The sequence below is a fragment of the Erysipelatoclostridium sp. DFI.2.3 genome (assembly GCF_019132535.1).
Lineage (GTDB): Bacteria > Bacillota_I > Bacilli_A > Erysipelotrichales > Erysipelotrichaceae > Clostridium_AQ > Clostridium_AQ innocuum.
Genome location: NZ_JAHOOJ010000005.1, coordinates 172,832 through 230,502, shown reverse-complemented (window position 1 = coordinate 230,502; position 57,671 = coordinate 172,832). Strand labels below are relative to the sequence as shown.

The following is a 57,671-nucleotide window of genomic DNA, read 5'->3' as shown; positions in this document are numbered from 1 at the left end:
GCCCTTCCAGAGCATGATATTCAGATTGTCATATTCATAAACACCCTCGCTGTTCGCAAAGGGGCGCTGAACACGAATCATCATAGTCGCAAAACGATTCCCGGCTGCCGATGTACGGATTTCTGACAGTTCCGTCAGTTCACCTACAAAAGCTATCACGTTCATATGTGTACCATCCTTTCTTTTTTCTAAAATGCTATTCCTCACCGCATGAACATCCCTCCCAAGCTCCCCTATATTATCGCTGTTTCCCTATATTTGCGCAAACCGCATTATTTGCTCCTTGCGAAAAGCTATCGCATAAAAAAAGCAGTGAATGCTCCTGTGAGAGCGTATTCACTGCTTTCTCTGACAAATAAGGTAATTTTTACGAGCAGTTTTCCGGCAGCAGCTCCACCAGTGTGCCTGGTGCGTCCTGCAGGGCTGCACAGACCTGTTGAATGTCCTCCAGTGTAATTTCATACAGCACATCCAGCAGTCGGAAGAAATCCGCCTGATCAAAATAACTGCGAACATACGTGATGGCAATATCATCAAAGCTGTTCAAACTGCGCACAGACTGTCCGAAATAGCGGTTTTTCAGCTGATCCAGCAGCTCCTGTGTAATATCGGCACTGCTGATACGGGCAAGCACTTCTTTGACAACTGCAAGAAACGCTTCCTTCTTCGTCGTTTCCGCATAGAACATCACCATGCCGTAATCCTTTCCCAGATCGACCTCACTGCCGACATAGTCATTGATGATTCCTTCATCCAGCCACTGCTGAAAATCCGGATTCAATGAACTGAACACAGCATCCAGCATGATTTTGATACACCACTCCGCCTTGGTACGGGCGTATACATCTTCCATTCCCTGCAGCTTGCAGGCATACGACAGCTTCGGCACGCTGACATCCATAGTGAAGGAAAAGCTGTCCCTTGCGGGCTGCTCAGGCTCCGTATAAGCCAGACGCCGGACGCTGGATATCGGCGAAAATGTCTTTTTCTTCTGATTTTCCTTAATCAGTGCAAGCAGCTTTTTTGGATCCTCCTTGCTGACACCAACCAGAATCATAGACGCCGGATGATAATTCATCGCGTAGCAGTCCTGCAGCTGCTGCAGTGTGATACTATTTACACTTTCATCATCGCCGCCGATATCATAACGAAGCGGATGCTGCTGATAGAGGGAGGAAAAGGTTTCCATGAGCAGTCGGGAATCACTCATTTCCTTATACATATGCAGTTCCTGTATGATGATTCCCTTTTCCTTTTCCACGGATTCCTCACTGATATCCAGCTCCTGTACAAAATCCAGAAGCAGATTCAGCGGTTCCTTTACATCGGATGTCGTTGAAAAGTAATATGCTGTTTCTGTATAGGAGGTAAAGGCATTTACGCTGGCACCCATGCGGGAAAACAGCTCCATGACATCACTGTCCCCCATTTCAAACATCTTATGCTCCAGAAAATGAGCAATTCCTGCAGGAAAATGCAATTCCTTCCCCTGTTCATCCACCTGCTTCATATCCATGGCACCCAGCGGAGTTGCCATCATGAAGAGCGATTTTTCATAATCCGGCTTCTGCCAGAGAACAACATGCAGTCCATTTTCCAGAGTTTCCTCCACATAGCTTTCCCCATAGCGCTTATTCGTGATTGTTTTCATCCGCATCCTCCTTTGTCAGAACAAAAGTCATCTTCAGTTCACATGCCTGCATCGCATGAAGAATATCCTCACGCTTGACAGCCTGAATCCGCTCAATGATATCCTCGGTGTCCCACTGGCGGTCCAGCAGTACATTTTGATACTGCAGTGCTATCAGGGAATTCATGGAGTCCTTGCTGGCCTTTAATGAATTGACAATCATCTGTTTGGATACCTCCAGCAGATCTGAAGCGAAATCGCCCTCACAAATGCGCTGAAACTGCTTGCGTATCAATGAAATCGTCTTATCGATGTGCTCCTTCTCCACGCCGGTGGTGACTCCCAGCGCCGCATCATAGGAAATCAGATTGGAGTAAATGGAATAGCACAGACTGTTTTTCTCACGCACCTCCTGAAACAGCAGCGAGGTGGAGTATTGTCCAAACATCGCATTTGCAACACGCAGTGCATAATAATCCGGATCATTGATTGCTGTATTTGTAAACCATACCATCATAATGCTGCTCTGCGTAATGTTTCGGTATTCGGTTTTTCTTTCATCGTGCAGCTGATTCTGTACCTTATAAAAGGTTTTTATTTCCTGCTTACGAGCCGCAAAGGGTAGGTGCGCTTTAACGAGCTGCTCCATCTGCGTATCATCAAACGCGCCGCAAATCAAAATATCAATAACATCCTTCTCCAGCATGCGCTGATATGCAGCCTTCACATCATCCAGCGTAAGCTGCATCAGTGTCTTTACATCGCCAAGTGCGGATATTCCCAGATAATCCCCTTCTCCGGCAATCTTCAGTCCCTGTGTGATGGCATATTGTGCAGGATCATCCTCCATCCGCTCAATTTTCGCCTTCAATATACTGCGGGATTCCTCCAGAACATGCTCCTGCAGCAGCGGCTGAAACAAAACCTCCTGCAGAAAGGAAAAGAGTGATTCCAAAAGCTGCTGTTTTCCCTGCACATAGCAGGGATTGATAATTTTGCTGCGGATTTCCACGATCTGCGCACTGCCATAGCCGGCCGTTTGTGCATTGAGCGTTGCCCCATACAGCAAATCAAGATAATCGCTCATCTTTTTCTTTGTATCATACGTTTTACATCGATCACACAGCATCAGTGCAAGCAGTGAGCGGGATGCCGCCAGCTTGGGCTCCAGCTCACTGCGGAAACGTATGCTGATACCGATATCCTTGAATTTTTCGGTTTTCATAAAATGGAGCTGTACTCCGTTTGTTATCTGCATAATCATACCTCCAGTAGTAGTATGCGCATATTTCATTTAATTACCATGCCTATATGCATCATGGTTCTAATTGTACCACATCTGTCAACGAAAAAAAACTGATCAGGTTGATCAGTTTTAGCGTTTTCCCTTATCGAACGGTTCCCCCTCTGCAGCCGGCGCTGCCGAATTCTTCGAAACGAAGGCAAGCACGATCAGCGTTGCGATATAGGGCACCATCTTATAGATGTATGGAGGAATGTTAAGTCCTGCCAGAAACGGAATTCCGCTGGAGGTAGCCGCCACGGTCTTCATGAAGCCGAAGAACAGCGCTGCAAAGAAGATGCGGAATGGCTTCCACTGCCCGAAAATCAGCACTGCCAGTGCAAGGAACCCATACCCTGCAACATCCGCATTAAACACATTGCTTGTAGGAACAACGAAGATCAGTCCGCCGATACCGGCCAGAAAGCCGGAAATCAGAGTGCCTGCATAGCGCATTTTGTAAACGCTGATACCTGCAGAATCCGCAGCCTGAGGAAGCTCTCCGCAGGCACGCAGGCGCAGACCGAAACGGGTCTTGTAAATGATCACCCATGCCAGCACCAGAAACAATAAACCGATATAGGTTGTTATGTAGGTATTCTTGAACAGCAGGTCCCCGATGATCGGAATCGATCCCAGTACAGGAACGGATTCAATACGGAACACATTCTCAAACTGAATCTGCTGTGTCTGCTGGAAGGTTCGTGCGATGAAGATACAGAATGCAGGTGCAAAGGTATTCAGTGCCGTACCGCTGATGACCTGATCCGCTTTCATATGAATTGCCGCAAAGGCATGGAACAAAGAGAAGACGATACCTGCCGCACCGGCAACCAGCACCGCACACAGAAGCAGCAGTTGCGGCGGCATGGCGTGATTGAAGATATGGATGAACCCGATACCGCACAGGGCGCCGATAAGCATGATACCTTCCAGAGCGATATTGATGACACCGCTTCGCTCAGAGAACAGACCGCCCAGCGCTACGACCAGCAGCGGAATGGCAAAGAACCATGTCTGCTGTACCAGAAAGAATATAGTATCCATAGCTTACTCACCTTCCTTTTTCGCTGTACCCAGCTCTTTTGTTTTCCTGCGCTTCGACAGCCACACCTTAATCATCAGGGAGAGCGCAGAGCAGTAGATGATGCAGGAAATGATGATATCAACGATCTGCGGTATGAAGCCAAACTGCTGCATGGCATTTCCACCGACATTCAGATAGGCAATAAACAATCCTGCAAACAGAACTCCGATCGGGTTGGAAAGACCCAGCAGCGCCACCGGAATACCGTTGAAGCCCTCGGCAGGAAGCACATCCACAACCTCGATGAATTTCCCGGAGCCGCTCAGATACAGCAGCCCGCCGCCGACACCCGCAAGCGCGCCGGCAATGACCATGGAAAGAATGATATTGCGCTTTTCATTGATTCCGGCATATTTGCTGGCATCCTTATTGAAGCCGCAGGCCTTCATTTCATAGCCGAAGCTTGTCTTATTCAATATAATATATATCAGGATAACGAACAGTATGGCGATAACAAAGCCGCCGTTTGCCGGCGAACCGGTAAAAATCTTATCAAAGCCCATTTTTGGTATGACCGCTGTGGTAGCGACCGGCAGGGACTGATTGCGCAGTGCGTCAAACAGTACCAGACTGACGGAATAATTGACCAGATACATGCCGATATAGTTCATCATGATTGAGGAAATAACCTCGTTCACATTCAAATAGGCCTTCATGACTCCCGGTATGACTGCCCACAGACCACCTGCTGCAAAGGCGGCGAGAATTGCAACCAGCCAGTGAATACTACCTGGCAGGAAGGTCCACTTCACACCGACGTAGACAGCCGCAAAGGCACCTATGATGAACTGTCCCGGTGTTCCGATATTAAACAATCCCGTTTTAAATGCAAATCCGACAGATAAACCGGTCATGATGATCGGTACCGCATAATACAGCACCCGTCCGATTCCTAGCATACCGTCCTCAACCGGACCGGCAAGCAGGGTGCGAAGACCATCCAGTGCCTCACTGGAATTGGAAATAAAGATAACAACAGCTCCGATCAGTAATCCAATCAGGATCGCGATAGCGGAAGAGCCGAAGTTTTTGAATGCATCACTCTGTAATAGCTTTTTCATATTCTGCCCCTCTCTTTGATCCTGCCATATATAAACCAAGCTCCTGAATCGTCGTCGATTTCGGATCCAGCTCTGCAACGATCTCACCCTCGTACATGACAAGGATACGATCCGCAAGATTCATAACCTCATCCAGCTCCAGGGATATCAGAAGGATTGCACGTCCCTCGTCCCGCTCCTTGACCAGCTGGGAATGTATGTATTCAATCGCACCGACATCCAAACCGCGGGTTGGCTGGACAGCCAGCAGGAGCTTTGGATCATTCTCAATTTCTCTGGCGATAATCGCCTTCTGCTGGTTACCGCCGCTCATGCTTCTGGCCGTTGTTCTGCTGCCCTGTCCGCTGCGGACATCGTATTTTTCAATCAGCTGATCCGAATACCTTGTAATATCCGCAAATTTCAAAAAGCCGTGCTTGCTGAATTTCTTCGTAAAATACGACTTCAGCACCATATTGAAGGAAAGTGGATAATCCAGAACCAGACCATAGCGGTGACGGTCCTCCGGAATGTGCCCGAGCCCCTCCAGATTACGCTTACGGATACTAGTCTTTGTGATATCCTTTTCCCCAAGACGGATGCTGCCTTCCTTGACATCCATCAGACCGCTTAAGGCATAGACCAGCTCCGATTGTCCGTTACCGTCAATTCCGGCAATACAGACAATTTCCCCCTCATGTACCTGAAAGCTCACATTTTTTACAACGTCCTGATGGCCCTTCTTGGCAACACTCAGATTCCGGACATCCAGCATGACATCCTTCGGCTGTGCGGGCTGCTTCTCCACGTTGAAATTGACCTTTCGGCCAACCATCATCTCCGACATTTCTTCCTTGCTTGTATCCTTTACGTCAATGGTTCCGATATATTTCCCCTTGCGCAGGACACTGCAGCGATCGGCGACCGCCTTGATTTCATTCAGCTTATGTGTGATAAACAGAATCGATTTACCTTCCGTTGTCAGATCCTTCATGATCCCCATCAGCTCATCGATTTCCTGCGGTGTCAGCACCGCCGTAGGCTCATCAAAAATCAGAATTTCGTTGTCACGGTACAGCATTTTCAATATTTCCACACGCTGCTGCATACCGACGGTAATCTCACTGGTGATGGCATCCACATCGACATTCAAATGATACTTCTCACTCAGATCGACAACCTTTTTTCTTGCTTCGACCATCGTCAGCAGTCCGTTCTTTACATCCTCTGCACCCAGAATGATGTTTTCCAGCACTGTGAAATTATGAACCAGCTTAAAATGCTGATGCACCATTCCGATGCCAAGACGGTTGGCGTCATTGGGATTATTGATACTGACAACCTCCCCATTCATTTTGATACATCCCTTTTCCGGCTGATACATACCGAACAGAACGCTCATGAGGGTGGATTTGCCGGCACCGTTTTCTCCCAGCAAAGCATGGATTTCTCCTTTTTTCAGCTGCAGTGTAATGTCATCATTGGCAATAATGCCCGGAAACTCCTTTGTGATATTACACATTTCAATGATGTATTCCATGGTTTCACTCCAATCATATGCCTGTTGAGCATTGTGAAAATAGTATCTGTACTGATACCGCATCTATGCGTACGATTATTTCACTATACCCTTTACAAGCTTTTGTCCTATTTTATTATACCTTTTTTTCTACCTGTTCGCAAACAGGAAGATGAAAAAAAATCAGAAAAGCTGCCTACGATTGTAGACAGCCTTGTCCTGCGTATGATTATGTTATTTGATATAATCCAGTTTTACCTTGGAAGCCTTGATCTGTGTAGGATCCTTGAAGTCTTCATTTGTCTTGATGGTGATTTTGCCTTCTTTGATTTTAGCATACAGTGCATCATATTCCTTCTGTGTGAATTTTTCAAACTTGCTGGTCTTCATCGGCAGACCTACAGAGTCGTCTTTTGCACCAAGAACGATATTTTCTCCACCCGGGAAGGTTCCATCATCGATTGCTTTCAGTTCCTTCGTTACAGAAACAGCCAGCTGCTTGTAAGCAGAAGTGATAACTGTACTGCTTTCGTTGGACTGGTCAACATCGACACCGATTACAAGACCCTTGTTTGCTTCAGCAGCAGCCATAACGGAGTTTCCGATACCACCACCGCAGGAGAAGATCACCTGTGTTCCGTTCTTATACCAGGATGCTGCCTCAGACTGAATTTCAGCACTTGGATTGAAGGTTCCGGTATATTTGTATTTCATTTCGATTTCGACATTCATTTCCTTGGCAGCGTCCTGTGCTCCCTGTACGAAGCCGTAACCGAAGTTTACAACTGCAGGAACAGCGATTCCGCCCATGAAGCCAAGCTTTGTCTTGCCTTCCTTAACGATGGCATAACCAGCCATATAGCCGGCTTCGTTTTCAGAATACTTGATACCTACGGTATTCTTTGCAGTTTTGAATTTTGCGTTTTCCTGAGCGCCGTCATTTGGATAACCGTCAATCAGAATGAATTTAACATCCGGATATGTATCCTGCTTTTCATAGATTGATGGTTCAAACAGGTAGCCCGGCGTTACGATAACCTTCGCTTTGTATTTGTTAACAGCCTGATCGATAGCTTCCTTGTAGGCATTGTCTGATTTCTCTGTCGGTTTGATGTACTCAACTTTTTTACCGGTTTCTTCACCATAGGCTTTGACACCTTCCCATGTACCCTGGTTGAATGATTTGTCATCAATGGTACCCACATCGGTAATCATGACAACATCGGCCTTGGATTCAGATGCTTTCCCATCATCCTTCTTCCCTTCATCCTTGCTTCCGCAGGCAGTCAGAGATGCTGCCATCAGCAACGATGCGGCAACGCATAAAAACTTTTTCATTTTTGCATTTCCTCCTTATTGTATGAAGCTTCTTCATTACATATTTATTTTAGCGTTTTTCCTTACGTTTGTAAATGGAATAATCGCATTTTTGCTGGATTTCAGCAAAAATAAAAACGGTTACATTATGTAACCGTCCTCATTCTTCTTCTGCCTGCTCGCTCTTCGCATACACCTCACGCGGCTTACTGCCTCTTGCAGGCCCGATGATGCCATTATCCTCCAGCGTATCGATCAAACGTGCAGCCCGTGCATAGCCGATACTGAATTTACGCTGAATCAAGGATGTACTTGCCTTGCGTGTCGAGATAATAAATTCCTTTACCTCATCATATAATGGGTCACCGGTCTCACTGCTCGTCGGCCCTACACCGCCATCCAGCAGCTCCAGCCGTACAAAGGCGTCGTCGAATTTCGGTTTTCCCTGACGGGATACAAATTCACAGATATCCGCGACCTCATCATCGCTGACAAACACACCCTGCACACGGGTTGCCACAGTTTCACCAACCGGGACATACAGCATATCTCCGTATCCCAAAAGCTTTTCCGCCCCCATCTGATCCAGTATGGTACGGGAATCCACTGCACTGCTGACCGCAAATGCGATACGGGATGGAATATTCGCCTTGATGATCCCGGTGATAACATCCACACTCGGGCGCTGTGTCGCAACGATGAGATGAATGCCCGCAGCACGAGCCAGCTGGGTGATACGCTGAATGCTTGCTTCTACCTCTTTGGCAGCTACCAGCATCAGGTCCGCCAGCTCGTCGATAATGACGACAACCCATGGAAGCGGACTCAGCCCCTCTTCCGGATGTGCTTCTATGTAGGCATTATAGCCGGCGATATTCCGTACACCGGCCATAGAGAACAGCTCATAGCGGTTGTCCATCATTGTGACAATGACCTTCAATGCGCGGTTTGCCTCATCCCCATCCGTTATCACCGGTCCCAGCAGATGCGGTATCTCCTTATACGGTGTGAACTCCACCTTCTTCGGGTCGACCAGCAGCAGCTTGACCTCATCCGGTCTGGCGCGCATCAAAATCGAGGTGATGATGGAATTGACACAGACCGACTTTCCACTCCCTGTCGCACCGGCAATCAGTAAATGCGGCATGCGGTTCAATTCTCCATAGACACAGTTTCCCATCAGATCCTTACCAAGGGCAAACAGCATCTTACTCTGTGCAAGCTTATCCGGAATATTTTTCATCAGCTCCTTCATGCTGACGCTTGTTTTTTCTACATTCGGAATTTCGATACCGACTGCCGATTTTCCGGGAATTGGTGCCTCAATGCGAATATCCTTGGCAGCAAGTGCCATTTTGATATCGTATTGAAGGTTGCTGATTTTATTGACCCGGACACCGAGATCCGGCTTAACTTCGAATTTTGTGACCGCAGGTCCGATATGGGTAGCCACAAGGGTAGCCTTGACACCAAACTGATCCAGAATTTCAATCAGCTGCCGTCCGGCGTCATTTGCCGCACTCACATTCGCTGTTGAACGGCTTTTTTTACCGGCGTCCTTTAACAGGGTTAAACGTGGCAGCTTGTACTTGCTCCAGTCCTCCTGGAAGCTGGACACAAAGGTATCCTCACCGCCGATGGTATCCTCAATGATTCGCTTGTTTTCCGCTTCCTTAAACGCCTGCTTATCCAGCACATCCGATTCCTCTTCCAGCGCATGCTCCTTATCCGCCAGAAATGCAGTGCTTCTTCCGTCACTTTGAATATCAAAATCATCATCCACATCCAGAAACGACACCTGTCCGGGGCGCACACGCTCATCAATATTGATCTTGCCGAACATGCTTTTGGCTTCCTTCGGCTCCGCCTCCTGCTCTTTCTTCACCTTTTTCGCCTGCTGCTTGCGTTCCCTTCGGGCATCCCCCTTTGCCGCATGGTTCTTACGCATGGAGACAAACGGTGCTGCCAGAGAGGCTGCGCCCGCCTTCAGCCTTGCAAAGCCGGAGCCGCTCAGCAGCAGGATCAGTGCCAGTATCAGAAGGGCTATGACAATGATCCACGTTCCCTTATAATCAAAAAGAAACGTACATAAAGAAACCAGGAAGGCACCGATCAGGCCTCCCTTGGCTGCAATTTCCCCTCGAAAGATCAGCATGGAATCCTGCAGATAACGCGACAGGATATCCATCCCCTTCAGCGTTTCATTCTGTGGAATGCTGGCTGCTATGATCCAGGCACACAGCAGTACGCCGATGCCGATCAGATATTTCATCGGGACATCCCGTACGGATTTCTTCAGCATCATCATGACACAGAGCACGATGATCACACCATAGATTACCCCATACAGATTTCCAAACACATATTTGATAATGCTCGTCGTCAGTTCTCCGATAAAGCCAATCTGCAAACCTCCGATAATCGACAAGGTAATCAGGACAAGAGAATAAATGTAGACAAGGACTTCATTTTCTACCATCTGCTTCTGTTTCTGCGATTTTCTTGTTTTCGATTTCGCCATAAGCGCCTCCTATCCCCTTCTTTTATCGTCCTATATATTGATTTCCAGAATCACCGGCAGCACCATCGGCCGTTTACCGGTTTCCTTTGAAAGATACTTGCTTATTTTCTCACGGGCCTCTCCGCGCACGGTCAGATTGTCATAGCGTTTTTCCTTGACTGCCGTTTCAATGCATTTCTCCATGATATTGCCGACCTCCTTGATGATGTAATCCGCATCCTTCAGGTAGATCAGACCACGCGTCTGCACATCCGGTCCGTTGATAACTTCCTTTGTCTTATGACTGACACCGACACCGATAATCATGACACCATCCGTGGACAGCACCTCACGATCCTTCAACACCACACCGGTGACATCCCAGTTTTCTTTACCGTCAATCAGGGTATCCTCCAGCTCCAGATGCTCTGCGACACTCTTTAAAATTTTCTCCTCAAACTGGGCAACCTGTCCGTTTTCCAGAATCAGGATACGGTCCGGGGAGTAGCCCATCTTGCTTGCCAGATTGGCATTCACAAACAGGTGACGGTATTCACCCTTGACCGGAATATAATATTTCGGCTGGAACAGATACAGCATCATCTTCAAATCCTCACTGCTTGGATGCATGGACAGCACCGTCTTGGAATCCAGCGTAAAAATTCTGCCGCCTTCCTTGTAAATTTCATTTTCCATGCTGTTCGCATCCAGCTCGGTACCACTGACAATCGGTGATGCGACAATGATTGTATCCGTCTTGCGGAAGCTTACAAACTTATCCTCATGATTGGCGATGTTGGACATGGTACGGAACAGATTCTTTCCATTTCCCGTAATCAGAACTACAACATCCTCCATATCGTCTTTAAAGTCCTTTTCTTTTACTTCCATCTCTCTTGGAACATGGTAGTATTTCACCAGCTCCAGCTGATGGAGCAGCTCGCGCATCCCTTTATCGTGGAAGAATATTTTTCGGTTATATTTCTTCGCCAGCTCGATAATCTCAATAATGCGAAACAGACTTTGTGAGTACGATGAAATGAGGATACGGCTGTGACTCGCTTCAAAAATCGGCTCAATCAGATTGGTGATACGATGCTTTGGTGCCGTATGACCGATGCGGTCTGCGGATTGTGATTCCGAAAGCAGACAGAGCACACCGCGTTTTCCGATATCGCTCAGCTCATTCAGATCACACAAATACTCCTGCTGCAGCATATCGTAATCGATAATGAACTCACCGGTGTAAACGATATAGCCCTGATCCGTTGCGATAGCCAGTCCGAAATTATCGGGAAAGGCATGCGTCATTGGGAAGGTGCGCACCTTCACTCCGCCAATCGTCTGCTTGCTTGCACGTTTCATACGGTGAATCTTAACGTTCTTAATGCCTTCCTTTTTCAGCATATCGTGAATGATGTTTGCCGTCAGATTTCCAGTATACACCGGAACATTGATCTGCTTCAGCAGATACGGCAGAGCCGCTACGACATCATCATGCGCATGCGTGATAAAAATCCCTTTGATCCTGTCCTTGTTTTGAATCAGATAGGAGAAATCCGGTATGATGAATTCCACTCCCAGCTGATCCGATTCCGGATACTTCAATCCGGCTTCAATAATAAATATGGCTTCATTGACTTCGACAACGTACATGTTCTTGCCGTTTTCGTCAAGTCCGCCAAGCGCAAAAATGCGTACTTGATCCATAATCTAAATACCTCCGTTTTTATTGTTATTATGATGATCGTATTTCTATGCAATAAGGAATATTGAACCCCATGATAAACTATTCCTATTATACCATTAGTTCCATGAAAAAAAACAAAAATATGCCCTTCTCATAAGAAAATTACGCCCATACGACCTATTTTATCATATTTTGACAAGAAAAAAAGTGATTTCTCACTTTTATATCTGTTCTCCATCCAGCGAAAATGTTTTGCAGGCCGTAATTTTCACTGAAACGATATCCCCGCTCTGTGCAGTCGTCCGCCTGAAATTCACCAGCTTATTGGTTTCCGTGTAACCGCTGAACACTTCCGGATTCTTCTTGCTTGCACCATCCACCAGTACCTTGACAACACTTCCCAGATATTCCTCGTTCTTTTCACGCGCATACAGGTTCCAGCGCTCATTCAGCTCCTGCAGACGGCGCTGCTTAACCGCTAGCTCAACATTATCCGCCATGGATGCCGCAGGCGTCCCCTCCCGCGGCGAATAGATAAAGGTAAAGGCATTATCAAACCGGCATTCGTCCACCAGAGACAACGTGTTTTGAAACTGCTCCTCTGTTTCATTTGGAAAGCCGACGATGATATCGGTAGAGATCGCACAATGTGGAATCCGTTCCTTAATTTTGTGGAATAACGTCAGATACTGTTCTCTGGTATAGCGTCTTCCCATGATTTTCAGGATATCGCTGTCCCCGCTTTGTACCGGCAGATGAATAAACGGCATGATGTTTTCATAGCGTGCAATCACATCTATCATCTCATCCGTAAAGTCCCACGGGTGACTCGTCGTGAAGCGGATGCGCTCGATTCCTATCTTTGCCGTTTCCTCCAGCAGTCCTGCGAAACCGCCTTCCATATGCAAATCCTTTCCATAGGAATTGACATTCTGGCCAAGCAGCGTGATTTCCTTGAAGCCCTCTGCTTTCAGAATGCGTACCTCCTCCAGAATATCCTCCATCATACGGGAGCGTTCCTTCCCCCGGGTATATGGCACAATGCAGTATGTACAGAACTTATCGCAACCGTACATGATGTTTACCCATGCCTTATGCTTGCCAAAGCGGCGAACCGGCAGATTTTCTATAACATCCCCCTCTTTGGAAAGCACCTCAACACTGCGATTTCCATTCACCATGACATCATACAGCAGCTCCGGAAGACGGTGAATGTTATGGGTGCCGAAAATCAGATTCACATGACGATACGTTTCCAGCAGCTTGGCAACAACATCCTCCTCCTGTGCCATGCATCCGCACAGTCCAAACAGCAGGTCCGGCTTCTTGCGTTTCAAGCGCTTCAGGGAGCCGATTTCCCCCAGTACCTTATCCTCCGCATTTTTTCGGATAGCGCATGTATTCATCAGAATCAGATCCGCATCCTCGGGATGCTCCACCGCAGTGAAATTCATCTCCTCCAGAATGCCCGCCAGTGTTTCACTGTCCCGTTCATTCGCCTGACAGCCATACGTACGCAGATAATATTTCTTTCCCTGTCCCAGCAATCGAATCTGCTCCGGTATCTGAAACAGCGATTTCTCAATGACGGCTTCCTTGGTTGTTCTTACCTGGGCATCCTTCAGATTGGGAAGTGCCCATCCCGGTTGTTTTTTCATAATCAAACTCCTATCTATATAAGCCATCCATGATGGCGGACTTACTTAAAAAAACCAAGCTGATTGGCTTGGTTTACTGAGAGATTGCAGAAACTGGACAAGCGCTTACGCATGATCCACAGTCAATACAAGTTCCTTCATCACATACGGATTTACCATCATCGTTCATGCTCAGAGCACCAACCGGGCAAACACCTACACATGCACCACAACCGATGCAAGTATCTACATCTACTTTAACTGCCATTGTTTATTCCTCCTTTACAACCTCCTCTATTATACCATATACCCGTCGCAGTGCAAGCTTTTCACTATGAAAAAGATGTGAATTTTTCTACATCCTTCACAGTTGAATCACACACCGCAGGTAAAGAAAAAGCCGTGAATTACACGGCTTTAGCATTCTGCTTGTTCGGGACGAATCTGGATACGTTCTATGTGTATTGCCTTTCTTGCGGTCTCATCAATACGAACCACGGCACCACACAGAATTCCCGGACCATCCGCTATTTTAAACTTCGTTTTCTCATTCGTTGTAAAGCGTGTCAGTATTTCCTGTACATCCCGCCCCAGCACACTGGTATAGGCACCGCACATCCCCAGATCGGTGATGGCCGCTGTTCCGTATACCAGACGCTCGTCTGCCGTCTGAACATGCGTGTGGGTGCCCACAACCGCCTGCACACGTCCGGCAAACTGATAGGTAAAGGCAATCTTCTCGCTGGTTGTTTCCGCATGCAGATCAACCAGATAAATATCCGCATCAATATCATTCAGGATATCCTCCATGCAGAAGAACGGAGAATCCACAACGTTATTCATCCAGACCTCACCGCAAAGATTGGTGATGGCAACGCGCATGCCGTTGACCTTTACAACAACGGTATGCTGCCCATATTCCAGCGGCTCCATATTGGCTGGGCGAACCATGCGGTCTGCCTCCTCAATAAACTGATAAATATCATTTTTAGAGAAGGTATGATTTCCCATGGTGCATACATCAATGCCCATGGCAAGCAGCTGATGATAAATCTTTCTGGTAATGCCCTTACCATGTGCCGAATTTTCAGCATTGGCAACGACCAAATCGATTTCATACTGCTCCTTCAGCCGCGGCAGCTGCTCCCGCACACACTCTCTTCCAACGGAGCCGACAATATCTCCAAGAAACAGAATATTCATGCTACTTCGCCAGTTCGCAGGCTCTGGTTTCACGAATGACCGTCACCTTGATCTGTCCGGGGTATGTAAGCTCAGCTTCAATCTTATCCTTGATATCACGGGCCAGCTTATGGCATCCCAGATCATCCATCTTCTCCGGCACCGCCATTACGCGAACCTCGCGTCCTGCCTGAATAGCATAGGCGCTGTCTACCCCATCGAAGGACTTCGTGATTTTCTCAAGCTCCTCCAGACGGTTGATGTAATTCTGCAGGGCTTCATAGCGCGCACCCGGACGGGCTGCGGAAATCGTATCCGCTGCGATAACCAGATTGGAAATCAAGAACTGCGGTTCCACTTCCCCATGGTGTGACTGGATGGCATTCAAGACAACCTCACGCTCCCCATGCTTCTTACAGAACTTGTAGCCCAGCTCGATATGACTGCCCTCGACTTCAAAGTCCAGTGCCTTTCCGATATCATGCAGAAGACCTGCACGCTTTGCCAGCTGCTGGTTCAAGCCCAGCTCTGCTGCCATCATACCGGTAAGGTGGGCAACCTCCATACTGTGCTGCAGTGCATTTTGTCCATAAGAGAAACGATACTTCAAACGTCCGATCAGACGAATGATTTCTCGATCGATTCTGCCGATGCCAAGCTTGAAGACGGTATCCTCACCGGTCTTCATGATATTGGTATCCATTTCCTTCTTGATTTTGTGTACCACCTCTTCAATGCGTCCAGGCTGAATACGTCCGTCCTTGATCAGATGCTCCAGAGCCAGTCTTGCGACCTCTCTTCGAATCGGGTCAAAGCAGGAAACGGTAATTGTTTCCGGAGTATCATCAATGATCAGATCAACACCGGTTGCCTGTTCAATCGCCTTGATATTTCTACCTTCACGACCGATGATTCTTCCCTTCATTTCCTCACTTGGCAGTGATACGACGGATACGGTGCGATCCACCGCCTCATCAGAGGAAATCCGCTGAATACTGAGGGCGACGATATTGCGTGCCTTTTCGTCCGCAATGGACTTCGCTTCCTCTTCCTTTTCTTTAATATATGCCATCGTTTCTTTTTCCATACGCTTTTCTGTGATGGCCATCAGTTCTTCTCTTGCTTCGGCAGTTGTCAGGGAAGCAACACGCTCCAGCTCCTCTACCTGCACATCAATTTTTTCCTGTAATTCTTTATCTTTTTTATCTAGCATTGCCATTTTGTCAGCTAACTGCGCACTCTTCACATCGATCTGCTTTTCTTTGCTGGTCAACGTTTCATCACGGAAATTCAGGTTGTCTTCTCTGCGCAGCAGTTTGTTTTCCATATCGGTCACTTCCTGCTTGCGTTCCTTAATTTCCTTCTCAGCCGCAATCTTTAATTCATGAGCTTGTGTACGACCATCCAGCACTGCCTGTTTTACCATGGAATCGGCTTTTGTTTCCGCTTCCTTCAACAGCATGGATGCCTTTTGCTGATCTTTATTTAAACCCGCCTTGGAGATAATCACCATGATTACCACACCAATGGCAAGACCTGTCAACACAGACAAAAAGATGATAAGTGGATTATCCATACCACAATTCCTCCATTCGTCTTTCTCAGAGAGTTTTCTCTCTGTATTATATTGTACATAATTTTCACATTTTTCTCAACAAAAAAGCGCACTTTTCACAAAAATGCGTGAATTTATGTAAGTGTTTCCATATTTACAGAAAAAGAAGAAGCCTATGCTTCCTCCTTTTTCTCCTCACTTACTTCAGCTTTCTTTGGTGCGGTTTTCTCTCGCAGCTTTGCGCCGAGCTCCTCCATCAGTGCAGGGTTGCTCTTGATAAAGGTCTTGGCAGCTTCCTTGCCCTGTCCGATTTTCTCGCCGTTATAGGAGAACCATGCTCCGCTTTTCATAACGATATCATGATCCACACAAAGATCCAGCAGCTCTGCCACATACGAGATTCCCTCACCATACATAATTTCAATCTGTGCAACCTTAAACGGAGGTGCAACCTTATTCTTTACAACCTTGACGTTCACCTTGTTACCGATGATATCCGTACCGTTCTTGATGGCCTCACTGCGTCGGATATCCAGACGTACAGAGGAGTAGAATTTCAGCGCTCTTCCCCCCGGCGTCGTTTCCGGATTTCCAAACATGATGCCGACCTTTTCTCGCAGCTGGTTGATAAAGATAGCCGTACATTCACTGCGGTTCATAATACCGCTCAGCTTCCGCATGGCCTTGGACATCATACGGGCCTGCAAGCCGACATTTGCATCCCCCATCTCACCGTCCAGCTCAGCCTGCGGCACCAGTGCCGCAACGGAATCGACAACAACCAGATCGATTGCACCGCTCTTGATCAGCATTTCTGTAATATCCAGCGCCTGCTCTCCGCTGTCCGGCTGGGAAAGAATCAAATCATCGATATTGACACCAAGATTCTTGGCGTAGGTGGGATCAATGGCATTTTCCGCATCGATAAAGGCTGCGCGTCCGCCCTTTTTCTGTACCTCCGCAATGGCATGCAGAGCCAGCGTTGTCTTACCACTGGACTCCGGACCGTAGATTTCCACGATTCGCCCCTTCGGATATCCACCGATTCCCAATGCCTCATCCACCTTGATGGACCCGGAGGATATAGCATCGATTTCCACAGAAGCACGATCTCCAAGCTTCATAATGGAGCCTTTTCCAAACTGTTTTTCAATCTGCTTTAATGTATCATCCAGCAGATTCTTTTTCTTTGTGTCCTTATCCTGGGACTTTTTCTCTTTTTCCATTCATTTCTCCTTTTTCCAATTATATTTACGGAATCAGCATGCATCCAGAAAACGGATGACCTGCTTTCCCATTTCCTCAACGAGTTTTTTTCTCAATGCATTGCGCTCCATCGTCAGATGAAATTCATAAACCTCACAGCGGTGCCGGTCTGCAATCGCACAATAAACCAGACCTGCCGGCTTCCCCTCCATGGTGTCCGGCCCTGCATTACCGCTAAAGGATACACACAGATCGACATCCAGCAGCAGTCTTGCCTTTTCCGCCATCTCTTTTGCGCAGGGTGCACTGACAACCCCGTATTTCTTTACAATTTCTTCACGCACATGCACAACATTGACCTTGCATTCGGTCCAATAGGTGACAATACCACCTTTTAAAACAGCAGAAGCACCACTGACTTCTGCTATTGTACTTGCGAACAGACCGGCAGTCAGACTCTCACAGCTGCCAATGGTCAGCCTGTCCTTTTTCAGGCGTTCGATCAATGCCTTCATATTTACATTGTCTCCATGACGATATCCTTCAGCTTCAGGAAATACTCCGCTCCGCTTGCCACCGACACCGCCACTGCCGCATAAAACAGAATATCAGCGACAGGAAGGGATACAAACGCAAACGGCAGGTTGTTCAACAGCAGAAAGATGATGGCGAACATCTGCAGCACCGTTTTCGCCTTGCCCATCATACCGGCAGCAACCACCTTGCCCTTGGCACTGGCATTCATACGCAGTCCATCCACAATCATATCCCGCCATATCATAATCAGCACAAATACCGCAGGTACCACACCGTCCACTGCAAACAGGATGAACATCGTATTCACCAGCAGCTTATCCGCAATCGGATCGATAAATTTCCCGAAGGAGGTAATCAGATTGTGCTTTCTTGCGATATGTCCATCCAAGTAATCGGTAAAGCTCGCGATTGCAAACAGAATCAGTACAAGCAGTGCCGTCATGCTGACAGCAATATGCTCACCGCTCACATCAGCACCAAAGGCCTCCGGCAAATCTGTAAACAGATAGATACAGGCGATAACCGGAACCAGTACGATGCGAAACATCGACAGCTTATTTGGAAGATTCATCACTGTCACCCGCAATCGTAAACTCCAGTGTGATGGCACCGCTGGAATTCACAATGGAATCATCCAGCTTTACATTCTTGTCATTGATCTTTAACTGTGTATTATACATATAGCCGACATAAAGCTCCAGCTTCATGCCCTTTTTCGCCTTCACTGTTCCTTTTGCAGAGGATTTGTATTCGTATACCTGTGCCTTTGGCTCATCCAGCACCTTGCCGTCAACACTGGCGCTGAATCCGGAGGAGCTTCCTGCAAAGGTTACTTCAAACTTCAGATCCTCCCCGTCCTTCAGATTTTCAATGGTGTAATGGGTCGCATCGGTTTTGGATATACTGATTTCCTTTTCCTCTTCCTTCTGCTGTCCCTCTTCCTCTTTCTTTTCGTCGCTGCTCGGATACTTATTCGTACCGTTTTCCGTCTGCTCCGGTGCAGTTGGCTGCGCATTATTCGCTGTTTTCCCCTTACCGGCATCCGATTTCAGAAATACGACAAACGCAAACATGATTACGATTGCCACGACTGCCACAATGGCAATCAGGGATACCAGAGACATATCCGGCTTGCGAAACCGTCGCTTCTGCCTCGTTTTTACATTCGCTGTGGAAACCTTGCTCAGCTTTTCCGACTTTGCAATATTCTTTTCAATTTCCTCATGGTTGATCTGTGCCGAAGTCGTAAAGGTCATGGTATAGTCATTGACATCCTTCCGCAGTTCATCCTTGATATCCTCAAAATCCAGTCCGAGCACATCACAATAGGACTTTACAAAGAAGCGCAGATAAGACAGATCATCATGAAAAAAGCTGATGTTTCCTTCCTCCAGCGCTTTTATATGTTTCTGAGTCAGGCGTGTCTGATCACTCACCTCTTCGATGGTCAGGCCCAGCTCTAATCTTTTCTCTTTTAACAGTCTACCGATTTCTTCCATAGAGCACCTCTTTATATATATCAATCTGTCACATATCAGTATGAACAGTTTTCATAATCTCTATTATTATATCAGCCAAATTCTTTAATGTAAATGAAACGTTCACAAAATTCGTCTTTCACTTTTTTATCCCATAAATCTCTCATTTTCATACCGGAATCACGAAAAAAGGATACATGGAAATATCTCATCATCGTACGCTTTATCCAGCATGCGCTTTGCTTGTTTATGCAGGCCTGTAAAAGACATTTTTCCTGCATACGAATACTCAGAGAAATGAAAAAGCGAAGGACGCGCCTTCGCTGCTTGCTTCCACTGCATAAGCCATGTTCTGTACTCTCTTGCGAAAGTGGCAGTCATTTATCTACGTGTTTCCACGTTCCGATCACTGGCTTCGTTTCGCCGTGATCAGATTCCCCTACCAAATTTGGGTTTCTCGCTTGCGGGGTTTACCCGTTCCATCTTTCCGGTTTCCCGAAAAGCTCGTCTCTGTGGCACTTTTAAAGGAGTCCGCCATAGCTTTCACCACAGGCCTTCTCCAGCCGTCAGCTTACGCTGCCTGGATTTATCGTTTCATCCAGCACAAACACTACATCCATCACAGAATGTGCGAGCATGGACTTTCCTCTGACCTTACGGCCAGCGACTGCCGCAGAAGAAGCAGTTTATTTTTTACTGGCAAATACCGCGTTTTCCAGCCGGGTCAGACGCTTCAGAATATCCACATTGCCATTTGCAGCAGCGCTTTCCTCCTGAACAGCTCCCTGTTTCCCTTCCAGCTCGATGATTTTCGCCTTCATGGCAGCAATCTGCTTTTCATATTCCTGCAGACGCTCCCCCAGATTCTCAATCATGGCATCGTATTCCTGATAATCATTGATGACAAGATCCAGAAACTCATCCACTTCTACAGATGAATATCCCTTGAAATCTATATTAAACTGTTTATTCAATACATCTTCCACTTTTAGCTTGAATCTTTTTTCCATGAATTTCACCTTCCACTTACATAGTTTCTCAGAATTTCCAGAAAAAAGCAAGTGAAAATTACACAAACGCACACTTTCCTACGTTTCGACATACACGTGTATTATTATAAGGTTGCCGCAGGCACACTGTGGAAGCGTGGGACGATGTGATTTCTATGTGAAAATTCAAACGATTTTCTTAAAGCGGTGGAAATCGTTTGTAAAATTGTTTATAGTAGATTATGATATAGGATGTGTAAATGACACAATCATAACTTTAAATATCTGACACACTGATCGTGTGCATTCGATACGACAAGGAGGAAACATCATATGGATAAAAAGCAACAGCCAAAGGCAGTCCGCAGGAAGTCAGGCCAGGGCGGTGGAAGGATATTCCGCAGCATTGTCATCGTTTTCCTGGCACTGGTACTGGTCGGAGGGGTTTCCGTATTCTTCATGCTGAGCACGATTGTCGGCTCTGTGGATACGGATGATATGGCGGATAAAATCGTCAATCGGGAGCCATCGACATTTTATGCGGCAGACGGTACGAAAATTTATGAATGGGGCGGTGTCAGCCGGGAAAATGTCACCTACAAGCAAATTCCCCAGTCTACGATCGATGCCTTTCTGGCAATCGAGGATTCCCGTTACTTTTCCCATAACGGATTCGACCTTCCCCGCTTCATTTCCAGTGCTTTATTCAATGTAAAGTCCGGAAGCTTTGCACAGGGCGGTTCCACACTGACCATGCAGACCATCGACAACTTCATCATGAAGCCGGAAGAGGAAAAGGCCGAAAAAGAGGGCAAGACATATTCCGCGTTGGAAAAAGTAGAACGTAAGGTACAGGAAATCTACATGAGTATGAGTCTGGAAAAGGACCTGTCCAAGGAAGAAATCATTACGAAGTATCTGAATGAAATCAATTTCGGTGACAGTGCCCGCGGTATTCAAAAGGGTGCTGAATATTATTTTGGTAAGAATGTTGAGGAATTAAATCTGACGGAAAGTGCCTTTCTGGCCGGTGTCATCAACGCACCAAACAGCTATAATCCCTACCGTGGCTACGACAAGAGCACCGGTGATAACTTCTATCAGTATGCGAGTGAGCGTAGAGATGAAACACTGAATCTGATGCTGAAGCACGGCTATATTACGGAAACCGAATACAAGCTGGCAAAAAGCACAAAGCTGGCATTCCAGCTGACCGGAGAGAAGAAAAAATCATCTGCCGGCTCTGATAAATATTACGACTATGTATATGAAGCTGCGAAGGAAGTACAGGCGCTTACCGGAGAGGATCCTGCACTTGTTCCCATGAAAATCTATACATCCCTGGATATCCATGCACAGGATCATGCCAATGAATTATCCAGCGGTAGGTCTGTCGAATTCTTCTCGGACAGCAATTTCCAAATCGGATTCACTGTTTTAAACAATCAGACCGGCGAAATCGTCGCCGTTTCCGGAGGCCGCGGCGATGTGGAATCCAAGACCTATTTGAATCGCTATACAGAGCCGAAGAGTGTTGGCTCCACCATCAAGCCGCTGCTGGATTATGCGCCAACCTTTGATAAGCTGGGATGGGCTACCTCCCGTGTCATGGAGGATAAGCCGCTGAATATTACCGGATGGTCTGTACAGAACTCCGATGGCAATTTCTATGGAAAGGTCAGCCTGGAGCGTGCTGTATCCAAGTCCCTGAATACGATTGCCGTGCAATCCCTGCAGGCTCTTCTGGAGAGTGAAGGGCAGGATGCAATGATTCAGTATCTAAAGAATTTAGGCTTCAGTGATTCGGTTGCCGATGCCTTCAGTCTTCAGTATTCCATCGGTGGTGCGGAAATGAAGGGCTCCACGACGCAAATGGCAGCTGCCTATGCAGCCCTGGCTAATGGCGGCTATTATATTGAACCGCACATGGTCACAAAGGTGGAATATAAGGATGAATCCAGAACCTTCGACAACAAGCCGAAGAAAACGCGCGTCATGTCCGAGCAGGCAGCTTATATGATGAGTGATCTGCTGTACAAGGCAGTAAACGGCAAAACAAAGGGTGAAAACCTGATGGGTTCCCTTGGCTTCGGCGCCTATCCTGTCTATGGTAAGACAGGTACCAGTGACTGGGCCGACTTGGGTGTGGCATACGGTATTCCCGTTCTCGCAATGAAGGATGAATGGATGATAAATTATACAAGCGAATACACAATCGCGACCTGGTCAGGCTTTGATGCAGCAAAGGAAGGCGCATATTTCACAATGGATATGATTAACGCAAATATCCCCGGCTGGATCAACAAATCCATGCTGGATACCATCAGCTCCAACGCTGTTCGTATTCAACAGCCGGATGGCATCAGCTCCTATGGCGGCGGTCTGATCAAGACCGAATGGCTCTCTTCGGCAGCAAAGAACAACCCGATGACAGAACAAAATGCGAATGTCACCAACAGCAAGCTGGAAGCGGCAATATCCAGTGCTGCAGGCATGAATGCAGATGATTATACGGCGGAAAGCTATGCCAAGCTGAAGGAAGCTCTGGATGCGGCACGAAAAGTGATGGCGAACTCTGCGGCAACACAGGAGGAAATCGATGCGGCACGAAGTGCATTGGAAGCCGCCATGCAGGGACTTGTAAAGAAAGAGGAAACACCGAAGACGGATACCTCGGCACTGAGCTCGGCCCTGAACAGTGCGCAGGGCTATGTGGATACCACCAAATATCAAAGCGATAAGGTTGCGGCTTTGCAAAGTGCAATCAGCAGCGGTAACAGTGTGCTTGCGAATAAGGACAGTACGCAGGAACAGATTGATGCGGCGACCGCTGCCATCAATACAGCTGTGCAGAATTGTATCAGCTCCCCTGTGCAAACCACACCACCGCCGGATACCGGTGGCGACGCAAACAACGGCAACGGTACAACACCTCCTTCGGACAACACCCAGAACAACCAGAATAATCAAACACCGGCACCATAAAGCAGGACAGGATCGATTTATGATCCTGTCTTTTATTCTTTACCTTTATAAAAGTAAATTTTTCCAACAACATTGCCCGCAAAAGTAGAAATAAGAAGGAAATTTGTATATAATAGAAAAAGGTGATAAATGTGATAGGATATCCAAATAGAAAAGTGATGCCGACACCAGCCGTTAAAGCCCAGGATAACCACATGGGAAGAGGGATGTCGTTGGAGAATGATTTGAATGATTCCAATGCATATTACTGCAGCTGCGATCGTGCATTGATACATAAGAAGCCGACACCGATACAGGTTGTCAAGGTTGATTACCCTGAGCGCAGTGCCGCCAAAATTACGGAAGCCTATTATAAAACACCAAGTACAACAGATTACAACGGTATCTATCGTGGAAGAGCTATCGATTTTGAAGCAAAGGAAACAAGGCAGAAGACCTCGTTCCCCTTCAAAAGCATTCATCCACATCAGATTGAGCATTTAAAAAAGGTGATACAGCATGGAGGAATCGGATTTTTCATTATCCGTTTCACCTGCTTCGAAGAAACCTATCTGATCGATGCCGCAATACTGATTGACATGTACTATGAGGGAGAACGCAAATCGATATCTTACATGAAAGTGAAGGAAGTAGGTTCCCTTATCCGTATGGGTCTGACACCGAGATTATGTTATCTTGATAACGTCGATGCCCTGTACTTCAAGGAGGAAAAATCATATGGAACAAAATCCAAACGAGGAAACGGTTGATGTGAATGCATCACCGCAGCAACCAGAAGCAAAGGACACCTTAGAAACAACAGATGACATGGATTCACAGGCTTCTGTGAAAATGGAAGGCTCCACGGAAGCTGATACGTCAGCTTCACAGGAAAAGGAAGCAGTACCGGTTGAGACAGCATTGGAGACTGAACCTGCACAGGATACAGAAAAAGCCCCAGTTGACGCTGATACGAAAGCTGAAGCGACGGAAAATGATACTGATGAAGAAAAAACGTCAGCCACAACAGAAGTATCCGATACAGCAGCTGCAAAGACAGAAGCTGGTGCAGAAGGAATGCCGTCTGATTTCAACACCGCAGAGAATGCTTCTGCAGATACAGCCGTTTCTGAGGAGGCTATCCCTGCAGAAAACTCTCCAAAAGCAAGCCTAGAAAACGCCTCTTCTGAGGATGAGACTTTTTCAGAGCAAGCTGTGCAGGAGCCTGTTTCAGCAGAAGCTGTCGACACAGACATACTGAATGGAAAAGCTTTCCCTGCAGAAGACTCTCCAGAAGCAAGCCTGGAAGAAGACGTCGCTTCTGAAGATGAACCTTTATCAGAGCAAGCTGTGCAGGAGCCTGTTTCGGCAGCAGCTGTCGAAACGGATATATTGAATGAAGAAGCTATCCCTGCAGAGGACACTCCAGAAGCAAGCCTGGAAGAAGACGTCGCTTCTGAGGACGAACCTTTATCAGAGCAAGCTGTGCAGGAGCCTGTTTCGGCAGAAGCTGTCAACACGGACATACTGAATGAGGAAATGCTTGTCAGTGAGGATGCTGAGGAAGCAGACTCTGCCAATCGTAAAAAGAAGCCTGAGAAAAACAAAGGCAAGCTAAGCAGAGGGCGTAAAATCGTCAACGGCATTATCATTGCTTTTCTGACAATCGCCTTACTTGGCAGCGGGACAGGTGCTTATCTGCTTTACCACATCGCACATAAGGCTGATCCTGATGGAATGGTAGAAAAGATGAAAAGTGACGAGCCGTCTGTATTCTATGCAAGTGACGGAAAGACAATCATCGGAGAGCTGGGAGAAGAAAGCCGCGAAAACATCACCTATGAACAGGTTCCGCAATCAACAATTGATGCTTTTCTGGCTATTGAGGATTCCCGTTTTTATTCTCATAACGGATTTGACCTTCCCCGTTTTATCTCCAGCGCATTCAACAATATGAAATCCGGTGACCTTTCACAGGGAGGCTCTACGCTGACCATGCAGACGGTCGACAATTTCATCATGAAGCCTGTGGAAGACAAGATGCAGAAGGAAGGAAAATATTTCAGCACCAAGGAAAAAATCGAACGCAAAATTCAGGAAATTTATCTGAGCATGTGTCTGGATGACGAATTGAGCAAGGAAGACATCATGACAAGATACCTGAATCAGATCAACTTCGGGCAGCATACCCGTGGAATCCAAAAAGGTGCACAATATTACTTTGGCAAAAATGTAGAGGATCTGAACCTGTCGGAAAGTGCTTTCCTCGCCGGCGTTATCAATGCGCCAAACAGCAACAATCCCTACAACGGCATCATCGATGGTGACAATTACTATCAGCAGGCAATGAAGCGGCGGGATGAAACACTGTATCAGATGCTGAATCACGGCTACATAACAGAGACAGAATACAAGCTGGCAAAAGCAACAAAGCTGGCGTTTCAGGTTGCCGGAGAGCCGGATGCTGCTGAACTGGACCCTTATAAGGACTACGTGCGTGCGGCGGCGGATGAAATCATCGATAAATACGGGGTTGATCCGGCTACCACGCCAATGAAGGTATACACAGCACTGGACATCAATGCACAAAAGGCCGCGAACAAGGCATCCAGCGGAAAGGTCGTCGGCTTAACCGATAACAAGTATTATCAAATCGGCTTTACTGTTCTGAATAACAAAAACGGTGAAGTTATCGCTGTGAGTGCAGGCAGAACCGACATCAAATCCGCAGACGGTCAGGTGCATTTCCGTTTCCGTGAGCCGCATCAGCCTGGTTCCAGTATCAAACCGATCTTTGATTACGCTCCATCCTTTGATAAGATTGGTTACTGTACCTCCCGTGTATTTGTAGACAAGGCAATCAGCTTCGGTAACTGGAATGTTATCAATGCAAACGGTTCATACAATGGCAAGGTATCCATGGAGCGTGCGATTGCACAGTCTTTGAACACCCCTGCTGTACAAACCTTTGATGCCCTGTTAAATCGCGTTGGCTATGATGAAATGATCAGCTATGCCAAGAAAATGGGCTTTGATCCGGATGTCGCAAAGAACATGGATATTCAGTATTCCATAGGGGCTTCCGGTATGATGGCCTCCCCTACCGAAATGGCAGCGGCTTATGCGACACTAGCAAATGGCGGCACCTACAATGAGGCGCATATGGTACGGAAAATCGTATACAAAAACGAAGATAAAACCATCAAGGCAAAGGTTCAAACACATCAGCCGCTATCTCCGCAGGCTGCCTACATGACCAGCGATCTGCTTTACCGTGCAATTTTCGGGAAAGACAGTGGTTGGAATTTAATGAGCCGTTTAGGCTTTGGTGCCTATCCGGTATATGGAAAGACCGGAACGAGTGACTGGGCGGATGATGCCTGGAAGTATGGCGGCCCTATGAAGGATGAATGGATGATCAATTACACAAGCGAATACACCATCGCTACGTGGAGCGGCTTTGACAGCGGTATTGAGGGCAAGCCTACATATATCAGCGAAGAAATACTGAATGCCAATATTCCGGGCTGGATCAACAAATATATGCTGGACAGCATCGCAACCGGAAATGAGCATATGATATCCAGTCCGGGCGGCATCAGCAGCTATGGCGGCGGTATGATCAAGTCCGAATGGCTGGCAACTGCCAAGCAGAACAATCCATTAACAATCGCTAATTCCAAAACAAACAATAAGGCATTGAAATCTGCAGTAAGCTCTGCCAAGGGTATGAAATCTTCTGATTATACGGCGGAAACCTACAGCAAGCTGCAGGCGGCAATTGCAGCTGCGGAAAAAATTCTAAAGGATGATATGGCTCCACAGGAGGATATTGATAAGGCGAAGGCAGATTTGCAGGCAGCCTTGAACGGTCTGGTATCCAGCGCAAATAAGAGCAGTCTGAATGCTGCCCTTACCAAGGCGGCAGGCATCAATACCTCTCTGTATACACCAGAGAGCATCCATGCATTAAACGCTGCTGTAAACAGCGCAAAATCAGTCTATGACAATAAAAAATCCACACAGGCACAAATTGATGCACAAACCTCTGCCGTGAACAATGCCATCAACACGCTGGTACAGAAGCCGGTAATCAGTCGTGATGCATTAAATGAAGCAATCAACAAAGGAAACGCCATCAATCGCAACTCCTATACGGTAGAAAGTATTCTACAATTTGAAAGTATATTAAATGTCGCAAAAACAGTATATGGGGATGCAAATGCCACACAGGCACAGATCGATGAACAGACAGCTAAAGTAAACGCTGCCCTGACAGAGGTTTTAAAGCCTGCACAATAAATGCAGATAATGTTTAAAAAAGGGTGATTCTCATGTGGAATCATCCTTTTCTTTCTGCTTTCAAACAGAAATGCATAACGCGTACACCATGCTTGTCTGGGACACACAGCGTTTAATCCACCTGCATCCAAGATCAGAGCAGCAATGCCGTTAGCTTGCCATGTCTCATTATACTTCCATAGTATTTCATCTTATTCAAAAAAACGACCCGCAATGGATCGTTTTATGACTTTTTGGAATTTCGATATGCTTCCAGCTTATCCTTTTTACAAAACTCCTTAAACGGACATTCCTCGCATTTCGGATTTCGTGCCGTACAGAAATATCGTCCGAAGAAGATAAACAGATGATGTGCCCGGTTCCAGCGTTCCCGCTTCAGCTTACGCTTCAGCTTCTGTTCTACGACCTCCACACTGTCCTGCACCTTGGCAAGCCCCAGTCGCTTGGAAATACGTTCCACATGCGTATCCACCGCAATGCTGGGGATATCAAAGCAGACGCTGCGAACAACATTGGCAGTCTTACGACCAACCCCTGCCAGAGAGGTCAGCTCCTTCATGCTTTCCGGCACAACGCCGTTAAAGGATTCCAGCAGTGATCTGCTGAGGTTCTGAATAGAGCGCGCCTTGTTGCGGTACAAGCCGATTCTGCGAATCTTATCCTCAATGTCATGTATATCTGCCTCCGCCATTGCCTGCGGCGTTTTAAAGGCTTCAAACAGGGCGGGCGTTACTTTATTGACTGCAGCGTCTGTCGTCTGTGCTGACAATACAACAGCTACCAGCAATTCAAATGCATTCCTGTGCTCCAGCTCACAATGGGCATCGGGGAACATCTCTTCCAGAATATCCAGAATTTCGTCCGTTGTCATCAGCGCTCTCCCCCTTCGTATTTCTCAGCAGTCATACCGCGGTTTTTCCATTCCACCAGTATACGCTCTATGTAATCAAAGCTTTTGTGATCGTAGGTCAGCGCTTCGCGCAGCGCATAACAGATCAGCTTCTGCTCATAGTCCTTCAGCCAGTCGGCCATGCGCTGCAGCTCCATCTGTGACAGCGGTCTGCCAAACTCCGATTCAAACAGATCGAATAAGGACTGATCAAACGCCAGACTTTTTTCACTGTTATCCGCAAAAACGCCATCGATATTAAACAGGATTTTCCCATTCTGAAACTGCAGAGCCAGATACCCCTTGGCACTTAAATGAGAAAGGATATCATCAATTTCATCGGAATCCTTCTTCAGCTTATCTGCCAGAATACCGTGTGTGATCGGTATCTGATGCTCATTCATAAAATCAATCATCAGCACCACCATCGTCTCCTCAATGGTTAGACTCAAATCCTTTAAATGATCCAGAATCCAGTCCCTGCGGTTAATAAAGCGTTCATTCCACCACTTCTCCATATTAAGCCTCTCCCTTTTTCAGAAAATACACTTCCTTCAGACTGTCATAATCCAGCAGAATCTGTCCTGCAGAGCATTCTACAGCATACACCGGATTATCATATCCATATCCCAGTGCAACCTGTATATCCTTTGCACCATAGCGCTTCTGCACCTCCTGCTTTACCTTATCCGTCTGATCCGTATCCTTTTTTCTGGATACGATCGCCTTCCCCTTATCATTAAACCAGACATAATTATCCGCATCCTCTCCCACATAGGTAATGTAATAGAAGGCATCACGATGCAGGTTTTTTATTTCCTTATAAGTATCGCGGATGGCACTCATCTGTTCATCAATTTTTTCTTCGTATTTACGCGATGGTCCACTGATAAAGATCGAGGATTCCACAAGCAGTACAATCAGCAGTACAGCAAGCAAACCAATACTTACCGCCAGCGATTTTCCATTGATTTTCATTGCGTACCTCCTTTACACTTCTGTCTTTTATTATACACAATTTTAGAGGATTTGTCTTGAAAAAACCTTTGCAGATTTAGAAACAGCTGCAAACTCACTCCGCCTTATCATTATATCAGAAATCGCAATCTATGCCCACGCAACGGATAAAATTGTAAGAAAAAAGACGGGTTTTCCGTCTTATGCCATGCACTTCATCAGCTCCCTGCAGAAGCTTGCACTGCGTGAGGAGGCATGCTCTACATAGGTCATGAAATCCATATGGGAGTCCTTACTGTGTGCTACATCGGAAAGTGAGCGCAGGACGACAAAGGGGATATGATAATGAGCGCATACCTGAGCAATCGCACCGGCTTCCATCTCCGCACAGACTGCATCCGGAAACAGCTCGTTCAGCCGTTGCAGCTGCGCTTCCCGGGCAACGAACTGATCTCCACTTGCCACCAGACCGCGATGCACCACAACGCCCAGCTTGTTCAATGCCTGCTCGCACATGTCACCAAGATCCTGGTCCGCTTCAAAATACAGACCGATTCCATCAGCTCCATCCACAGGACTCGTATCGTAATCGTGCTGAACGACCTGTGTACTGATAACGGCATCCAGAATATTCTGCTGCACCTGCAGACCTCCGGCCGTCCCGATGTTGACGATACAATCGATTGAAAAATTCTCCAGCAGAATCGTCGTTGCCATACCGGCATTTCCTTTACCGACACCGCTTTTCATCACAAGCAGCTCTTTGCCCGCCAGTATTCCCTTATCAAAGTCAATTCCGCTTTTCATCAGATGCTCATGACTTTCCATAATGGATACGATTGCATCTACTTCCTTATCCATTGCTGCAATCACTGCAATCATTGTATACCTCCCGCTTTCCTGCAGATATAAAACTGCTTTTCTCCCTCACAGATTCCCGCCTGTGTAAAATCCGTATAGACCTCCACCTGAAAACCGGCGTTTTTCAATTCCGCAAGAATCCAGGCAGGCTCATAAACTCTTTGCTCATGCTGCTCCAGTGTCACACGACCCTCGCTGTCATAAAAAGCAAAATTCTGATAGATCCGGTCATCCTCACTGGCAATGGTCCACTGGTACTCCAAATCCTTAACATGTCCTGCTTCATTGTATTCCTCTGCAAATTCCTCCAGGCGATCCATGGAATGCATATCTACAAGAAAAACACCGTTATCACGCAGATGCCGGTAAGCGCCCTGAAACAACGCACGCACCTGCTCGTCCTTTAATAGATAATTGAAGCTGTCGCACAGACAAAGGATACCGTCATAGCTTTTATCCGTATGCAGATCACACATATCCATGACACTCCATGACACCTGCTCGCTGCCATCCTTCTTCTTTGCTTCTTCAATCATGGCAGCAGAAAGATCACTCGCATCAACGTGGTAGCCCTCCTGTGCAAGAGCGATTGTAATTTCCCCGCTCCCGCAGGCCAGCTCCAGCAGCTCTGTCCCCCTGATATGCGCCTTGATCAGCTCCACCCAGCAGGCAGTTGCCTCATCATCCTTAACCAGCGCATCATAGACATGTGCCAGCAGCTCATACATCATAGGGAGAAATCCTCATGCGGCAGATCGGCATACAGCTTCTCCAGCTGAAAATGGTCACGCTCCTCATTCATGAATACATGAACGACGATGCTGTTCAAATCCACCAGCACCCAGCGGGATTCACTGTTTCCTTCCATCGCACGAATTTCGTATCCGTTTTCACGAACACGGTCCTTGATATTATCGGCAATCGCATGTGTCTGCCGTACACTCGGCGCACTGCAGATCACAACGTGATCAATAAAGGGATTCAGCTCGTGGAAATCATATAACAGCGCCCTCTCCCCCTTTTTTTCATCAATTGCCTTTTGTACAATACTTAATAATTCATCCATATAGTAGCTCCTTACCTTATTTCAATGTGCCTTCTTTTCTCAGATAAGCCTCCTGCTGCTGCTTCACAACACGGTAGCCCTCCCGCAGACTTTTCCTGCTGATTTCTATTTCCCGACGGGAATCATAACCGCGCGAGGGATCCAGCTTATCGGCGATAAACAGAATACGGTCAAAATCCGTACGATTCCTTCCCTTCACATGATGATATATCGCCTGCAGGATACGGCGGTCACGGATATGAAACACCTTATTTACATAATCCGCTCCGATATAGCCATGCCATATAGCGGCTGCTTCCTCCAGGTGATCCGGCATATGTGCACGCATCCAGGCCTTCGCTTTCTCATACGGAAGCTGCTTGCATACATCGTGTGCAATTCCCATAATATAGGCAGCCCTGGTATCCAGACCATGAGCCTGCGCCAATTCGACACACAGCTGTGCGACCGATTGGCTGTGAAGATAGCGATGCTCGTTCATTTGCTCTTTCACCATGCTTTCCAGATACAGCGCATGCAGCCCCATATACGCACGAACCGCTTCGGGTACCTGATACAGCTTATGCCCCTTGCGGATTTCGCTGCTGGATACCGGAATCAGCTGCATGACGACCCGCTGAAGACCAGCGGGCAGTTGTTCAGTGTGCTGCTCTCTTGAAAACACATAAAAGGGCAGCTGCTGCTTCAGATCCTCACTGTCTTTCCATCGGTCAAACTGCCTTGCCTGATCATCCCCGATCAGCCAGCAGAAGGAATGCTTTGGATAGCGCTTTTTCAGCTCCTTCACCGTACGTATGGAATAGGAGACACCCTCAAGCTCATGCTCCAGCGTGCACAGCTTCATATGCCGGTATGGCCTGATGGCAAGAGCTACCATAGCCGCACGATCCGAAAAGGAGGCAGCCTGCGTTTGCTTTAACGGCGTTGCTGCACTCGGCATAAACCACACCTCATCCACGCGCAGCTGCTTCAGTGCCTGCTTTGCAATCTGCAGATGTCCGTTATGTATCGGATCAAAGGCTCCGCCCAGTACCGCGATCCGCATATACTATAACCCCAGCTTATTTTTCTTGCTTCGCCGATACAGCGTAAAGGTACGCCCGATCACCTGCACCACCTCGCTGTGTGTTGCAGCACTGATGGTAACGGCAGCTTCATTTGCCGTTATCGCACAGGTCTTTAAAAGCGATACCTTGACCAGCTCATGCGCCTCCAGTGAATCGGATATCGTCTTGATCAGATTTTCACTGATTGCATCCTTCCCCATCTGGAAGAGTGGTTTTCTTGTCTGCGCAATCCCGCGCAGCTCACTTTTCTGTTTTCCTGTTAACATTATATCATCGCCTTTCTAAACGTTACATTGCCCTGCTGTGCCACATAGACATCCACGGAAGCCACATCACCACGGATACAGAACCAGCCTAAGCCATGGATTACGACATCCAGCTTATGCTCCTGCACATGTCCATACGAAAATTTTTTCATATGCTCTCTTTCTCCAATCACCGGAGTAAGGATTTCATCATAATGCTGTGCCCACAATACATCCGCTTTTTCCTGCTTGCTGCGGTGCAGCGGCAGCCTTTCCGAAAAATAGGCAACACAGCTGACCTGTTCACACCCGATCAGATCCAGTCGGACAAGACCGCCCAGCGACAGTGTCTGATTGCCCTTCAGCTGATAGCCTCTGGCCTTTAAGGGCTTTAACGGAATCACCGTTTTCAGCAGCCCATCATCCACATGCGTCAGCAGGGAATCCATACGGGTCAGTCCCGGTGTGTCATAAAGCTGATAGCCCTCCATCGCAATGGAATTGAAATCCAGCGTAGTACCCGGATGCCGTGAGGTTGTCAGATCAACTCCATCACAGATGGCATTCAGCAGAGTGCTCTTTCCGGCATTCGCCATGCCCATGACAACAACATCACGCCCCTTACGGTAATGTGCAATCGCCGCACACACCTCATCGACGGATGCATTATCCTCACGCCGGGCATGTGCAGCCAGATCTCCGCAGACCACAATTCCCTGAACAAGGATTCCCTCTTCCTTTAAACGGCGCAGCAAAAACTGTGAAAGCTTCTCATTGCCCAGAGTTGCAGGAAGCAGATCGCGCTTGGTCGCCACCATAAGGATATCCTTACCCAGCAGATGGCGGTTGATACCCGGCAGCAGATTGGATTCAAAATCAAACAGATCAACCACCCAGACCACAAGCGCATCCATGGCGTTGATCTTCTGCAGTACAGCATCACTGTCAATGCCCTGCTTCATACTGATGACCACATCATCATAATGCCGGATACGGAAGCAGCGCTGACAATAGTCTGCCTCCATTTTCGGTGTATATCCGATTGCGGCGGCATCACTGCTCTGCAATACGACACCGCAGCCCTTACATATCTTATTACTCATCATACTCTCCTTTACGAAGCCGCCCTGTTATTTGCAGCAGCCGAAATACGATATTTTCAAAAAAACGATTAAACTTTGTGAATGACAAATCCCTGGTCACCACAGGTGCTGTCAGAACCGTATGCAGCCCCATCAGATTGGCTCCCAGAATATCCGTCATCAGCTGGTCCCCAACCACAGCGACCTCCTTCTTATCAACGCCCTGCTCCTTCAGCATTCTCCGGTAGGTTTTCGGCAGCGGCTTCATAGCGAACGGATAACAGTCCGCCTGCAGTCCCTTCGCAAAGGTTTCAACGCGTTCCTCCACGTTGTTACTGATAAACACGACCCGGATTCCCGCCTCCTGCATGCCGCGTATAAACTGTACAGCCTTTTCATCGGGTAGTGCCACATCATGCGGCACCAGCGTATTGTCGATATCACAGACGAGCAGGCGAATACCATGCTCCAACAGATACTCCGGGCGCAGAGCCGAAAAGCTATGGATATAATAATCGGGAGTAAACAGCTTCAACATCCTCATTTCTCCTATCTTTCGCATAAATCATATCTATTTTATCATATTTCCCTCTCACTTCAAACTGATTTTTCTCATGCAGGCTTTACATGTCACTTCCGATATGATAGGATATATACATACCAAACGTATGTATGATAAAGGAGGAGCTATGGCACGCAATAAATACCCGCAGAGAACCGTGGAGAAAATTCTGGAGGTTTCTCTGGCGCTCTTCAATGAGAAGGGCTATGAGAAAACAACGATACAGGACATCGTCAATGCCCTCGGTATGAGCAAGGGCGCCATCTATCATCACTTTAAATCCAAGGATGAAATTATCGAAGCACTGAGTGAGCGCTGCTATCATGGAGATGCCCAGATGGAGCTGCTCCGAAATGCCAGTGATAAGACCGGCATCGAAAAGCTTCGTGCCATTATTTACCGACAGATTCAAAATGAAGAAAAGAAGCAGATTGACACCATATCCATCAATCTCTGGAAGAATCCGAAAATTTTCATGAGCGGTATGGCAGAGAATTTGAGTGTCAATTCCCAGATTGTGGAACGCATTCTGAAGGAAGGAATGGAGGATGGCAGTATTCGCAGTCAGGATCCGCTGTGTGCCGCACAGGTGCTGATGCTGCTGTTGAATTACTGGATCTGTTCCCCCATCGTTTTAAAGGAGCTGGATGCGATACCGGCAAAGGTCGCCTACTTCCGCACGCTGTGTGATTCCATGGGCATACCGGTCATCGATGAGCCTCTCGAGCAGGAGCTGACAAGCTATTTCCGCATCCTTGCACAATCCATGCATGAGCTACCCTGACGGGTAGTTTCTCTTAATCAACATACATACCGTCGTTTGGTATCATAAAGAAAGGATGTTCCCTTATGAAAGCTTTCAATCGTAATTTTATACTCATGATCATCGGACAGATCATTTCCCTGTTCGGCAACGCAATTCTGCGTTTTTCCTTGTCTCTCTATGTATTGCAGGTTACCGGCAGTGCATCCATATTTGCGACCATACTGGCGGTTTCCATACTTCCGACCATTCTGCTATCCCCCTTCGGCGGTATTCTGGCGGATCGTGTAAGCAGAAGAAGCATCATGCTCAGTCTTGATTTTCTGACCTCCTTCCTCATCTTCGGCTTTTCCATGGTAAGCACAAGGGGGTTCAGTATTGTGCTGGTTGCCATACTCATGATCTCATTGTCTATCATACAGGCATTCTATCAGCCCTCCGTACAGGCAAGCATTCCGCTGCTTGTTTCTGAGAATCAGCTGATGCAGGCAAACGGCATTGTTGTACAGATCAATGCACTGGCAACCCTGCTCGGACCTATTTTGGGCGGCTTTCTGTTTTCCTTCCTGCCGTTTTCCCTGTTACTGAATATTTCCGGAACTGCCTTCTTTCTATCCGCCATCCTGGAATGCATCATGCGTATCCCCTTTCAGCGTGTGGCAACAGATGGATCCATGCTCTCCATCATACGCAGTGACTGTCGCCAGAGCCTGCACTTTCTGCGGCATGATAATCCGACCCTCCTTCATCTGTTACTGCTCTTAGCGGGATTGAATCTGGTTCTTTCCAGCTTTATCACCGTCGGTCTGCCTGTCATTTCCAATATCACCCTGCAGCTTCCGCCAACCTTCTATGGCTGGCTGGAAGCCGCAACCGGTATCGGCTCCATTGCCGGCAGCATTGCACTTCCGTTCTTTTTAAAGCGGGTGGATATGTCCGGTGCATGGCGCTTTCTTTTGAGCGGCAGTCTGTTTCTGCTCCCGATGGCGCTGGTTTTATTCCTGCATACCCCGGTATATATCGCATATGCCTGCATCTTTGCATCCAGCATCTGCATCATGCTGTTTGCGGCCTTATTCAATATCTACGCGCAGACCTTCCTGCAGAAATCCACACCGAATCAGCTTCTGGGAAAGGTGGCATCCATGGTCACCATGGTCGTCATGTGCTCCTACCCGATCGGTCAGTCCCTGTACGGCATTCTGCTGGAAACCTTTGCGACAAGAGTGGATCTTCTGATCCTGTTTGCCTGCATTGCCTCCCTGATCATTTCTCTCCTCAGCAGAAATGCATTAAAAACGATTGGAAATGATTGTGAAAAGGAGGCTGTCCTGATACAATAAAAACGTTTAAGGAGGCATATCATGGAATATCATGTAGAAGAAACAACGATAGAGGCACTGACAAGGATGCTGATTGAAACACCGAGTCCGGTCAGCTATTATGAGGAAATTCATCCGCTGATGGAACGCCTTGCAAAGAAGTATGGACATACACTTACGTATGACCGCAAGCGCACCGCTTATATCCGGGTGGAGGGAGAGGATACGACAAAAACGGTTTGTGTCGGTGCTCACCTGGATACCATCGGCCTGATGGTTCGCCATATCAACGATAACGGAACACTGGCTTTACGCAATCTGGGAGGCATCAACTACAACAATATTGAAGGCTGCAGCGTTCAGGTGCATACACGGGATGGAAACACGATCACCGGTCTGCTTGCCTGCACATCGCATTCCACCCATGTGTTTGATGATGCGAGAAGCGCCGTTCGCGAGGAATCCAATATGATGGTCATTCTGGATGAGCTGGTACACAGCAGTGATGAGGTGCGCGCACTGGGGATTGAGCATGGAGACATCATTTCCATCGATCCGGATTATCGATTTACAAAAAGCGGCTTCATCAAGTCCCGCTTCATCGATGACAAGGCGGCAGTGGCAGCCGTGTTTGCAGTGCTGGAGGATTTACAGAAAACCGGCAGAAAGCCGCAGTATACCACGTTGTTCGCTTTCCCGCTGTATGAGGAAATCGGGCACGGCGGCGCCTATCTGCCACAGGAGGTCAGTGAGTATGTCGCATTGGATATCGGCCTGATCGGTCCGGATTACTGCGGCAGTGAAACCAAGGTGAGTATCTGTGCAAAGGATAACTACACCCCCTATGATAGAGCACTGACAACAAAGCTGATTCACCTTGCAGGGGATCAGAAGCTGGATTACAGTGTGGATGTGTTTTATCATTATGGCACCGATGCCAGTGCGGCGATACGTGCAGGGAACAATGTGTATGCTGCAGCATTCGGTATGGGCTGCTTTGCATCCCACGGCATGGAGCGCTGTCATATTCAAAGCGTTGTGCAGACGGCTAAGCTGCTGTATGCCTATCTGCTGAGTAAATAGAAAGCAAAGTTCCTCTCAAAAGAAAAAAAGCAATGCGCACAGCATTGCTTTTTGTATACATCCGACAGCAGACTACTATGCGTCCCTGCCTGCAATTTTTTTAATACTGCATACCGTTTCGCTGCAATGCGTGCACATGATCCAGTGCATCCGCCAGTTCTTGCAGCAGCCTCAGATAGCGAAGAATCAGAAGCTGTTTTGACCTACTCCTTCTCCTTGTTTTGACGCAGACGCTCCTTGCGTTTTTCTTCCTTTTGAAACTCCCGGTAAATTTTCATAAAGGCACGCTTTTCGATTCGGGAAACATAGGAGCGTGAGATATGCAGCTGTCTGGCGATTTCCCGCTGTGTTTCCTCCTCCTGCCCGTACAGACCAAAGCGCTTGGTGATAATTTCAAGCTCTCTTGCATCCAGAACATGGATATAACGTTTTAAACGCGCGATGTTATCCTCCACGATCATATCATCGATAATGCTGCTATCCTCCGGTGAGGAAATGGCATCAATCAGAGTTATCTCACTGCCATCCTTGTCTGTGGCAATCGGTTCGTTTAATGAAACGTTTTGAAAATAGTTTTTACTGCTGCGCAGATACATCAGGATTTCATTTTCAATACATTTGGAGGCATAGGTTGTCAGCTTATGTCCCTTCTCCGGCTTAAAGGAATCCACTGCCTTAATGAGTCCGATGGTACCGATGCTGATCAGATCCTCCGTTTGTTCCTTTTTGATATCATATTTCTTTACGATGTGAGCAACCAGACGCAGATTGTGTTCAATCAGCTTGTTTCTGGCTTCCTCATCGCGCTCACTCAGCAAGGAGATACAGCGCGCCTCCTCCTCCTTGTCCAGCGGCTGCTGAAAGGAATTGCTGCGGATGTAGCCCACATAGCATAACGCATTGGAAAGCACTTCATATATTGTTGTAAACATACGATCACCTGTTACCAGTATATGGAAGCAGACGCTGTTTTATGTTAAGAAAGTGACGGAAGGAAAACCGGCACCTGTCCTCCTACCCGACAGCTTGAAAAAGCAGTGATTTCTATATGCCTTTCATACTGCCAGCTTCTGTCCCGTATTTCCTCACGTGATGTTTTCAGACCCTGCAATCCTGCATAACCGCTTTAACCTGTGCCATAACTGTAAAAGCATACAATACATCCCCAAGGCTTCAAAAAAGGTCCCCTGTGGGACCTAGTCTTCCAAAAAGGAATGATAATAAATTTTAAACTTCATCTTTTCATTGATTTTTTCCAATGCAATCGCAAAGCCGTCACGGTCGAACACCGCAAGATCAATATAGGAATAATACATACCGATGGCACCGCCCATCGTACGCGCAATGGACATCGGATACAGAAGGTCATTGATTTCTTTTTCCAGCTGCTGCCGGACAAGAGCTTCCTTTTCATCCTCATACAGCTTTTCATAATACAGATAGCCGTATTCTCCACCCTTATCGGCAAAATCCTTGCAGGTCGCATACTCCTTATTCAGGACCTCCTCCTGCAGCTGCGGATTGGTGGTGACAATCAGCTTCATATCCCGGCGCAGAGTTTCACTAACCGGCTTTTCATCCAGCTTATAGGCCATATAGATGGATAAGGGATCATGATATTCCATCCACTCCTGATCGATGATAATATCACAGAGATCCTCATAGAGATTGGGCAGCAGGCAGACATTTTCCTCATCGATTTCCGCATCCAGGATTTCTACGCGGGAAATACGTGCTTCAAATTCCAGCTCTCCGATAAACAGCTCCAGCATATAGGCAACAATGCTTTCCTTATTGGTTTCCTCCAGTCCCTGTAGCGCTGCACAGTAAACCTTCAGCTCTACTGTTTTAGATTCCTCTTCAATTGTATAATATACCTTAAAATCCGCACCGCGAACTGTTTGGCCGTTCAGCTGCAGATAACTGTTCAATGCACGCTCACTCAAAGGCGGACGGAAGGCATTGATGATCCAGTTTTCACTGAGCTGCTGCGGAGCATCCTTTTTTAGCAGTGCGCTGCAAAGCTGTGCGGTTTTATCGCCGCCGGTTGCAAATGTCATCTCAAAAAAACCGGTTTCACTCATTTCCACTTCCAGCTTACAGCCGCATACGGTCTTCAGCTGTTCATTAATATCATTGAGCAGATGCTCATATTCATGACGGTCCTGCTCACGTAAAGCGGTTTCCAGCGGCTGCTGGATTGTCAGAAAATAGCTCCAGAAATTGTGCACACGATGTTTACTATTCATTCAGATTCTCCTCTCGAATGCATTTTCGCATAAGATTATACTGATGGATGTCATGATCGGGATGTGTGATTTCACTCATCAGCACAAAGCCCGCCCTATAGTAAAGGGAAAGGTTTTCCGCATGATGCGTTTCCATTGTGACATCCTTGCCGATTTCCTGCGCATGAACAAGCAGCGCTTTCAGCATGGCAGAGCCGATGCCGGTTCCGCGCAGCTCTTTTGCTGTGAAAAACAAATCCAGATGCAGGTAATCACCCTGTACGAATTCCTGAATCCAGCGGCTGGTAAACATATCCCAGCATTCGATGACATGCCGTATGCTTTTTACAGACCGCAGTCCTGCCAGCATGGGAATCATTTTCAAATTCAGCCAGAGCAGCTGCAGATGATACTGCAGCGGCTGTTCCAGAGTGGAATCCCATACCACCATGACACTTCTGCATTCTGCACTATCCGCCAGAAAATGACAGTATGGCTTCAATGCCTTTACATAGTGGCGAAACAGGTAGCGCAAGGTCTTTAAACGGGTTCTGTCATCCATGAATACCGTCTTATATAAATCGTCGTCGTAAAAATTTTCTGCAAGCTGCTCATGCAGCGAAGCAATCTGCTCGTCATTCATCAGATAAAATTCAGATAACGGCATACTTACACATCCATTCTTTTTTCGAACTCATATTATAGCATGTTTTTTCACACGGCACAAGAAAGTAGAAGCGTACAGGCAGGAATGCAGAGTGAAGCATTTGATTTCCACCGGCAGATTTAAACAATTCTGTGCTATAAAAAAGCATCAGGCAACTGCCAGACGCTCCTTCAGCTTCTTGATAATCTTTTTTTCCAGCCTGCTGACCTGGACCTGAGAAATATTCAGCTTCCGTGCTATCTCCTCCTGCTTCATGGACAGATCATAGCGATAATGCAGCAGCAGCTGTTCCCGCTGATCCAGCTTCTGAATTTCATCACGCAGAGAAACCTTCATGACGACATCCTCTTCCTTTTTATTGGAAACCTTGTCCTCCAGCAGAATCGGAGAGCCGTCATTTTCATAGATCGTTTCATCCAGTGAATAAATGAACTGGTTTGCTTCAAAGGCCAGTATGACATCCGCCACATCCAGCTCCATTGCATCGGCAATCTCCTGATAGGTCGGCTCATGATTCAGCTTCTGCAGCAAAACCTCCTTGGCTTTCACCATTTGCAGATAGCCTTCCTTCAGACTTCTGGAAATACGGATACTGCCGTCATCACGGAAAAACCGCTTGATTTCTCCCATGATAATGGGAACCGCATAGGTGGAAAATTTCACCTCATAGCTGGTATCGAAATTATTTAACGCCTTCATCAGACCGACACAGCCGATCTGAAACAGATCCTCATTCGATATCCGCTGTCGGGAAAACCGTCGGATAATCGAATAGACAAGCGCGCTGTTCTGTTGAACAAAGCAGCTTTTCGCTTCTTCATCCCCCAATCGGATCCGTTCAATCAGCTCCTCATTGCTCGCTGTCTTTTCCATGATGGATTCTTTTCTTTATCGTGACAAGCGTTCCCTTTCCCTTTTCTGATTCAATATGGAAATCATCCGCAAAGGTCTGCATGATCGTCATTCCCATGCCGCTTCGCTCCATATGCTTTTTACTCGTATATAATGGCTGCATTGCCAGCTGCAGATCATCAATGCCGCAGCCCTCATCCTGAACCGTCATATGTATGAATTCCTCATCATAGGATATCTGTAATACGATTGTTCCGTTCTCTCTGCTCTCATAGCCGTGTATCATGGCATTGACAATTGCCTCTGCCAGCATCGTCTTGATTTCCATAATCGCTTCCATATCCAGATTCAGCGGCATCAGGAAAGCTACCGCACTCGTTCTGGCAAATGCCTCATTTTCCAGTCTGCTTACAAATTCCAGTTTCATCGTATTCATAGCTTTACCTCATTTCTCTCATGTTTCATGATCTGGAAGATCCCGGACATCTTAAACAGCGTCTGGTTCACTCTGGACAGATTGCATAAAATAAGCTGGGCATGCAGCTTCTGCAGCTGCTTGTAGCGTGCCAGGACAAAGCCGATGCCGGTGCTGTCCACAAAGGTGACCTCTTCAAAATCAAGCTTTACCGTTTTGGGCTGATATTTTTCTATCAGGTCGATGCAGATCTGCTTGAGATTGCAAACGGTAAGGTTATCCAGATCCCCGTAAAAATAAAAGTAAAGGATACCGTCAATATACTGATGTTTCATGTTTCATCCCTCCGGCCATCATCTTACCACGTTTTCATTTGCCTTTGGGGATATTCGACAAAGCATCCGGAGGTTCGACAGAATAAACTTTATCCTTCGTGCATAAGGACGAAGCTTGCTGTTTACAGGAAGCCTTTATCGAGAATCATTTCTGCCATTTCACAAAACAGATATGCTAAAGCCCCGATGTCATTAAGTTACATAGATAAGAGAAATGTATTAGAAAAATAGAATGCATTTTTATCTCCATGCTATCAAAACCCCAACATATCCAATGCGTTCATTAAACAAGCTGAATCTTACTTGTAAATTGTTATGTTGCTTAAGAATCTGTTTCTGTCCTTCCTCTGTAAAAACAGCTGCAGCACCTTTTGAATATACGATTGCCTGCAATAACATCGGCATCTACACTGGCCAGATAAGCAGGTTCCATGATTATAATTCCCACTCTGATGAATACTTTCATTCTCCATAATAGTATAGGTAGTCATTCCCTAAACCATGCATTACGCAGTATCAATATCAGCTATCCTTGTTATGAATGCAAACTGTTCCTTTCCCTATCCGGAACAGATTTTTTCTGATAACTTTCCTTCAAAACGATCTTTTCGAAGATCCTTCGGTATATTTGTCGGATACTCTCCATTAAAGCATGCTGCACAATATTCAGTTCCCTCTACCAATCTGCCTAATTTTTCAATCGGTAAGTATCCAAGAGAATCTACACCTAGGATTTCCTCTATTTCCCGTATGTTATGATGACAGGCAATCAGATTCTCTTCTGAATCAATATCTGTACCATAATAGCAGGGATGTAAAAATGGCGGTGCGGAAATTCTCATATGTATTTCTTTTGCGCCGGCATCTTTGAGTAGTTTTACAATACGTTTACTGGTTGTACCTCTGACAATGGAATCATCAATCAATACAACTCTTTTACCTTCTATAACATTTTTAACGGGGCTTAATTTTATTCTTACTTGATCTAGACGTTCATCCTGACCCGGAGAAATAAAGGTTCTACCAATATATTTGTTTTTTATTAAACCGATTCCATATGGTATTTTAGATGCATTTGCATAACCTAATGCTGCCTCCATGCCACTATCAGGAACTCCGATCACAACATCTGCATCTACAGGATAACTTTCTGCCAATAATTCACCGGCTTTACACCTTGACAATGATACCGAAATAGTATCTATTACAGAGTCCGGTCTGGCAAAATAAATATATTCAAAGATACAGGTCTTTCTCTTTTCTTTATTGCAGTGTTCTTTTCGAGATACGACATTTTCCTTACTAAAAACAACAATTTCTCCTGGGAGAACATCTCTTATGAAGACTGCTCCTACTGCAGATAATGCACAGCTCTCTGAAGCAACTACATACCTCCCATCCATCATCTTTCCATAGCATAACGGTCTGAATCCATGTGGATCTCTTGCCGCAATTAATTTGGTAGAAGACATTAGCACCAATGAATAAGCACCTTCCAAAGAATTCATTGCTTTACTTACCGCTTCTTCTATACTGGAAACCTTAAGTCTTTCTCTTGTAATAACATAAGCAATTGTCTCAGTATCACTTGTGGTATTAAAAATTGCACCGGATAGTTCTAATTTATCTCGAAGTTCCAATGAATTGCTCAGATTTCCATTATGTGCTATCGCCATTTTTCCCCTCTGATGATTTACTTCCATGGGTTGAGTATTACTACGGGTAGTTCCTCCTGTTGTTCCATATCTTACATGGCCGACCGCCATATTTCCTTTCGATAAACTTGATAGTGTATCTTTCGAAAATACCTCACTCACAAGTCCCAAATCCTTATATGATGAAAATACACCGTCGTCATTTACAACAATCCCACAGCTTTCCTGCCCCCGATGCTGTAGTGCATATAAACCATAATAAGCAATGTTTGCAACATTTTCCCTTTTAGTGCCAAAGATTCCAAACACGCCACATTCCTCATGTATCGCCATTCATTCATCTCCTTATTTCTATAAGCGCACATCATATCTGTCTTTTTCTAAATTCCGCTATCACCATAGTTAGAAAGAACTCTTGCCGATGGATCATTTACATGACAGCCGTCCCATTCTTTATTCGGCATCCAAAAGTCTACGATCATTTTGCTTTGTCCCGTATAATACTCTTCAAATATCTCACGGTATAGTAAAGATTCTTTTGTGAATGGCTGCGCATGATCATAGTTCTTACACTTGTCCTTAAACTCTGTATCTGTATATATTTCTTCAGCATATGCTTTCAGGTAATCAACCATAGAGTGTCCTACCGCATCTGAAAATGCAGCTTTTTCTCGCCACAGGATTTCATCAGGAAGATAATCTCCATCTTCGAAAGCATGACGAAGCAAATATTTTCCCTTTCCATATCGATTCATTTTCAGCTTGGGATCGATAGACATTACATACTTTACAAAATCTATATCCCCAAACGGGACCCTTGCTTCCAGAGAATTCACAGAGATACAGCGATCAGCTCGGAGCACATCATACATGTGGAGTTCTTTTATTCTCTTCTGTGATTCTAGTTGAAAAGCTTCCTCATCTGGCGCAAAATCTGTATATTTGTATCCGAATAATTCATCTGAAATTTCACCTGTTAATAAAACTCTGATATCCGTCTTTTCATGAATCGCTTTACATATCAGATACATTCCTATCGAAGCCCGAATCGTAGTAATATCAAAAGTACCCAATACATATATCACGGTTCTAAGCGATGCAATTACATCATCCGGTGTCATAAAAATCTCAGTATGATCACTTCCGATATGATTTGCCACCTGCTTTGCATATCTCAGGTCTATAGCATCTTCACGCATGCCTATTGCAAAAGTCTTGATTGCATCTTTCCTTTTTTTAGCTGCAATTGCACAAACTAAGGAAGAATCCAGTCCCCCTGAAAGTAAAAAACCAACTTTTGCATCTGCTACAAGACGTTTTTCCACACCTGAAACTAACTTTTTACGAATATTTCTACATACTTTTTCCAAATCATCTTCACAAACTTTTGCAGCTGTTGAAATATCCAGGTAACATATAAATTTCCCATCCTTATAATAGTGACCGGGAGGAAACGGCATGATATTTTCAACTATACCCACTAAATTCTTTGGCTCACTGGCAAAGATAATAGCCTCCTGCTTATCATAACCATAATATAATGGCCGTATACCGATCGGATCTCTTGCTGCGATATATTCTTCACGTTCCCCATCATAAATGATGCATGCAAATTCCGCATCCAGCATGGCAAACATAGCCGTACCATATTCCTTGTACATGGGCAAAATTATTTCACAATCTGAATCACTCTTGAATTCATACTTTCTTGACAGCCTGCTTCTAAGTTCCTCAAATCCATATATTTCTCCATTGCAAACAGCGTAACTTTTATCTGACTGAAAAGGCTGCATACCGGCGTCATGAAGCCCCATGATTGCCAAACGGTGAAAACCCAAATACCCCTTACCGGTATCAATCACTCTACTGTCATCAGGTCCCCTTGAAATCGTTGCCTCAAATCCTTTCATAAACGTATCATAGGCAGCACTGCGACTGCAATAACCCATTATAGAACACATATTTTTTCCTCCAAAATCAGTTTCAGCATTCTATAGGGCAAGTGCTGAACTCGCTGTGCCACCTATATTTTTTCTCATTTTCCAAGTCTTCAACAAGACTAGTTCCTTTACGCATAACGAAACGGCGCACCTACTAAGAATATCTTTTCAGATTGCAGCTCGAAAAGTGTTATTCGCATAGGCTCCACTATATGGCTCTCACTATCCCATACTCGCTGTGAGCAATCACCTATGTTACTTCTCTTTTCTCAAACGCTTTTATTTATTTTTAATCTATATCCTGAAGAGCATCGACCCCTTCTTCACCGGTACGAATCTTTACAGCATTCTCTACATCATAGACAAAAATCTTACCATCTCCGATGTGTCCTGTATAAAGTACTTTTTTCGCTACATCAATTACACTTCTTACCGGTATTTTACTTACTACGATATCCACTTGAACCTTCGGAAGTAGGGTAGTTTCTACCTGAACACCTCTATAATATTCCGGTTTCCCCTTCTGTACACCACATCCCAGTACATGGGAAACTGTCATTCCTTTAATACCGAGGTTCATCATAGATGTCTTTAATGCCTCAAGCTTATGTTCCTTACAGATAATTGCAATTTTTGTAATCTTAGGCATTCCATCAAGAAGACTCGGCATCTTTTTTACTTCAACCGCCTCGGCAACAGGAACACCTTGCGCCACCATTACCGGCTCATCACCGTCTTCTTCACTTATATCAGGAAGCATTGCATATCCTGCATAGGCGGTAAGCAAACCATGTTCTGAAATATCCAGACCTGTAAGCTCATCTTCTTTATCAGCTCTAAGTCCAAGCGTGTGTTTGATAACAAGAAACACAATGGTAATGACAATTGCCACATATGCTGTTACCGATATTACACCTAATGTCTGAACCTGAAAGAAATGTAAACCACCTCCATAGAATAAACCTTTTTCAGTAGTAACGCCTGTTGCGAATAATCCGGTTAGAACCGTACCCACTGCTCCGCAGACACAATGAACGGATACCGCACCAACAGGATCATCAATTTTAACAACCTTATCAAAAAATTCTATTGATAATACTACTAAAATACCACATACGATACCGATACCGGCTGCTCCCACTGAGGAGACGGCATCACAACCTGCAGTTACACCAACTAGACCAGCAAGGGCTGCATTGTAAGTCATTGATACATCCGGTTTCTTATATCGTACCCAGGTAAAAATCATAGTAGTACAACAAGCCACTGCTGCGGCTATGTTTGTATTGAAAAATACACGTCCTGCGGTTTCCATTAATGCATCACTATCCATACCGGCAGTAGATGCACCATTGAAACCAAACCAACAGAACCAAAGAATAAATACACCAAGAGCCGCAAATGTAATGTTATGTCCTAAGATTGCTTTTGGCTTACCATTCTTATCATATTTACCGATACGTGGTCCTAGAATAGCAGCTCCGATCATTGCACAGACCCCCCCCAACATATGGACTGCGGTTGAACCTGCAAAATCATGGAATCCAAGCTCTGATAGCCATCCCCCACCCCAGATCCAATGTCCGGAAACAGGATAAATCAACAATGAAATGGCAGCAGAGTAAATACAATATGCACTGAATTTTGTTCTCTCTGCCATGGCTCCGGAAACAATGGTCGCAGATGTTGCACAGAACACGGTCTGGAAAATTGCAAAAGCCCAAAGCGGCACACCCGATGGAAGTATATGGCCGTAATCTCCTTTGATAAGGGGATCAAATGATCCCACGATACCGTTTCCTGCACCAAACATAATGCCAAATCCTACTAACCAAAATGCAGGTGTACCTATACAGAAATCCATTAAATTCTTCATAAGAATATTACCTGTATTTTTAGCTCTGGTAAATCCTGCCTCACAGAGTGAAAAACCCGCTTGCATAAAGAATACCAATGCAGCTCCACCAAGTACCCAAATCGTGTTCACCGGACTATATAACATAATTTTCATCCCTCTTTCTTTATTTATTTCACACTAAACAAAATATCCCCATAGGAAGGATACGGCCAATATTCCTTTGATGTAAGCATTTCCGCTTCATCACAAGCAATCCTAAGCTCGCTCATCTTTCTTAGTATCTCATCTCTAATCATGACAGATTCTTCTATGATTCCTCTGACATCCTGAATTTCCACAAGAGAGGTCTTTAGCTCATCAACAGCCATGTCAATCTTGTCTGTAAGGATAGATAACTTTTTTACTAAACCTGTTTCATATGCACATGGAATAGAATCATCAAAACTTTTCTTTATGGAAGCATTTTTCGCCAGACTTGCGGTAAATTTTTCAACCGCCGGAGCAATGGAGCATTTTGCCATTACCACCATAGTGTTTGCCTCAATAATAACGGTCTTACAGTAGTTATCAAGCATGATTTCCATTCTTGATTCCAATTCTCTTTCAGTAAATACTTTATGAGATATAAGCATATCCACATTTTTTTTATCCATTAAATGTGGCATGCAATCCGCTGTTGTACAGTAATTCAAAAGTCCTCTCTTTTCTGTAGCTTCCTTGATCCAATTGTCATCATATCCATTGCCATTGAAGATGATCCTCTTGTGATCCTTAATGGTTTTCTTAATCATTTCATGAAGTGCTGATTCAAAATCTTCTACACCTTCTAATCGGTCCGCATAAATCTTCAAAGACTCCGCGACTGCCGCATTCAACATAATATTTGCACAAGCTATGCTGTTTGATGAGCCAAGCATACGGAATTCGAATTTATTACCGGTAAAGGCAAATGGTGATGTTCGATTACGATCTGTCGTATCTTTTGTAAATCTAGGAAGTACACTTACTCCCAGTTTCATCTTCGTTTTTCCGGCTGCTATATATGGTGCATCTGTTTCGATTGCTTCTAAAATCGCATTCAGTTCATCACCTAAAAACATCGATACTACAGCAGGAGGAGCCTCATTGGCGCCTAATCTGTGATCGTTTTCCGCTGTTGCGACAGAAATACGAAGTAAATCCTGATAATCATCGACTGCCTTGATAACTGCACATAGAAATAATAGGAATTGTGCATTTTCATATGGCGTTTCCCCCGGTGAAAGAAGATTCACACCGGTATCTGTTGCAAGGGACCAGTTATTATGCTTACCGGAGCCATTCACTCCTGCAAAAGGCTTTTCATGAAGTAAACAAACCAAACCATGTCTGATAGCAACCTTTTGCATAATCTCCATGGTAAGCTGATTGTGATCAGTAGCAATGTTTGTTGTAGTATAAATAGGCGCTAATTCATGCTGTGCCGGAGCCACTTCATTATGTTCGGTCTTTGCGAGAATTCCTAACTTCCATAGCTCATCATTTAAATCCTCCATGAATGCCGCAACCTTCGGCTTAATGACACCAAAGTAGTGGTCATCCATTTCCTGTCCCTTTGGAGGCTTTACACCGAAAAGTGTTCTACCTGTATATTGAAGATCCGGGCGCTTATCAAACATCTCCTTAGTAATCAAGAAATATTCCTGTTCCGGCCCTACCGAAGTACGCACATATTTTACATCCTCATTTCCGAATAAACGTAAAATCCGAAGAGCCTGCTTATTCAGTGCTTCCATAGAACGAAGTAATGGAGTTTTCTTATCCAAGGCTTCCCCACCATAAGAACAGAATGCAGTAGGAATACATAATGTCTTACCCTTAATAAATGCATAAGATGTAGGATCCCATGCAGTATATCCTCTTGCTTCGAAAGTTGCTCGAAGTCCTCCGGATGGAAACGATGATGCATCAGGCTCTCCCTTAATCATTTCTTTTCCTGAAAATTCCATAATAACTCCACCATCCGGTGAAGGACTTATAAAGCTATCATGCTTTTCTGCGGTAATTCCGGTGAGAGGCTGAAACCAGTGTGTGTAATGAGTAGCTCCATTTGCCACTGCCCAATCTTTCATGGCGTCAGCTACCGCATTTGCCACGCTGATATCCAACCGTTCTCCTCCATCAATCGTTTTCTTCAATGACTGATATACTTCTGCAGATAAAGTTGCTTTCATTACCCTATCATCAAACACCAGACTACCAAAATACTCCGAAACATTCTTCATAATGTTTTCCTCCTTTTCTATCTGTCCTTCTTTTATACTATTTATCATAAAAGAAAGGCGTCTTACATGCTGTATATGCATGAAAGACGCCTTTGCCTTTACTTCTTATATAATTTATACAATACCTTGTGCACTCATGGCATCTGCAACTCTTTCAAATCCGGCAATATTCGCGCCTAATACATAATTCCCCTTTGCTCCATATCTTTCTGCAGCATCCGATATATTATGACATATGGTTACCATGATATCTTTTAATTTAGAGTCCACTTCTTCAAATGACCAGCTCATTCTCATACTGTTTTGAGACATTTCCAAAGCAGATGTTGCAACACCGCCAGCATTCGCTGCCTTACCCGGGGCAAAAATAACATCATTATTCTGTAAATATTGAGTAGCTTTTAGTGTGGTAGGCATATTTGCACCTTCACATACAGCTAAACAGCCATTTGCTACCAACTGTTTTGCATCTTCCAACGTAAGTTCATTCTGAGTTGCACACGGTAGTGCCAAATCTACCTTTACAGACCATACACCACGACCTTCATGGTATTCTGAATTCGGGCGATAACTCTTATATTCCGATAGTCTTGCTCTCTTAACTTCCTTGATTTCCTTAAGAACTCTAACATCAATCCCGTCGGCATCATATACCCATCCGGTAGAATCACTTACTGTCACGACCTTCGCCCCTAATTGCAGCGCTTTTTCTATAGCATAGATTGCAACATTTCCTGAACCGGAAACCGCAACTGTCTTTCCTTTAAGTGAAATGCCATTTAGCTTCAACAATTCCTCAGTCAAATATAATAAACCATAACCTGTAGCTTCGCTTCTTGCCAAAGATCCACCATAGCTTAAACCTTTTCCAGTAAGAACCCCCTCATATACTCCGCGAATTTTCTTATACTGACCAAACAAATAACCGATTTCTCTCGCACCGGTACCGATATCCCCTGCCGGAACATCCGTATCTGCGCCTATGTACTTGCAAAGCTCTGTCATAAAACTCTGACAAAATGCCATGATTTCTCGATCTGACTTCCCCTTAGGATCAAAATCAGAACCACCCTTACCACCACCAATCGGTAAACCTGTAAGTGCATTTTTGAAAATTTGTTCAAATCCCAGAAACTTAATGATACTTAAGTTTACAGAACGATGCAGTCTAAGACCTCCTTTATATGGTCCGATTGCACTATTAAACTGAACACGGTACCCGGTATTAACTTGAACTTGTCCCTTATCATCTATCCAAGGTACTCTGAATATAATCTGTCTCTCGGGATGAACCAGACGCTCAAGTAGGGCATCCTTTCGATACTTTTCTTCATTTGCATCTACCACAACTCTTAAAGACTCCAGTACCTCTTTCACAGCCTGATGGAATTCCGGCTCAGCAGGATTCTTTTTTACTACGTGTTCAATCACTTCATCAACATATGTCATACCATGTTTCTCCTCTCTTACACTACTTTGTCTCCTAAAATAAAAAAGGCAAAGATTCTTCAAGGTATATTCCTCAAAGACACCATTGCCTTTACGCTTACAGACTATACACCCGTTTTTTTCATTTGTCAATCACCTTTTTTCATTCATTTTCTGAAAACAAATCTTTTTGTTGACAAAAACTGTAAACAGGTGTATAAATTTTTTAAGTGAGCAAAGGCGTTCATTTAAAGAACAGGTAAGTTTCTGTTTAAATGAGCGTCTTTGTTTTTTTGTTATATTTGAAAGGAAGGATGTAGTTCTATGAAGAAAGAAGGTCAAATACGAATCCCGTCCGGATGTGCTATTGCTGCTGTCATTTCCAAAGAAGGAAACAGAATGTCCGGAGAAATGATTATAGATTCCATGAAACCCATGCATGAGCGTTCAAATGGGTTAGGAGGCGGTTTTACCGGATACGGTATTTATCCTCAGTATAAGGATTTTTATGCATTCCATATGTTTTATGACTGCAGAACCACGAGAAAAAAATGTGAATCTTTTCTGAAGGAACACTTTGAAATTATTCATTCTGAACTGATTCCCACATGTAAGATTCCTACCATTACAGATGAACCTATTATTTGGCGATATTTTGTTGATCCTCTGAAATCCGTTATGACAACCATGCAATTAGACGAGAAGGAATTCGTAGCCAGAACTGTTATGAAAATCAATACAGATATGCCCGGTGCCCATGTTTTTTCCAGTGGTAAAAATATGGGAACATTTAAGGCTGTCGGCTTTCCCGAAGATGTGGGTGTGTTTTATAAATTAGAAGAATATGAAGGATATTCCTGGATTGCTCATGGGCGCTATCCTACAAATACACCTGGATGGTGGGGAGGAGCACACCCCTTTACTCTGCTTGATTATTCTATTGTTCATAATGGTGAAATATCCTCTTATGATGCAAATAGACGTTTTATTGAAATGTTCGGATATAAATGTACCTTACAGACAGATACAGAAGTGATTACATATATGATGGATTATCTTCTTCGCGTACAGGAACTTACTTTAGAAGAGGTTGCCAATGTGATTGCAGCACCTTTTTGGAGCACCATTTTTACTGAAAGCAACTTAGAACTACGTGATAAATTAAAATACCTGAGAACCATCTTTTCCAGTCTCTTGATAACAGGTCCGTTTTCTATTGTTTTCGGTTTTAACGGAGGATTGATGGCTCTTAATGATCGTCTTAAACTACGCTCGATGGTTGTTGGCGAAAAAGACGATAAAGTGTTGATTGCCAGTGAGGAGGCAGCAATACGCATGATGGAGCCCCATGCAGAAAACATTTGGGCACCTGATGGCGGAGAACCAGTTATCGTTAAAGTGAAGGAAGGTGCAAATGAATGGGCTTAGAATTTATATATCCTGAATTTGAAGTTGTCAGAGATGAAACCAGATGTACCCATTGCCGTATATGTGAACAACAATGTGCGAATGAGGTTCACTATTTTGACGAAGAAAAAAGCATGATGAAATGTGATGACACGAATTGCGTAAATTGCCAGCGCTGTGTTAGCCTCTGCCCTACTAGAGCTTTAAAAATTGTAAAAACCAATTGTACTTTACGTGAAAACGCCAACTGGCAAAATGATGTTATAAAAGAAATTTACAAACAAGCAAATAGCGGAGGTGTTCTTCTGTCCTCCATGGGTAATCCAAAGCCACTTCCTGTTTTTTGGGACAATATACTTATGAACGCTTCTCAAGTCACAAACCCCTCCATTGACCCTCTGCGTGAACCAATGGAGACACGGGTTTATCTTGGTAAAAAGCCGGAAAAGATCAAGCGTCTTTCAAATGGCAAGCTCTCTTGTAAATTACCGCCGCAACTAGAGCTATCCATGCCGTTACTGTTTTCTGCAATGAGTTATGGCTCCATCAGCTACAATGCTCATAAATCACTTGCTCTTGCTGCTACAGAGCTTGGCATTTTATATAATACCGGAGAAGGTGGTTTGCATGAAGATTTTTATTGCTATGGCGAGCATACAATTGTCCAAGTGGCATCCGGACGTTTTGGTGTACACGAACAATTTCTGAATACAGGAGCTGCAATTGAAATTAAAATGGGACAGGGTGCTAAACCGGGAATCGGTGGACATTTGCCTGGAACCAAAATTGTCGGTGATGTATCTCGTACTCGAATGATACCTGAAGGCTCTGATGCCATTTCTCCGGCTCCCCACCATGACATCTACTCAATTGAAGATTTAAGACAACTTGTTTTTTCCCTAAAAGAAGCCACAGCGTATAAAAAACCTATTATCGTTAAAGTAGCTGCTGTGCATAATATTGCCGCTATTGCCAGTGGTATTGCCCGTAGTGGTGCAGATATCATTGCCATTGACGGATTCCGTGGCGGTACAGGTGCCGCTCCAACCAGAGTACGTGACAGTGTAGGTATTCCAATCGAACTGGCATTGGCCGCAGTTGATCAAAGACTTAGAGATGAAGGAATTCGCAACAATGTATCTTTAGTGGTCGGTGGTAGTATCCGAAATGCCGCTGATGTAGTAAAAGCAATCGCATTAGGTGCTGATGCATGTTATATCGCCACTGCCGCTTTACTTGCCCTAGGCTGCCATCTTTGCCGGACATGCCAAAGTGGTAAGTGTAATTGGGGAATTGCCACGCAGAATCCTGATCTTGTAAAACGACTCGATCCAGAAATTGGAAGTAAACGGTTAGTAAACGTAATGAAGGCATGGCAACATGAAATCAAAGAACTAATGGGTGGTATGGGAATTAATTCTATAGAAGCACTGCGTGGTAACCGTCTGATGCTTCGTGGAATTGGTCTAAACGAAAAAGAATTAGAAATTCTCGGTATCTCCTATGCAGGTGAATAAACGGCTTATTTGGATTTTAACAGAGAAATGATACATCTGTTAGCATCGATTTTGAGACATTAAAAAGACATTCTAAAGAAACTCGTAAAAATGTGATGGGAGGTATGCTATAATGCAATTGATAAATGCTACAGGTTTAGATTACAAAACAATAAATGAAATGATCCGTAAAACGGATGATAGCTACACTATAAAAGCATGCTGTGGACAACGCTTTATCGGAGCCGGTATGTCTAATAAAAATATCACCATACTAGGGATTCCCGGAAATGCCCTCGGTGCATATTTAAATGACGCAGTCATTACAGTAAATGCAAACGCACAAGATGCAGTCGGTGATACCATGAATGAAGGAAAAATCATCATTCATGGTAATATCGGTGATGCTGCCGGCTATGCTATGCGTGGTGGTAAAATCTATGTAAAAGGCAATGCCGGTTATCGTGCCGGCATCCATATGAAGGCATACAAACGTAAGATTCCTGTCATGATCATCGGCGGTTCTGCAGGAAGTTTCTTAGGTGAGTATCAGGCAGGGGGAATCATTATTGTTTTAGGCTTAAATTCTAAGACTGAGCATATTGTCGGTCATTTCCCATGTACAGGCATGCATGGTGGTAAAATATATCTACGTGGGAATTATGATACTATTAACTTGCCAAAACAGGTTACAGCCAAAGTAGCAACTTCAGATGATATGAAAGAAATCGAAGAATACCTTTGTGAATATTGTCTTGATTTAGGACAGGATCTAGAAACTATATTAAATGCCTCTTTTACCGTCATTACTCCTGACAGCAAAAATCCATATAAGCAAATGTATGTAGCAAATTAAAAGAAAGTAGGTACGCTTATGAAGTATTCAAAACAAGAAATTTTACAGTATGTGAGTGAAGAAGATGTTAAATTTATAAGACTTGCTTTTTGTGATGTATTTGGCAAACAAAAAAATATATCCATTATGCCGGAAGAACTTCCTCATGCTTTTGAGGATGGCATTGCCATTGACGCCTCCGCTATTGCCGGCTTCGGCGATGAAACACATTCTGATTTACTTCTTCATCCTGATGCAGATACATTAATGCCTCTGCCGTGGAGACCGGAACATGGACGAGTTGTTCGATTGTTCTGCAATATATCGTATCCTGATGGAAGGGCGTTTGAATGTGATACTCGCTCTATACTGAAAAAAGCGATTCAGGTTGCAGATAAGGCAGGTATTCATTTTTACTTTGGTGCTGAGCAGGAATTCTACCTTTTTACAGTAAGTGAAACTGGAGAAGCCACAAAAAACCCATATGATAATGCCGGATATATGGACATTGCCCCGGATGACCGAGGTGAAAACATTCGACGTGAAATTTGTCTTACTTTAGAACAAATGGGTATTTATCCCGAACGTTCTCATCATGAACAAGGTCCCGGGCAAAACGAAATTGATTTTCGCTACTCTGATCCACTTACAGCCGCAGATAATGCAATGACCTTTCAAACAGTTGTGAAAACCGTTGCCGGATGTAATGGATTGATAGCTGATTTTAGCCCTAAACCACTAGCTGATAAACCAGGCAACGGTTTTCATATTAACATTTCAGCTAAGGCAGATGATAATTCAGATTATTTACACCAGATTATTGCGGGCATTCTTGCAAAAGTTTGTGATATGACTCTTTTTCTAAATCCATTAAATTGCTCTTATCAAAGATTCGGTAACGATAAAGCACCACAGTATATTTCTTGGTCTAGTGAAAACCGTTCGCAACTGATACGAATTCCCGCTGCAGTAGGAAAATATCGTCGAGCTGAACTTCGTTCCCCCGATCCGACAGCCAATAGTTATTTAGCATTTGCATTAATGATATATGCCGGACTCTATGGTATTCAGAATCACTTGCAATTAGCAGAACCTACAGATATCAATCTTTACAAAGCTAATGCAGATGTACTTTCAAAGTTCAAAATGTTACCATCTTCATTAAGAGATGCCTGTGAATCAGCCCTTAACAGTGATTTCATCAAACAACATATTCCCAATGAAATATTAGAAATATACTGTCATAGATAATATCAATAAGTGGAAGGAGGAATGCAGCATGAGTCTAAAAGAGCGTTGCTATAGCATACTTATCGTATCAGCAACAGATAGTTTTACTTCTGCCATCGGCGTGTTGTTTCCTGAATCCAGATATACTCCTATACATAACGCAACCACTATCAATGTGGCGAAAAGAATGATTGCTGAGCGATCCTACGATTTTGTTATTATCAATTCTCCATTATCAGATGATATTGGGACACGTTTTGCAATTGACACATGCACTCTAAAGCATACCGCTGTATTGCTCTTAGTAAAGGCCGATATACATGCCACCATTCACGATAAAGTTGCTGAACACGGTGTGTTTACATTACCAAAACCAACCTCCAAAGCGATTTTAATACAAGCACTTTACTGGATGGAAAGTATGCGTGAACGTCTAAGACAATTTGAGAAGAAATCAGTCTCTATTGAGGAAAAAATGGCAGAAATACGTATTGTCAATAAAGCAAAATGGCTATTAATCAGCGAATTGAAAATGAGCGAATCAGATGCTCATCGTTACATAGAAAAACAGGCGATGGATCAATGTATAACAAAAAGAAGCATTGCAGAGGATATCATTAAAACCTACTCTTAGATCAACAAAGTCCAAAGTATAGTGATTTTCTTACTATTGGACTTTTTTACTATGCCATCCTAATCGACGGATTCAATACATTATTCTTATCCTTAATGTGATAATGCGCATTCCTATGGAATATATCAACTTTAAACAGAAGCAGGGATAAATAAAAAGCAAAAACAATATTCAGAAGATCTAAGTTGTTTCTACGAACTCATTGTCTTCACAATTTTACCTTTCTGTTTTTATTTATAAAATACACCGAGCTTGAACGCCTTCTTCTCTACCCTGAACTCTCATTTTTTACCTCGTGTTGCCTTGATGCTGATTTGATTGATCACAAAATGTATAGCATTTGCAATATTTTCCTCAATATTTCTCTAGTTGGAGCCGTTTAAATCGTTGAATTGATAAGAAGCTGATTTAATATACTCATTCTATCATTTTTTACATACTTGTCCCAATTTCCTAATTCTGTTCATATCTTTATATTTTAAATCCTTATCCGAAAATATTTACCTAAATCACCTAGAGCCAACTTTTTTATCAAATATGAACGTAGGGCAAGCGTTGGATTTATTACGAGGGATCATATACGGTCACCTACCCCTTTAAAGCACGAAGGGTAAT

General features: G+C 45.0%; 50 protein-coding genes and 1 other RNA gene (1 of these 51 cut by a window edge). 11 read left to right on the top strand and 40 right to left on the bottom strand.

Annotated elements, in window-relative coordinates; translation table 11 throughout:
* The 19 genes from KSZ58_RS07505 to KSZ58_RS07415 all read right to left on the bottom strand — a co-directional run.
* Positions 1–165 carry the 5' portion of a single-stranded DNA-binding protein gene (locus KSZ58_RS07505; protein WP_002608899.1) on the bottom strand. Its footprint begins 156 nt before the window's first position, so the window shows 165 of its 321 coding nt (coding positions 1–165); the start codon lies at positions 163–165; its stop codon lies beyond the left edge, outside the window.
* 202 nt (positions 166–367) lie between these two features.
* Positions 368–1,651 (bottom strand): EF-P 5-aminopentanol modification-associated protein YfmH, encoded by a 1,284-nt coding sequence (gene yfmH, locus KSZ58_RS07500; protein ID WP_009269176.1) that lies wholly within the window; start codon positions 1,649–1,651, stop codon positions 368–370.
* On the bottom strand, positions 1,632–2,888 hold the full coding sequence (gene yfmF, locus KSZ58_RS07495) for an EF-P 5-aminopentanol modification-associated protein YfmF (protein WP_008817346.1): 1,257 nt from the start codon (positions 2,886–2,888) through the stop codon (positions 1,632–1,634). Before yfmF ends, yfmH begins: the two co-directional genes overlap by 20 nt.
* Positions 2,889–3,005: 117 nt before the next feature.
* Entirely contained in the window at positions 3,006–3,959 is a 954-nt protein-coding gene (locus KSZ58_RS07490) for an ABC transporter permease (protein WP_008817347.1), read from the bottom strand.
* A gap of 3 nt (positions 3,960–3,962) precedes the next feature.
* Positions 3,963–5,060, bottom strand: a complete 1,098-nt coding sequence (locus tag KSZ58_RS07485) for an ABC transporter permease (RefSeq protein WP_009269177.1) — start codon at positions 5,058–5,060, stop codon at positions 3,963–3,965.
* Positions 5,038–6,579, bottom strand: a complete 1,542-nt coding sequence (locus tag KSZ58_RS07480; protein ID WP_009269178.1) for an ABC transporter ATP-binding protein — start codon at positions 6,577–6,579, stop codon at positions 5,038–5,040. Before KSZ58_RS07480 ends, KSZ58_RS07485 begins: the two co-directional genes overlap by 23 nt.
* Positions 6,580–6,792: 213 nt before the next feature.
* Positions 6,793–7,896, bottom strand: a complete 1,104-nt coding sequence (locus tag KSZ58_RS07475) for a BMP family ABC transporter substrate-binding protein (protein WP_008817350.1) — start codon at positions 7,894–7,896, stop codon at positions 6,793–6,795.
* A gap of 139 nt (positions 7,897–8,035) precedes the next feature.
* The gene (locus KSZ58_RS07470) at positions 8,036–10,396 is read right to left on the bottom strand and encodes a DNA translocase FtsK (protein ID WP_008817351.1); all 2,361 of its coding nucleotides are present in this window, start codon (positions 10,394–10,396) and stop codon (positions 8,036–8,038) included.
* 30 nt (positions 10,397–10,426) lie between these two features.
* Positions 10,427–12,085, bottom strand: coding sequence for a ribonuclease J (locus tag KSZ58_RS07465; RefSeq protein WP_008817352.1), 1,659 nt, complete (start codon positions 12,083–12,085; stop codon positions 10,427–10,429).
* Between the two features lie 201 nt (positions 12,086–12,286).
* Positions 12,287–13,723, bottom strand: a complete 1,437-nt coding sequence (gene miaB, locus KSZ58_RS07460) for a tRNA (N6-isopentenyl adenosine(37)-C2)-methylthiotransferase MiaB (RefSeq protein WP_008817353.1) — start codon at positions 13,721–13,723, stop codon at positions 12,287–12,289.
* 73 nt (positions 13,724–13,796) lie between these two features.
* On the bottom strand, positions 13,797–13,970 hold the full coding sequence (locus tag KSZ58_RS07455; RefSeq protein ID WP_002608889.1) for a 4Fe-4S binding protein: 174 nt from the start codon (positions 13,968–13,970) through the stop codon (positions 13,797–13,799).
* 149 nt (positions 13,971–14,119) lie between these two features.
* On the bottom strand, positions 14,120–14,905 hold the full coding sequence (locus tag KSZ58_RS07450; protein WP_002608888.1) for a TIGR00282 family metallophosphoesterase: 786 nt from the start codon (positions 14,903–14,905) through the stop codon (positions 14,120–14,122).
* 1 nt (position 14,906) lies between these two features.
* Complete coding sequence (rny, locus tag KSZ58_RS07445; RefSeq protein ID WP_002608887.1) at positions 14,907–16,460, bottom strand: ribonuclease Y; 1,554 nt, start codon at positions 16,458–16,460, stop codon at positions 14,907–14,909.
* A gap of 152 nt (positions 16,461–16,612) precedes the next feature.
* Positions 16,613–17,665 carry a recombinase RecA gene (recA, locus tag KSZ58_RS07440; protein WP_008817355.1) on the bottom strand — a complete coding sequence of 351 codons (1,053 nt, stop codon included), beginning with the start codon at positions 17,663–17,665 and terminating at the stop codon, positions 16,613–16,615.
* A gap of 33 nt (positions 17,666–17,698) precedes the next feature.
* Positions 17,699–18,160: a CinA family protein gene (locus KSZ58_RS07435; RefSeq protein WP_009269180.1), complete on the bottom strand. Its 462-nt coding sequence runs from the start codon at positions 18,158–18,160 to the stop codon at positions 17,699–17,701.
* 2 nt (positions 18,161–18,162) lie between these two features.
* Positions 18,163–18,753: a CDP-diacylglycerol--glycerol-3-phosphate 3-phosphatidyltransferase gene (gene pgsA / locus KSZ58_RS07430; protein WP_009589082.1), complete on the bottom strand. Its 591-nt coding sequence runs from the start codon at positions 18,751–18,753 to the stop codon at positions 18,163–18,165.
* A complete protein-coding gene (locus tag KSZ58_RS07425; RefSeq protein WP_008817358.1) occupies positions 18,737–19,681 on the bottom strand; it encodes a RodZ family helix-turn-helix domain-containing protein in 945 nt (314 codons plus the stop codon). Before KSZ58_RS07425 ends, pgsA begins: the two co-directional genes overlap by 17 nt.
* A 315-nt stretch (positions 19,682–19,996) precedes the next feature.
* Positions 19,997–20,339: RNase P RNA component class B (rnpB, locus tag KSZ58_RS07420), an RNA gene on the bottom strand.
* Between the two features lie 7 nt (positions 20,340–20,346).
* Entirely contained in the window at positions 20,347–20,670 is a 324-nt protein-coding gene (locus KSZ58_RS07415; RefSeq protein ID WP_008817359.1) for a DivIVA domain-containing protein, read from the bottom strand.
* A gap of 312 nt (positions 20,671–20,982) precedes the next feature.
* Between KSZ58_RS07415 and KSZ58_RS07410 the strand changes: the two genes are divergently transcribed.
* The 3 genes from KSZ58_RS07410 to KSZ58_RS07400 all read left to right on the top strand — a co-directional run bounded on the left by KSZ58_RS07410 (position 20,983) and on the right by KSZ58_RS07400 (position 27,915).
* The gene (locus tag KSZ58_RS07410) at positions 20,983–23,634 is read left to right on the top strand and encodes a transglycosylase domain-containing protein (protein ID WP_009589085.1); all 2,652 of its coding nucleotides are present in this window, start codon (positions 20,983–20,985) and stop codon (positions 23,632–23,634) included.
* Positions 23,635–23,828: 194 nt separating this feature from the next.
* Complete coding sequence (gene recU / locus KSZ58_RS07405) at positions 23,829–24,383, top strand: Holliday junction resolvase RecU (protein ID WP_002608880.1); 555 nt, start codon at positions 23,829–23,831, stop codon at positions 24,381–24,383.
* Entirely contained in the window at positions 24,352–27,915 is a 3,564-nt protein-coding gene (locus KSZ58_RS07400; RefSeq protein ID WP_022300707.1) for a transglycosylase domain-containing protein, read from the top strand. Before recU ends, KSZ58_RS07400 begins: the two co-directional genes overlap by 32 nt.
* A 223-nt stretch (positions 27,916–28,138) precedes the next feature.
* Here the strand turns inward: KSZ58_RS07400 and nth are convergent, their stop codons facing one another.
* The 10 genes from nth to KSZ58_RS07350 all read right to left on the bottom strand — a co-directional run bounded on the left by nth (position 28,139) and on the right by KSZ58_RS07350 (position 34,620).
* The gene (gene nth / locus KSZ58_RS07395; protein ID WP_009269183.1) at positions 28,139–28,786 is read right to left on the bottom strand and encodes an endonuclease III; all 648 of its coding nucleotides are present in this window, start codon (positions 28,784–28,786) and stop codon (positions 28,139–28,141) included.
* Positions 28,786–29,322: a DnaD domain-containing protein gene (locus tag KSZ58_RS07390; protein WP_008817363.1), complete on the bottom strand. Its 537-nt coding sequence runs from the start codon at positions 29,320–29,322 to the stop codon at positions 28,786–28,788. Before KSZ58_RS07390 ends, nth begins: the two co-directional genes overlap by 1 nt.
* Position 29,323: 1 nt before the next feature.
* Positions 29,324–29,782, bottom strand: coding sequence for a hypothetical protein (locus KSZ58_RS07385; RefSeq protein WP_008817364.1), 459 nt, complete (start codon positions 29,780–29,782; stop codon positions 29,324–29,326).
* A gap of 180 nt (positions 29,783–29,962) precedes the next feature.
* A complete protein-coding gene (locus KSZ58_RS07380; protein WP_008817365.1) occupies positions 29,963–30,643 on the bottom strand; it encodes a 5'-methylthioadenosine/adenosylhomocysteine nucleosidase in 681 nt (226 codons plus the stop codon).
* Positions 30,640–31,353 (bottom strand): class I SAM-dependent methyltransferase, encoded by a 714-nt coding sequence (locus tag KSZ58_RS07375; protein WP_008817366.1) that lies wholly within the window; start codon positions 31,351–31,353, stop codon positions 30,640–30,642. Before KSZ58_RS07375 ends, KSZ58_RS07380 begins: the two co-directional genes overlap by 4 nt.
* Positions 31,350–31,688, bottom strand: a complete 339-nt coding sequence (gene rsfS, locus KSZ58_RS07370; RefSeq protein ID WP_008817367.1) for a ribosome silencing factor — start codon at positions 31,686–31,688, stop codon at positions 31,350–31,352. The genes KSZ58_RS07375 and rsfS overlap by 4 nt, the downstream gene beginning before the upstream one ends.
* A 16-nt stretch (positions 31,689–31,704) precedes the next feature.
* The gene (nadD, locus tag KSZ58_RS07365; RefSeq protein ID WP_008817368.1) at positions 31,705–32,733 is read right to left on the bottom strand and encodes a nicotinate (nicotinamide) nucleotide adenylyltransferase; all 1,029 of its coding nucleotides are present in this window, start codon (positions 32,731–32,733) and stop codon (positions 31,705–31,707) included.
* 3 nt (positions 32,734–32,736) lie between these two features.
* A complete protein-coding gene (gene yhbY / locus KSZ58_RS07360; protein ID WP_002608871.1) occupies positions 32,737–33,021 on the bottom strand; it encodes a ribosome assembly RNA-binding protein YhbY in 285 nt (94 codons plus the stop codon).
* The gene (locus KSZ58_RS07355) at positions 33,021–34,103 is read right to left on the bottom strand and encodes a GTPase (RefSeq protein WP_008817369.1); all 1,083 of its coding nucleotides are present in this window, start codon (positions 34,101–34,103) and stop codon (positions 33,021–33,023) included. Before KSZ58_RS07355 ends, yhbY begins: the two co-directional genes overlap by 1 nt.
* The gene (locus KSZ58_RS07350; protein ID WP_002608869.1) at positions 34,096–34,620 is read right to left on the bottom strand and encodes a YqeG family HAD IIIA-type phosphatase; all 525 of its coding nucleotides are present in this window, start codon (positions 34,618–34,620) and stop codon (positions 34,096–34,098) included. The genes KSZ58_RS07355 and KSZ58_RS07350 overlap by 8 nt, the downstream gene beginning before the upstream one ends.
* Before the next feature lie 151 nt (positions 34,621–34,771).
* Here KSZ58_RS07350 and KSZ58_RS07345 point away from each other — a divergent pair, with 151 nt between their 5' ends.
* The 3 genes from KSZ58_RS07345 (at position 34,772) to KSZ58_RS07335 (ending at position 37,812) form a co-directional block, all read left to right on the top strand.
* A complete protein-coding gene (locus KSZ58_RS07345) occupies positions 34,772–35,428 on the top strand; it encodes a TetR/AcrR family transcriptional regulator (protein WP_008817370.1) in 657 nt (218 codons plus the stop codon).
* 65 nt (positions 35,429–35,493) lie between these two features.
* Positions 35,494–36,750, top strand: coding sequence for an MFS transporter (locus tag KSZ58_RS07340; protein WP_008817371.1), 1,257 nt, complete (start codon positions 35,494–35,496; stop codon positions 36,748–36,750).
* Between the two features lie 21 nt (positions 36,751–36,771).
* Entirely contained in the window at positions 36,772–37,812 is a 1,041-nt protein-coding gene (locus KSZ58_RS07335) for a M20/M25/M40 family metallo-hydrolase (RefSeq protein WP_008817372.1), read from the top strand.
* A gap of 203 nt (positions 37,813–38,015) precedes the next feature.
* Here the strand turns inward: KSZ58_RS07335 and sigK are convergent, their stop codons facing one another.
* The 11 genes from sigK to gdhA form a co-directional block, all read right to left on the bottom strand.
* Positions 38,016–38,744 carry an RNA polymerase sporulation sigma factor SigK gene (gene sigK / locus KSZ58_RS07330; protein ID WP_009269184.1) on the bottom strand — a complete coding sequence of 243 codons (729 nt, stop codon included), beginning with the start codon at positions 38,742–38,744 and terminating at the stop codon, positions 38,016–38,018.
* A gap of 264 nt (positions 38,745–39,008) precedes the next feature.
* Complete coding sequence (locus tag KSZ58_RS07325; protein WP_008817374.1) at positions 39,009–40,061, bottom strand: hypothetical protein; 1,053 nt, start codon at positions 40,059–40,061, stop codon at positions 39,009–39,011.
* Entirely contained in the window at positions 40,054–40,707 is a 654-nt protein-coding gene (locus KSZ58_RS07320) for a GNAT family N-acetyltransferase (protein WP_008817375.1), read from the bottom strand. The genes KSZ58_RS07325 and KSZ58_RS07320 overlap by 8 nt, the downstream gene beginning before the upstream one ends.
* Positions 40,708–40,854: 147 nt before the next feature.
* Positions 40,855–41,580 carry a SigB/SigF/SigG family RNA polymerase sigma factor gene (locus KSZ58_RS07315; protein WP_002608862.1) on the bottom strand — a complete coding sequence of 242 codons (726 nt, stop codon included), beginning with the start codon at positions 41,578–41,580 and terminating at the stop codon, positions 40,855–40,857.
* Positions 41,558–41,995, bottom strand: a complete 438-nt coding sequence (gene spoIIAB / locus KSZ58_RS07310) for an anti-sigma F factor (protein ID WP_008817376.1) — start codon at positions 41,993–41,995, stop codon at positions 41,558–41,560. The genes KSZ58_RS07315 and spoIIAB overlap by 23 nt, the downstream gene beginning before the upstream one ends.
* Complete coding sequence (locus KSZ58_RS07305) at positions 41,992–42,309, bottom strand: anti-sigma factor antagonist (RefSeq protein ID WP_002608860.1); 318 nt, start codon at positions 42,307–42,309, stop codon at positions 41,992–41,994. The genes spoIIAB and KSZ58_RS07305 overlap by 4 nt, the downstream gene beginning before the upstream one ends.
* 560 nt (positions 42,310–42,869) lie before the next feature.
* Complete coding sequence (purF, locus tag KSZ58_RS07300) at positions 42,870–44,297, bottom strand: amidophosphoribosyltransferase (protein ID WP_008817377.1); 1,428 nt, start codon at positions 44,295–44,297, stop codon at positions 42,870–42,872.
* Between the two features lie 47 nt (positions 44,298–44,344).
* Entirely contained in the window at positions 44,345–45,925 is a 1,581-nt protein-coding gene (gene asnB, locus KSZ58_RS07295) for an asparagine synthase B (RefSeq protein ID WP_008817378.1), read from the bottom strand.
* A 268-nt stretch (positions 45,926–46,193) separates the two neighbouring features.
* Complete coding sequence (locus KSZ58_RS07290) at positions 46,194–47,915, bottom strand: ammonium transporter (protein WP_233104358.1); 1,722 nt, start codon at positions 47,913–47,915, stop codon at positions 46,194–46,196.
* Positions 47,916–47,929: 14 nt separating this feature from the next.
* Positions 47,930–50,026 carry a glutamine synthetase III gene (locus KSZ58_RS07285; protein WP_008817380.1) on the bottom strand — a complete coding sequence of 699 codons (2,097 nt, stop codon included), beginning with the start codon at positions 50,024–50,026 and terminating at the stop codon, positions 47,930–47,932.
* A 114-nt stretch (positions 50,027–50,140) separates the two neighbouring features.
* On the bottom strand, positions 50,141–51,475 hold the full coding sequence (gdhA, locus tag KSZ58_RS07280) for an NADP-specific glutamate dehydrogenase (RefSeq protein WP_008817381.1): 1,335 nt from the start codon (positions 51,473–51,475) through the stop codon (positions 50,141–50,143).
* A gap of 303 nt (positions 51,476–51,778) precedes the next feature.
* Here gdhA and KSZ58_RS07275 point away from each other — a divergent pair, with 303 nt between their 5' ends.
* The 5 genes from KSZ58_RS07275 (at position 51,779) to KSZ58_RS07255 (ending at position 57,056) form a co-directional block, all read left to right on the top strand.
* Positions 51,779–52,882: a glutamine amidotransferase family protein gene (locus tag KSZ58_RS07275; RefSeq protein ID WP_008817382.1), complete on the top strand. Its 1,104-nt coding sequence runs from the start codon at positions 51,779–51,781 to the stop codon at positions 52,880–52,882.
* Positions 52,873–54,378, top strand: a complete 1,506-nt coding sequence (locus tag KSZ58_RS07270) for a glutamate synthase-related protein (protein WP_008817383.1) — start codon at positions 52,873–52,875, stop codon at positions 54,376–54,378. Before KSZ58_RS07275 ends, KSZ58_RS07270 begins: the two co-directional genes overlap by 10 nt.
* Positions 54,379–54,490: 112 nt before the next feature.
* Complete coding sequence (locus KSZ58_RS07265; RefSeq protein WP_002608852.1) at positions 54,491–55,213, top strand: glutamate synthase; 723 nt, start codon at positions 54,491–54,493, stop codon at positions 55,211–55,213.
* Between the two features lie 18 nt (positions 55,214–55,231).
* Positions 55,232–56,443, top strand: a complete 1,212-nt coding sequence (locus tag KSZ58_RS07260) for a glutamine synthetase family protein (protein ID WP_008817384.1) — start codon at positions 55,232–55,234, stop codon at positions 56,441–56,443.
* A gap of 28 nt (positions 56,444–56,471) precedes the next feature.
* Positions 56,472–57,056 (top strand): ANTAR domain-containing response regulator, encoded by a 585-nt coding sequence (locus KSZ58_RS07255; RefSeq protein WP_008817385.1) that lies wholly within the window; start codon positions 56,472–56,474, stop codon positions 57,054–57,056.
* Positions 57,057–57,671 lie beyond the last annotated feature (615 nt).

What these genes read in the sequence shown, in the direction of transcription:
- yfmH (WP_009269176.1), bottom strand. Translation starts at nt 1,651, where the DNA reads ATGAAAACAATCACGAATAAGCGCTATGGGGAAAGCTATGTGGAGGAA.
- yfmF (WP_008817346.1), bottom strand. Translation starts at nt 2,888, where the DNA reads ATGCAGATAACAAACGGAGTACAGCTCCATTTTATGAAAACCGAAAAA.
- KSZ58_RS07490 (WP_008817347.1), bottom strand. Translation starts at nt 3,959, where the DNA reads ATGGATACTATATTCTTTCTGGTACAGCAGACATGGTTCTTTGCCATT.
- KSZ58_RS07485 (WP_009269177.1), bottom strand. Translation starts at nt 5,060, where the DNA reads ATGAAAAAGCTATTACAGAGTGATGCATTCAAAAACTTCGGCTCTTCC.
- KSZ58_RS07480 (WP_009269178.1), bottom strand. Translation starts at nt 6,579, where the DNA reads ATGGAATACATCATTGAAATGTGTAATATCACAAAGGAGTTTCCGGGC.
- KSZ58_RS07475 (WP_008817350.1), bottom strand. Translation starts at nt 7,896, where the DNA reads ATGAAAAAGTTTTTATGCGTTGCCGCATCGTTGCTGATGGCAGCATCT.
- KSZ58_RS07470 (WP_008817351.1), bottom strand. Translation starts at nt 10,396, where the DNA reads ATGGCGAAATCGAAAACAAGAAAATCGCAGAAACAGAAGCAGATGGTA.
- KSZ58_RS07465 (WP_008817352.1), bottom strand. Translation starts at nt 12,085, where the DNA reads ATGGATCAAGTACGCATTTTTGCGCTTGGCGGACTTGACGAAAACGGC.
- miaB (WP_008817353.1), bottom strand. Translation starts at nt 13,723, where the DNA reads ATGAAAAAACAACCGGGATGGGCACTTCCCAATCTGAAGGATGCCCAG.
- KSZ58_RS07455 (WP_002608889.1), bottom strand. Translation starts at nt 13,970, where the DNA reads ATGGCAGTTAAAGTAGATGTAGATACTTGCATCGGTTGTGGTGCATGT.
- KSZ58_RS07450 (WP_002608888.1), bottom strand. Translation starts at nt 14,905, where the DNA reads ATGAATATTCTGTTTCTTGGAGATATTGTCGGCTCCGTTGGAAGAGAG.
- rny (WP_002608887.1), bottom strand. Translation starts at nt 16,460, where the DNA reads ATGGATAATCCACTTATCATCTTTTTGTCTGTGTTGACAGGTCTTGCC.
- recA (WP_008817355.1), bottom strand. Translation starts at nt 17,665, where the DNA reads ATGGAAAAAGAGAAAAAGTCCCAGGATAAGGACACAAAGAAAAAGAAT.
- KSZ58_RS07435 (WP_009269180.1), bottom strand. Translation starts at nt 18,160, where the DNA reads ATGAAGGCATTGATCGAACGCCTGAAAAAGGACAGGCTGACCATTGGC.
- pgsA (WP_009589082.1), bottom strand. Translation starts at nt 18,753, where the DNA reads ATGAATCTTCCAAATAAGCTGTCGATGTTTCGCATCGTACTGGTTCCG.
- KSZ58_RS07425 (WP_008817358.1), bottom strand. Translation starts at nt 19,681, where the DNA reads ATGGAAGAAATCGGTAGACTGTTAAAAGAGAAAAGATTAGAGCTGGGC.
- KSZ58_RS07415 (WP_008817359.1), bottom strand. Translation starts at nt 20,670, where the DNA reads ATGGAAAAAAGATTCAAGCTAAAAGTGGAAGATGTATTGAATAAACAG.
- KSZ58_RS07410 (WP_009589085.1), top strand. Translation starts at nt 20,983, where the DNA reads ATGGATAAAAAGCAACAGCCAAAGGCAGTCCGCAGGAAGTCAGGCCAG.
- recU (WP_002608880.1), top strand. Translation starts at nt 23,829, where the DNA reads ATGGGAAGAGGGATGTCGTTGGAGAATGATTTGAATGATTCCAATGCA.
- KSZ58_RS07400 (WP_022300707.1), top strand. Translation starts at nt 24,352, where the DNA reads ATGGAACAAAATCCAAACGAGGAAACGGTTGATGTGAATGCATCACCG.
- nth (WP_009269183.1), bottom strand. Translation starts at nt 28,786, where the DNA reads ATGACAACGGACGAAATTCTGGATATTCTGGAAGAGATGTTCCCCGAT.
- KSZ58_RS07390 (WP_008817363.1), bottom strand. Translation starts at nt 29,322, where the DNA reads ATGGAGAAGTGGTGGAATGAACGCTTTATTAACCGCAGGGACTGGATT.
- KSZ58_RS07385 (WP_008817364.1), bottom strand. Translation starts at nt 29,782, where the DNA reads ATGAAAATCAATGGAAAATCGCTGGCGGTAAGTATTGGTTTGCTTGCT.
- KSZ58_RS07380 (WP_008817365.1), bottom strand. Translation starts at nt 30,643, where the DNA reads ATGATTGCAGTGATTGCAGCAATGGATAAGGAAGTAGATGCAATCGTA.
- KSZ58_RS07375 (WP_008817366.1), bottom strand. Translation starts at nt 31,353, where the DNA reads ATGATGTATGAGCTGCTGGCACATGTCTATGATGCGCTGGTTAAGGAT.
- rsfS (WP_008817367.1), bottom strand. Translation starts at nt 31,688, where the DNA reads ATGGATGAATTATTAAGTATTGTACAAAAGGCAATTGATGAAAAAAAG.
- nadD (WP_008817368.1), bottom strand. Translation starts at nt 32,733, where the DNA reads ATGCGGATCGCGGTACTGGGCGGAGCCTTTGATCCGATACATAACGGA.
- yhbY (WP_002608871.1), bottom strand. Translation starts at nt 33,021, where the DNA reads ATGTTAACAGGAAAACAGAAAAGTGAGCTGCGCGGGATTGCGCAGACA.
- KSZ58_RS07355 (WP_008817369.1), bottom strand. Translation starts at nt 34,103, where the DNA reads ATGAGTAATAAGATATGTAAGGGCTGCGGTGTCGTATTGCAGAGCAGT.
- KSZ58_RS07350 (WP_002608869.1), bottom strand. Translation starts at nt 34,620, where the DNA reads ATGTTGAAGCTGTTTACTCCCGATTATTATATCCATAGCTTTTCGGCT.
- KSZ58_RS07345 (WP_008817370.1), top strand. Translation starts at nt 34,772, where the DNA reads ATGGCACGCAATAAATACCCGCAGAGAACCGTGGAGAAAATTCTGGAG.
- KSZ58_RS07340 (WP_008817371.1), top strand. Translation starts at nt 35,494, where the DNA reads ATGAAAGCTTTCAATCGTAATTTTATACTCATGATCATCGGACAGATC.
- KSZ58_RS07335 (WP_008817372.1), top strand. Translation starts at nt 36,772, where the DNA reads ATGGAATATCATGTAGAAGAAACAACGATAGAGGCACTGACAAGGATG.
- sigK (WP_009269184.1), bottom strand. Translation starts at nt 38,744, where the DNA reads ATGTTTACAACAATATATGAAGTGCTTTCCAATGCGTTATGCTATGTG.
- KSZ58_RS07325 (WP_008817374.1), bottom strand. Translation starts at nt 40,061, where the DNA reads ATGAATAGTAAACATCGTGTGCACAATTTCTGGAGCTATTTTCTGACA.
- KSZ58_RS07320 (WP_008817375.1), bottom strand. Translation starts at nt 40,707, where the DNA reads ATGCCGTTATCTGAATTTTATCTGATGAATGACGAGCAGATTGCTTCG.
- KSZ58_RS07315 (WP_002608862.1), bottom strand. Translation starts at nt 41,580, where the DNA reads ATGGAAAAGACAGCGAGCAATGAGGAGCTGATTGAACGGATCCGATTG.
- spoIIAB (WP_008817376.1), bottom strand. Translation starts at nt 41,995, where the DNA reads ATGAATACGATGAAACTGGAATTTGTAAGCAGACTGGAAAATGAGGCA.
- KSZ58_RS07305 (WP_002608860.1), bottom strand. Translation starts at nt 42,309, where the DNA reads ATGAAACATCAGTATATTGACGGTATCCTTTACTTTTATTTTTACGGG.
- purF (WP_008817377.1), bottom strand. Translation starts at nt 44,297, where the DNA reads ATGGCGATACATGAGGAATGTGGCGTGTTTGGAATCTTTGGCACTAAA.
- asnB (WP_008817378.1), bottom strand. Translation starts at nt 45,925, where the DNA reads ATGTGTTCTATAATGGGTTATTGCAGTCGCAGTGCTGCCTATGATACG.
- KSZ58_RS07290 (WP_233104358.1), bottom strand. Translation starts at nt 47,915, where the DNA reads ATGAAAATTATGTTATATAGTCCGGTGAACACGATTTGGGTACTTGGT.
- KSZ58_RS07285 (WP_008817380.1), bottom strand. Translation starts at nt 50,026, where the DNA reads ATGAAGAATGTTTCGGAGTATTTTGGTAGTCTGGTGTTTGATGATAGG.
- gdhA (WP_008817381.1), bottom strand. Translation starts at nt 51,475, where the DNA reads ATGACATATGTTGATGAAGTGATTGAACACGTAGTAAAAAAGAATCCT.
- KSZ58_RS07275 (WP_008817382.1), top strand. Translation starts at nt 51,779, where the DNA reads ATGAAGAAAGAAGGTCAAATACGAATCCCGTCCGGATGTGCTATTGCT.
- KSZ58_RS07270 (WP_008817383.1), top strand. Translation starts at nt 52,873, where the DNA reads ATGGGCTTAGAATTTATATATCCTGAATTTGAAGTTGTCAGAGATGAA.
- KSZ58_RS07265 (WP_002608852.1), top strand. Translation starts at nt 54,491, where the DNA reads ATGCAATTGATAAATGCTACAGGTTTAGATTACAAAACAATAAATGAA.
- KSZ58_RS07260 (WP_008817384.1), top strand. Translation starts at nt 55,232, where the DNA reads ATGAAGTATTCAAAACAAGAAATTTTACAGTATGTGAGTGAAGAAGAT.
- KSZ58_RS07255 (WP_008817385.1), top strand. Translation starts at nt 56,472, where the DNA reads ATGAGTCTAAAAGAGCGTTGCTATAGCATACTTATCGTATCAGCAACA.